Annotated in this window: 52 protein-coding genes (1 of these 52 cut by a window edge); 25 read left to right on the top strand and 27 right to left on the bottom strand. The window is 72.2% G+C overall.

Features of this window, described 5'->3' with window-relative positions:
* Positions 1-396: 396 nt before the first annotated feature.
* Both ACGFZW_RS30080 and ACGFZW_RS30075 read right to left on the bottom strand, forming a co-directional pair.
* Positions 397-1,902, bottom strand: a complete 1,506-nt coding sequence (locus tag ACGFZW_RS30080; RefSeq protein ID WP_393896403.1) for a DUF3152 domain-containing protein — start codon at positions 1,900-1,902, stop codon at positions 397-399.
* 86 nt (positions 1,903-1,988) lie between these two features.
* Complete coding sequence (locus ACGFZW_RS30075) at positions 1,989-2,999, bottom strand: alpha/beta fold hydrolase (RefSeq protein WP_393896402.1); 1,011 nt, start codon at positions 2,997-2,999, stop codon at positions 1,989-1,991.
* 148 nt (positions 3,000-3,147) lie between these two features.
* Between ACGFZW_RS30075 and ACGFZW_RS30070 the strand changes: the two genes are divergently transcribed.
* From ACGFZW_RS30070 to ACGFZW_RS30055, 4 genes are all read left to right on the top strand, one after another.
* Positions 3,148-3,375: a hypothetical protein gene (locus tag ACGFZW_RS30070; RefSeq protein WP_393896401.1), complete on the top strand. Its 228-nt coding sequence runs from the start codon at positions 3,148-3,150 to the stop codon at positions 3,373-3,375.
* 148 nt (positions 3,376-3,523) lie between these two features.
* A complete protein-coding gene (locus ACGFZW_RS30065) occupies positions 3,524-4,165 on the top strand; it encodes a TetR/AcrR family transcriptional regulator (RefSeq protein WP_393896400.1) in 642 nt (213 codons plus the stop codon).
* 206 nt (positions 4,166-4,371) lie between these two features.
* Positions 4,372-4,599 carry a DUF3107 domain-containing protein gene (locus tag ACGFZW_RS30060; protein ID WP_393896399.1) on the top strand — a complete coding sequence of 76 codons (228 nt, stop codon included), beginning with the start codon at positions 4,372-4,374 and terminating at the stop codon, positions 4,597-4,599.
* Between the two features lie 328 nt (positions 4,600-4,927).
* Positions 4,928-5,206 (top strand): hypothetical protein, encoded by a 279-nt coding sequence (locus ACGFZW_RS30055; protein ID WP_393896398.1) that lies wholly within the window; start codon positions 4,928-4,930, stop codon positions 5,204-5,206.
* A gap of 94 nt (positions 5,207-5,300) precedes the next feature.
* Here the strand turns inward: ACGFZW_RS30055 and ACGFZW_RS30050 are convergent, their stop codons facing one another.
* Positions 5,301-6,038: a ferritin-like fold-containing protein gene (locus ACGFZW_RS30050; protein WP_393896397.1), complete on the bottom strand. Its 738-nt coding sequence runs from the start codon at positions 6,036-6,038 to the stop codon at positions 5,301-5,303.
* 515 nt (positions 6,039-6,553) lie between these two features.
* Here ACGFZW_RS30050 and ACGFZW_RS30045 point away from each other — a divergent pair.
* From ACGFZW_RS30045 to ACGFZW_RS30035, 3 genes are all read left to right on the top strand, one after another.
* Positions 6,554-8,725, top strand: a complete 2,172-nt coding sequence (locus ACGFZW_RS30045) for a DEAD/DEAH box helicase (RefSeq protein WP_393896396.1) — start codon at positions 6,554-6,556, stop codon at positions 8,723-8,725.
* Positions 8,726-8,936: 211 nt separating this feature from the next.
* Positions 8,937-9,809, top strand: coding sequence for an alpha/beta fold hydrolase (locus ACGFZW_RS30040; protein WP_393896395.1), 873 nt, complete (start codon positions 8,937-8,939; stop codon positions 9,807-9,809).
* Positions 9,810-10,020: 211 nt separating this feature from the next.
* Positions 10,021-10,479, top strand: a complete 459-nt coding sequence (locus ACGFZW_RS30035) for an SRPBCC domain-containing protein (protein ID WP_393896394.1) — start codon at positions 10,021-10,023, stop codon at positions 10,477-10,479.
* Positions 10,480-10,513: 34 nt separating this feature from the next.
* On the opposite strand, the gene ACGFZW_RS30030 is transcribed toward ACGFZW_RS30035, so the two are convergent.
* A complete protein-coding gene (locus tag ACGFZW_RS30030) occupies positions 10,514-11,440 on the bottom strand; it encodes an NYN domain-containing protein (protein ID WP_393896393.1) in 927 nt (308 codons plus the stop codon).
* A 207-nt stretch (positions 11,441-11,647) separates the two neighbouring features.
* Here ACGFZW_RS30030 and ACGFZW_RS30025 point away from each other — a divergent pair, with 207 nt between their 5' ends.
* Positions 11,648-11,800, top strand: a complete 153-nt coding sequence (locus ACGFZW_RS30025; protein ID WP_393896392.1) for a hypothetical protein — start codon at positions 11,648-11,650, stop codon at positions 11,798-11,800.
* Positions 11,801-11,904: 104 nt separating this feature from the next.
* Here ACGFZW_RS30025 and ACGFZW_RS30020 read toward each other — a convergent pair whose 3' ends face one another.
* The 3 genes from ACGFZW_RS30020 to ACGFZW_RS30010 all read right to left on the bottom strand — a co-directional run bounded on the left by ACGFZW_RS30020 (position 11,905) and on the right by ACGFZW_RS30010 (position 14,316).
* On the bottom strand, positions 11,905-12,510 hold the full coding sequence (locus tag ACGFZW_RS30020; protein ID WP_393896391.1) for a MarC family protein: 606 nt from the start codon (positions 12,508-12,510) through the stop codon (positions 11,905-11,907).
* A 153-nt stretch (positions 12,511-12,663) separates the two neighbouring features.
* Positions 12,664-13,518 (bottom strand): PHP domain-containing protein, encoded by an 855-nt coding sequence (locus ACGFZW_RS30015; protein WP_393896390.1) that lies wholly within the window; start codon positions 13,516-13,518, stop codon positions 12,664-12,666.
* Between the two features lie 159 nt (positions 13,519-13,677).
* Entirely contained in the window at positions 13,678-14,316 is a 639-nt protein-coding gene (locus ACGFZW_RS30010; protein ID WP_393896389.1) for a DUF6758 family protein, read from the bottom strand.
* A gap of 224 nt (positions 14,317-14,540) precedes the next feature.
* Between ACGFZW_RS30010 and ACGFZW_RS30005 the strand changes: the two genes are divergently transcribed.
* Positions 14,541-15,794 carry an MFS transporter gene (locus ACGFZW_RS30005; RefSeq protein WP_393896388.1) on the top strand — a complete coding sequence of 418 codons (1,254 nt, stop codon included), beginning with the start codon at positions 14,541-14,543 and terminating at the stop codon, positions 15,792-15,794.
* A gap of 127 nt (positions 15,795-15,921) precedes the next feature.
* On the opposite strand, the gene ACGFZW_RS30000 is transcribed toward ACGFZW_RS30005, so the two are convergent.
* Positions 15,922-16,509 (bottom strand): suppressor of fused domain protein, encoded by a 588-nt coding sequence (locus ACGFZW_RS30000; protein WP_393896387.1) that lies wholly within the window; start codon positions 16,507-16,509, stop codon positions 15,922-15,924.
* Positions 16,510-16,954: 445 nt separating this feature from the next.
* Between ACGFZW_RS30000 and ACGFZW_RS29995 the strand changes: the two genes are divergently transcribed.
* Positions 16,955-18,067, top strand: a complete 1,113-nt coding sequence (locus ACGFZW_RS29995) for a magnesium and cobalt transport protein CorA (protein ID WP_393896386.1) — start codon at positions 16,955-16,957, stop codon at positions 18,065-18,067.
* Between the two features lie 388 nt (positions 18,068-18,455).
* Complete coding sequence (locus tag ACGFZW_RS29990) at positions 18,456-18,995, top strand: hypothetical protein (RefSeq protein WP_393896385.1); 540 nt, start codon at positions 18,456-18,458, stop codon at positions 18,993-18,995.
* A gap of 72 nt (positions 18,996-19,067) precedes the next feature.
* Here ACGFZW_RS29990 and ACGFZW_RS29985 read toward each other — a convergent pair whose 3' ends face one another.
* Positions 19,068-19,853: a hypothetical protein gene (locus ACGFZW_RS29985; protein WP_393896384.1), complete on the bottom strand. Its 786-nt coding sequence runs from the start codon at positions 19,851-19,853 to the stop codon at positions 19,068-19,070.
* A gap of 193 nt (positions 19,854-20,046) precedes the next feature.
* On the opposite strand from ACGFZW_RS29985, the gene ACGFZW_RS29980 reads away from it, so the two are divergent.
* From ACGFZW_RS29980 to ACGFZW_RS29970, 3 genes are read left to right on the top strand one after another with little or no spacing between them, the layout of a single operon-like run.
* Positions 20,047-21,342, top strand: coding sequence for a magnesium transporter MgtE N-terminal domain-containing protein (locus ACGFZW_RS29980; RefSeq protein WP_393896383.1), 1,296 nt, complete (start codon positions 20,047-20,049; stop codon positions 21,340-21,342).
* Positions 21,332-21,913, top strand: coding sequence for a DUF1003 domain-containing protein (locus ACGFZW_RS29975; RefSeq protein ID WP_393896382.1), 582 nt, complete (start codon positions 21,332-21,334; stop codon positions 21,911-21,913). The genes ACGFZW_RS29980 and ACGFZW_RS29975 overlap by 11 nt, the downstream gene beginning before the upstream one ends.
* 42 nt (positions 21,914-21,955) lie before the next feature.
* Positions 21,956-23,131: an Mrp/NBP35 family ATP-binding protein gene (locus ACGFZW_RS29970; RefSeq protein ID WP_393896381.1), complete on the top strand. Its 1,176-nt coding sequence runs from the start codon at positions 21,956-21,958 to the stop codon at positions 23,129-23,131.
* Positions 23,132-23,252: 121 nt separating this feature from the next.
* On the opposite strand, the gene ACGFZW_RS29965 is transcribed toward ACGFZW_RS29970, so the two are convergent.
* From ACGFZW_RS29965 to sigE, 5 genes are all read right to left on the bottom strand, one after another.
* Positions 23,253-23,900, bottom strand: a complete 648-nt coding sequence (locus ACGFZW_RS29965) for a hypothetical protein (RefSeq protein WP_393896380.1) — start codon at positions 23,898-23,900, stop codon at positions 23,253-23,255.
* Positions 23,901-24,017: 117 nt separating this feature from the next.
* Complete coding sequence (locus tag ACGFZW_RS29960; protein WP_393896379.1) at positions 24,018-24,503, bottom strand: sec-independent translocase; 486 nt, start codon at positions 24,501-24,503, stop codon at positions 24,018-24,020.
* 114 nt (positions 24,504-24,617) lie between these two features.
* A complete protein-coding gene (locus ACGFZW_RS29955) occupies positions 24,618-26,438 on the bottom strand; it encodes a S1C family serine protease (protein WP_393896378.1) in 1,821 nt (606 codons plus the stop codon).
* A 1,305-nt stretch (positions 26,439-27,743) separates the two neighbouring features.
* Positions 27,744-28,679, bottom strand: a complete 936-nt coding sequence (locus ACGFZW_RS29950) for a zf-HC2 domain-containing protein (protein ID WP_393896377.1) — start codon at positions 28,677-28,679, stop codon at positions 27,744-27,746.
* Positions 28,676-29,368 carry an RNA polymerase sigma factor SigE gene (gene sigE / locus ACGFZW_RS29945; RefSeq protein WP_393896376.1) on the bottom strand — a complete coding sequence of 231 codons (693 nt, stop codon included), beginning with the start codon at positions 29,366-29,368 and terminating at the stop codon, positions 28,676-28,678. The genes ACGFZW_RS29950 and sigE overlap by 4 nt, the downstream gene beginning before the upstream one ends.
* Before the next feature lie 276 nt (positions 29,369-29,644).
* Between sigE and ACGFZW_RS29940 the strand changes: the two genes are divergently transcribed.
* A complete protein-coding gene (locus ACGFZW_RS29940) occupies positions 29,645-30,328 on the top strand; it encodes an O-methyltransferase (RefSeq protein ID WP_393896375.1) in 684 nt (227 codons plus the stop codon).
* A 283-nt stretch (positions 30,329-30,611) separates the two neighbouring features.
* Here the strand turns inward: ACGFZW_RS29940 and ACGFZW_RS29935 are convergent, their stop codons facing one another.
* The gene (locus ACGFZW_RS29935; protein ID WP_003985072.1) at positions 30,612-30,779 is read right to left on the bottom strand and encodes a DUF3117 domain-containing protein; all 168 of its coding nucleotides are present in this window, start codon (positions 30,777-30,779) and stop codon (positions 30,612-30,614) included.
* Positions 30,780-31,094: 315 nt separating this feature from the next.
* On the opposite strand from ACGFZW_RS29935, the gene ACGFZW_RS29930 reads away from it, so the two are divergent.
* Positions 31,095-31,895 carry an enoyl-CoA hydratase/isomerase family protein gene (locus ACGFZW_RS29930; protein WP_393896374.1) on the top strand — a complete coding sequence of 267 codons (801 nt, stop codon included), beginning with the start codon at positions 31,095-31,097 and terminating at the stop codon, positions 31,893-31,895.
* An 833-nt stretch (positions 31,896-32,728) separates the two neighbouring features.
* On the opposite strand, the gene ACGFZW_RS29925 is transcribed toward ACGFZW_RS29930, so the two are convergent.
* Together ACGFZW_RS29925 and ACGFZW_RS29920 are read right to left on the bottom strand one after the other, a co-directional pair.
* A complete protein-coding gene (locus tag ACGFZW_RS29925; RefSeq protein WP_393896373.1) occupies positions 32,729-33,343 on the bottom strand; it encodes a DNA-3-methyladenine glycosylase I in 615 nt (204 codons plus the stop codon).
* The gene (locus ACGFZW_RS29920) at positions 33,340-33,855 is read right to left on the bottom strand and encodes a DivIVA domain-containing protein (RefSeq protein ID WP_393896372.1); all 516 of its coding nucleotides are present in this window, start codon (positions 33,853-33,855) and stop codon (positions 33,340-33,342) included. Before ACGFZW_RS29920 ends, ACGFZW_RS29925 begins: the two co-directional genes overlap by 4 nt.
* Before the next feature lie 92 nt (positions 33,856-33,947).
* Here ACGFZW_RS29920 and folP point away from each other — a divergent pair, with 92 nt between their 5' ends.
* Entirely contained in the window at positions 33,948-34,808 is an 861-nt protein-coding gene (folP, locus tag ACGFZW_RS29915; RefSeq protein ID WP_393896371.1) for a dihydropteroate synthase, read from the top strand.
* A 51-nt stretch (positions 34,809-34,859) separates the two neighbouring features.
* Here the strand turns inward: folP and ACGFZW_RS29910 are convergent, their stop codons facing one another.
* Together ACGFZW_RS29910 and dapE are read right to left on the bottom strand one after the other, a co-directional pair.
* A complete protein-coding gene (locus ACGFZW_RS29910) occupies positions 34,860-35,609 on the bottom strand; it encodes a TIGR00730 family Rossman fold protein (RefSeq protein ID WP_393896370.1) in 750 nt (249 codons plus the stop codon).
* 124 nt (positions 35,610-35,733) lie between these two features.
* The gene (gene dapE, locus ACGFZW_RS29905) at positions 35,734-36,834 is read right to left on the bottom strand and encodes a succinyl-diaminopimelate desuccinylase (protein WP_393896369.1); all 1,101 of its coding nucleotides are present in this window, start codon (positions 36,832-36,834) and stop codon (positions 35,734-35,736) included.
* Positions 36,835-36,876: 42 nt separating this feature from the next.
* On the opposite strand from dapE, the gene ACGFZW_RS29900 reads away from it, so the two are divergent.
* Both ACGFZW_RS29900 and ACGFZW_RS29895 read left to right on the top strand, forming a co-directional pair.
* Entirely contained in the window at positions 36,877-37,818 is a 942-nt protein-coding gene (locus ACGFZW_RS29900) for a heavy metal transporter (RefSeq protein WP_393896368.1), read from the top strand.
* Between the two features lie 302 nt (positions 37,819-38,120).
* On the top strand, positions 38,121-38,552 hold the full coding sequence (locus ACGFZW_RS29895; protein WP_393896367.1) for an ATP-binding protein: 432 nt from the start codon (positions 38,121-38,123) through the stop codon (positions 38,550-38,552).
* A 92-nt stretch (positions 38,553-38,644) separates the two neighbouring features.
* On the opposite strand, the gene dapC is transcribed toward ACGFZW_RS29895, so the two are convergent.
* Together dapC and fdxA are read right to left on the bottom strand one after the other, a co-directional pair.
* On the bottom strand, positions 38,645-39,742 hold the full coding sequence (gene dapC, locus ACGFZW_RS29890) for a succinyldiaminopimelate transaminase (RefSeq protein WP_393896366.1): 1,098 nt from the start codon (positions 39,740-39,742) through the stop codon (positions 38,645-38,647).
* Positions 39,743-39,921: 179 nt separating this feature from the next.
* Positions 39,922-40,242, bottom strand: coding sequence for a ferredoxin (fdxA, locus tag ACGFZW_RS29885; RefSeq protein ID WP_030573070.1), 321 nt, complete (start codon positions 40,240-40,242; stop codon positions 39,922-39,924).
* Positions 40,243-40,382: 140 nt separating this feature from the next.
* Here fdxA and ACGFZW_RS29880 point away from each other — a divergent pair, with 140 nt between their 5' ends.
* Both ACGFZW_RS29880 and ACGFZW_RS29875 read left to right on the top strand, forming a co-directional pair.
* The gene (locus tag ACGFZW_RS29880; RefSeq protein ID WP_393896365.1) at positions 40,383-41,393 is read left to right on the top strand and encodes a GNAT family N-acetyltransferase; all 1,011 of its coding nucleotides are present in this window, start codon (positions 40,383-40,385) and stop codon (positions 41,391-41,393) included.
* Between the two features lie 16 nt (positions 41,394-41,409).
* Positions 41,410-42,270: a tetratricopeptide repeat protein gene (locus ACGFZW_RS29875; protein ID WP_393896364.1), complete on the top strand. Its 861-nt coding sequence runs from the start codon at positions 41,410-41,412 to the stop codon at positions 42,268-42,270.
* Here the strand turns inward: ACGFZW_RS29875 and ACGFZW_RS29870 are convergent.
* The 5 genes from ACGFZW_RS29870 to ACGFZW_RS29850 all read right to left on the bottom strand — a co-directional run bounded on the left by ACGFZW_RS29870 (position 42,263) and on the right by ACGFZW_RS29850 (position 47,799).
* Positions 42,263-43,441 (bottom strand): PP2C family protein-serine/threonine phosphatase, encoded by a 1,179-nt coding sequence (locus ACGFZW_RS29870; protein ID WP_393896363.1) that lies wholly within the window; start codon positions 43,439-43,441, stop codon positions 42,263-42,265. The two genes, ACGFZW_RS29875 and ACGFZW_RS29870, sit on opposite strands and share 8 nt — an antisense overlap.
* 204 nt (positions 43,442-43,645) lie before the next feature.
* Positions 43,646-45,838 carry a hypothetical protein gene (locus ACGFZW_RS29865; RefSeq protein WP_393896362.1) on the bottom strand — a complete coding sequence of 731 codons (2,193 nt, stop codon included), beginning with the start codon at positions 45,836-45,838 and terminating at the stop codon, positions 43,646-43,648.
* A 215-nt stretch (positions 45,839-46,053) separates the two neighbouring features.
* Positions 46,054-46,557, bottom strand: a complete 504-nt coding sequence (locus ACGFZW_RS29860; RefSeq protein ID WP_393896361.1) for a DUF6113 family protein — start codon at positions 46,555-46,557, stop codon at positions 46,054-46,056.
* Positions 46,554-47,507: an N-acetyl-1-D-myo-inositol-2-amino-2-deoxy-alpha-D-glucopyranoside deacetylase gene (gene mshB / locus ACGFZW_RS29855; protein WP_393896360.1), complete on the bottom strand. Its 954-nt coding sequence runs from the start codon at positions 47,505-47,507 to the stop codon at positions 46,554-46,556. Before mshB ends, ACGFZW_RS29860 begins: the two co-directional genes overlap by 4 nt.
* 97 nt (positions 47,508-47,604) lie before the next feature.
* Positions 47,605-47,799 carry a hypothetical protein gene (locus ACGFZW_RS29850; protein WP_393896359.1) on the bottom strand — a complete coding sequence of 65 codons (195 nt, stop codon included), beginning with the start codon at positions 47,797-47,799 and terminating at the stop codon, positions 47,605-47,607.
* A 229-nt stretch (positions 47,800-48,028) separates the two neighbouring features.
* Between ACGFZW_RS29850 and ACGFZW_RS29845 the strand changes: the two genes are divergently transcribed.
* A complete protein-coding gene (locus tag ACGFZW_RS29845; protein ID WP_393896358.1) occupies positions 48,029-50,248 on the top strand; it encodes a prolyl oligopeptidase family serine peptidase in 2,220 nt (739 codons plus the stop codon).
* Between the two features lie 34 nt (positions 50,249-50,282).
* Here the strand turns inward: ACGFZW_RS29845 and ACGFZW_RS29840 are convergent, their stop codons facing one another.
* Entirely contained in the window at positions 50,283-51,398 is a 1,116-nt protein-coding gene (locus tag ACGFZW_RS29840) for a hypothetical protein (protein WP_393896357.1), read from the bottom strand.
* Positions 51,399-51,954: 556 nt separating this feature from the next.
* On the opposite strand from ACGFZW_RS29840, the gene ACGFZW_RS29835 reads away from it, so the two are divergent.
* The 3 genes from ACGFZW_RS29835 to ACGFZW_RS29825 all read left to right on the top strand — a co-directional run.
* Entirely contained in the window at positions 51,955-52,989 is a 1,035-nt protein-coding gene (locus tag ACGFZW_RS29835; RefSeq protein WP_393896356.1) for an ABC transporter permease, read from the top strand.
* A 104-nt stretch (positions 52,990-53,093) separates the two neighbouring features.
* The gene (locus tag ACGFZW_RS29830) at positions 53,094-54,893 is read left to right on the top strand and encodes an ABC transporter substrate-binding protein (RefSeq protein WP_393896355.1); all 1,800 of its coding nucleotides are present in this window, start codon (positions 53,094-53,096) and stop codon (positions 54,891-54,893) included.
* Between the two features lie 115 nt (positions 54,894-55,008).
* Positions 55,009-55,231, top strand: the start of a protein-coding gene (locus tag ACGFZW_RS29825; protein ID WP_393896354.1) for an ABC transporter permease. It continues 749 nt past the right edge of the window; the window shows 223 of its 972 coding nt (coding positions 1-223); the start codon lies at positions 55,009-55,011; its stop codon lies beyond the right edge, outside the window.

The raw sequence follows: 55,231 nt of genomic DNA, 5'->3' as shown, positions 1-55,231 counted from the left end.
GCCCCCCCCCGCCCCCCTTGGGGGGCGCGGGGGGGGGGGCCCCCGCGCCCCCCCCGGCGGTCCCCCCCCCCGCGGGGGGGGGGGGGGGGGGGGGGGGCCCCCCCCCCCCCCCCACCAAAAGGGGTGAACGCGCGTAACTTTCTCCTTCGGGGTGCGTTTCAACGCGCTATGTGAGGGACAAGGCACCGTGCGTAGCGATCCCGGCGGGCCGCGACCTGCGGATCGAGCACTCTGAACGGCCTCCGGCGCCTGCCGGGAGGGTTCTGCGGGGAGCGTCGTACACCCGGTCGACGGCCGCTCTGCGGCACGGTGTCAGCGGCCGACGCTCCCATGATGAGTCCGTGCCGGCGCGGGCGGCCGCCTGCGGCGAAAGCGGCCGTACCCGCCCCCGGCAGGTCAGCGTTGCGTCGGGAACGGCCAGGAGTTCGGCCGGCAGGTGGCGCCGTCCGTGGTCAGGAATTTCGTCTGCTGCATCATCACGGGCGCGAGGGCGCCCTGCCGGCCGCAGCCTTCGTGGTTGTGCCCCAGCCGGTGGCCGATCTCGTGGTTGATCAGCATCTGGCGGTAGGCGAACATCTCGTCCTGGCCGTAGGTCTTGGCGCCCTGCGCCCAGCGGTAGGCGTTGATCATGACGCGGTCGGTGGCCGCCGAGTCACAGGAGACGTTGTCCTCGGTGGTGTCCAGGCCGGACTTCGCGCACCACTTCGCGGTCGTCCCCGGGCTCGCGAGCGTGATCACGAAATCGGCGTCGCCGGAGCCCACCCGCTGGAAGGCGCGCTGCCCGCCGTGCGCCCAACTGCGTTCGTCGTTGAGGGTCTTGTGGACCGCCTGGGCGAACAGCTCGCCGTCCAGGGGCATTCCGTCCTCGATGTCGACGCGGTAGCGCAGCACCTGCCCGCGGCCGGGCGCCTTCGCGTCGCCGCCGGCCGGGGTGAACGTCCCGTCGGCCGTCAGCTTCGGGTCGAGCGGAAAGACCTGCGCCATCTTCTGGGCGTACGAGGCGGGCTTGGCGTCCGGCTTGGGAGGGGTCTGCGTCGGGGAGGCGTCGTCGAGACCGTCCGCCCGGTCCGGGCCGCTGCGGGGTTGTACGTCGTCGTTCTTGTGCTGGTCGGCGACCTGTCCGGCGATGACCACGGCGAGCACCGTCGTCACGGCGGCCGCCGCCGCGCCGGTGAAGGTCCGCCCCTTGGCGCCCTTCTTGGCGGCTCGCATCGCCTCGGCCCCGTGCAGCGGGGCCGGCTCCTCCCCACCGTCCTGGTCCATACCGTCCGCGCCGAGAGCGGCACGCGGGTCCGGGTCGTCGAACTCGGCGTCCTGGTCGGACTCCCGGTCGAAGACGACCGACCGCCCGGTGAACCGCCCGCCGGGCGGCACACCGTCCCGGGCTTCGCCCGCGCCGGGCGCGCCGGCCGAGAAGACGTCGTCGTCCGCGAAGGCCTCCACATACTCGCGCCGCGGCCCCGGGGCGCCCTGCGGGGCGAGCGGGGTGGCGAGTCCGCCGATGGCGGGCCCGCCGAAGCCATCGGGGGTGCGGTCCTTCGGCGGGCCGTCGGGGACGCGCGCGCCGAAGCGCGGTCCACCGGCCGGGCCGAATCCGGTTGCTCCGGCAACGCCCGGCCTCGGGCCTGCCTCGGGCTCGGCCGCCCGCGGCCGCGGGATGCGCGGGCCGCCGGACGCCGGGGCGCCCCAGCCGCCTCCGGGCTCATGCTGTTCGGGGTGGCCGCCGCGCGCGCCGGGCTCCCACGACCCGCTACCGGATCCGCCGCGGCCCGGCCCACCGGACCCCGAAGGCCCGGGCGGCCATCCCTCGCCCTCCGCCGGTCCGCGCCGACGGCGCCCCTGCCCCGGGGAGCCGCGGCCGTCCGCGCCCGGCCGGGCGTCGGGGTCGGGCGCACTGTGCATGTCGGGCACGCCGTACGGGTCGGCGGACCCCGGTGTGTCAGCTGGGTTCTCCGGCCGGCGGCGGCTATGGCGTCCCACTGGGCGTGTCAGCTCCTGCCCGCGTCGGCGGTCTTCTCGGTCACATCGCTGTCGAGCAGCTCGCGGAAGGCCCGCGCCACCGCCTCCGGGTATTCCATCATCGCCACGTGGCCCGCCTCCGGCAGCGTCAGCAGGCGCGCCCCGCGGAACGTCGCGGCCGCCCGGCGGGCCATCCGGTAGCCGACCAGGCGATCGCGTCCACCGTAGACGAGGAGCGTGGGGGCCAGCACCCGTTCGGCCTGCCGCCACAGATTGTGCTGCCCGCCGAGGGTGTAGGCGTCCACAAGTCCGCGCGCGGAACGCTCCATCACCTCCCAGAAATACGGGAGTTCGAGGCGCCGCGCGTATTCGTCGACGGCCGACGTCAGGCCCTCGGGGGTGACCCGGCCGGGGTCGCCGTAGCAGAGCGAGAGCACCTCGCGGGTGCGGCGCTCGGGCGTCCAGTCGCGGGTGAGCCGGCTGAAGAGCCGGGCGATGCCGGGGACGGCGAGCAGCGCGGTCGGCACCGCCGACAGCTGCGGACGCAGCTCGGGAAGCGCGGGCGAGATCAGGGTCAGGGTGCGGACGAGGTCCGGGCGGACGGCGGCCACCCTGGTGGCCGCGGCGCCGCCCATGGAATTGCCGACGAGGTGCACCGGCCCGCGCCCGGTGGTGTCGAGATAACGGATGACCGCGCGCGCCTGCGCGGAGACGGAGTAGACGCCGTCGTCCGGCGGGGGTGAGTAGCCGAAGCCGGGCAGGTCGAGTGCCTCGCCGTCCACCCGGTCGGCGAGCAGCGGCATCAGGCCGGACCAGTTCTGCGAGGAGCCGCCGAGGCCGTGGACGAACAGGGCGGGCTCGCGGGGGCCGGAACCGTCGCCCCGGCCCGGAGCCGTGCCGTCCGGCGACCGCACCGTGACCGTCAGGCCGGGCAGGTTCACTGAGCGCACCGTCTCGCCCGCGCCACCCGCCCGGGGGCCCGGGCCGGCTGGCGGCACCGGCAGGGCGGCCCGGGTGTCCGGCGACTCGGTCGAAGACATGGGGACGATGTTACGAGATGATCACGCGGCCGATTGTGTGTTCGCTGTCACACACCGCATCGCGCTGCCGCAGTCACTCTCCTAGGCTCGTAGCAAGGGCAAGCTGCCCGGCCCCTGCTTCATGCCCCATGCGAGAGAGGGAGCCACCATGCCCGTCGACCCGACCGATCCGGAAGCTTTCGAGGACGAGGACGACGTGAACGACGCGACGGAGATCGATGTGGAAGCGCCCGAGAACGACGCCGTGGAACAGCACGCAGACCTCGAACCGCAGTGGGACGAGGCACTCGCCGACGCCGACCCGGCCTCCGCGAACGAGGCGGATCTCGCGGAGCAGGCCCGCGTGGTGGAGCTCAACGAAGACGAATACCGATGACCTGGGCTGTTATGTCAGCTTCGAGCGGCGTCCACGGAGCGAAATTCTCGCCTCCGACGACGCACAGCCGCATTACCCAAAAGTACGATGGCGGGCGTGACGCACCATCTTGCGTGCGCCGCGTACGGAACCACTTCTGGGAGGCAGCGTGAGCGCCATCGAGCAGACCGAGGCGGCACGCCCGCGGGGCACACGCCTGCCACGCCGAGCCCGGCGCAATCAGCTTCTGGGCGCGGCCCAGGAAGTTTTTGTCGCGCAGGGCTACCACGCGGCCGCCATGGACGACATCGCCGAGCGGGCGGGTGTCAGCAAGCCGGTGCTCTACCAGCACTTCCCCGGCAAGCTCGACCTCTACCTCGCCCTGCTCGACCAGCACTGCGAGTCCCTGCTGCACTCGGTGCGTACGGCGCTGGCGTCGACGACCGACAACAAGCAGCGTGTCGCGGCGACGATGGACGCCTACTTCGCCTATGTCGAGGACCCGGGCGGCGCCTTCCGGCTGGTCTTCGAGTCGGACCTCACCAATGAGCCGGCCGTCCGCGAGCGGGTGGACAAGGTCTCGCTGGAGTGCGCCGAGGCCATCAGCGCGGTGATCGCCGAGGACACCGGCCTGTCGCGGGACGAATCGATGCTGCTCGCCGTGGGCCTGGGCGGCGTCTCGCAGGTGGTCGCGCGCTACTGGCTCTCCTCGGGGAGCAAGGTCCCCCGCGACACCGCGGTGCAGCTGCTGACCTCGCTCGCCTGGAAGGGCATCGCCGGCTTCCCGCTGCACGGCTCGGACACCCACTGACCCGTCCGGGCCACCTGCCCGTGTGTGTGACGCCGGTCGCGGCCCTGTGCCGTGGCCGGCGTCGCGCGTGTTCGCTGCGGGCGTGCCCCAAGGCGTCCTGCCGACCTCCGCGCCGGGCTAATGTGTGCTGCGTACGGCGCGGATGACCGCGCATCCTCCCCCAGCTGACGCCGGGGGACACCCAGACCGTCGGAGGGACATAAGCCGTGGAGGTCAAGATCGGCGTGCAGCACGCACCCCGCGAGATCGTTCTGGAGAGCGGGCAGTCTGCCGAAGAGGTCGAACGCGCGGTGGCTGACGCGCTGGGCGGCAAGTCACAGCTGCTGAGCCTGGTGGACGACCACGGTCGCAAGGTCCTGGTCCCGGCGGACCGTCTGGCCTACGTCGAGATCGGCGAGCAGACGGCCCGCAAGGTCGGGTTCGGCGCGCTCTGAGCGGGGGGCGCCGCATGCGGTGCCCGCAGTTGTGGCGGGGGGGGGGGGGGGGGGGGGGGGGGGCCCCGGCCCGCCCCCCCCCCCCCCCCCCCCCCCGCTCGCGTCGTTCGCCCGTCCTCCGTTCATTTCCCCCGTGCTGGCGCTCCCCGCCTGCATTCCGCTTGTGCCCGGCGGCGGACGGCGCTGCTGCCCGCCGTTCGTGTCGTTCCGGCTGCTCTGATCAGGCAGAGCTTCCCGGACAGGAGGGTTGCCGGGGATACCCCCTGGGTACGACCGCCTACGACCGATTTGTTCGACCGATCGGCCTTGTCACGCGGGAGGGAACAGCATGATCTGGGAAGCGCTCGGCGCCGTGATCGTCGGATTCGTCATCGCTCTGTCCGCCATGCGATGGCTGTCCGACCGGTTCCCCGCGCGCACCCTGACCCTGGCCACGGGCCCGGCCGCCGCGCTGTTCGGCGCGCTGCTGACCCGCTCCATCCTCGGGCCCGGATACCCCGCCCAGGTGCTGGTCGCCGCGATCGCCATGAGCGCGGCCCTGCTCTCGGTGCTGCTCCGCCCGGGACGGCGCGGTTCGCCGGCGCTGAAGAGCCACCGCACCGCCTGAGGACCCAGGGCAGCCCTCAGACGGTCGGGCTCCGTACGACGAAGGACCGGCGGCCCGCAGGCTGCCGGTCCTTCGTCGTACCTCGTCCGTCCTGTTACGCCGCGAGCCCGAGCGCCGCCATCCGCTTGGTGTGCGCCTCGGTGATCCGCGAGAACATCCGGCCGACCTCCGCCAGGTCGAAGCCGTCCGCCACGCCGCCGACCAGCATCGTGGAGAGCGAGTCACGGTCCGCCACGACCCGCTGCGCCTGGGAAAGCGCCTCGCCCATCAGCCGCCGCGCCCAGAGCGCGAGGCGCCCGCCGACGCGCGGCTCGGCCTCGATCGCGGCGCGGACCTTCTCGACGGCGAACGACGCGTGGCCGGTGTCGTCCAGGACGGCCAGCACCAGGCCGCGGGTGTCGGAGTCCAGCCGGGCCGCGACCTCCCGGTAGAAGTCACTGGCGATCGAGTCGCCGACGTACGCCTTGACCAGGCCCTCCAGCCAGTCCGAGGGCGCGGTCTGGCGGTGGAACTCGTCCAGCGCGGCGGCGAACGGCTCCATCGCCTCGTTCGGCTCCGCCTCGATCTGCGCCAGCCGCTCCCGCAGCCGCTCGAAGTGGTGGAACTCGGCCGATGCCATCTTGGCCAGTTCGGCCTTGTCGTCCATCGTCGGCGCGAGCTTGGCGTCCTCGGCCAGCCGCTCGAAGGCGGACAGCTCGCCGTACGCGAGCGCGCCGAGCAGGTCGATCACGGCCGCGCGGTAGTGCGGGTCGGCGGATGCCTGCGCCCAGTCCTGGGCGGCGATCCCGGTGTGTTCTTGCGCGGCAGCAGCGGCGTTGTCAGGCGTCTCCATGACGGGCACAATAGCCCGCTCGGCCGCCCTGGGAAGGCCCTGGTCAGCCACCCGGGCACACCGTGCGGGGCCTGCGGCGCCGTGCCCCGCGGGACGTGATGAATTCCTCACTCATACAAGCCTTCGGGTGCCGCGCCTCATCCGGGGTACAGTGGTATTGGCCCGCCGAGTATCGGTGGGTCGTTCCACGAATGCGGATGCCCGGTCGGTGGCCCGATCGGCTCCAAACCGACCGCCCTCCCCCGCGGCGCGTACCCAGACGTACGGACCGCAAGAGGGACACCGCTCGCGGCTGGAGTGCCTGAGCGTTGGCAGTGGTCCCGCGCCATCCGGCTGTATCAAGCCGGCCCCGTACGAACCCGTACGACGGTGCGGTACGACCCCCTTCGCCGCCTCACGCCGCGTCTCACAGAAGAGGCAAGATTCTGTCTACGTTCCGAGAGCTCGGGATTTTCCCCGAGACCGCCGAAGCCCTTGAGGCAGTCGGCATCGTTTCCCCCTTCCCCATCCAGGAGATGACGCTCCCCGTTGCCCTCTCCGGCAGCGACGTCATCGGCCAGGCCAAGACCGGCACCGGCAAGACCCTGGGTTTCGGCCTGCCCCTGCTGGAGCGCGTCACCGTCCCGGCGGATGTCGAGGTGGGCCGCGCCAAGCCCGAGCAGCTGACCGAGGCGCCGCAGGCCCTCGTCGTCGTGCCGACCCGTGAGCTCTGCCAGCAGGTCACCAACGACCTCCTCACCGCCGGCAAGGTGCGTAACGTCCGCGTGCTCGCCATCTACGGCGGCCGTGCCTACGAACCGCAGGTCGAGGCCCTGAAGAAGGGCGTCGACGTCGTCGTCGGCACCCCCGGCCGGCTGCTCGACCTCGCCGGCCAGCGCAAGCTCAACCTCTCCGAGGTCAAGAGCCTGGTGCTGGACGAGGCCGACGAGATGCTGGACCTGGGCTTCCTGCCCGACGTCGAGCGGATCATCCAGCTGCTGCCGACCAAGCGGCAGACGATGCTGTTCTCCGCGACGATGCCCGGCCAGGTCATCTCGCTGGCCCGCCGCTACATGTCGCAGCCCACGCACATCCGCGCCGCCGCGCCGGACGACGAGGGCCAGACCGTCGCCAACACCACCCAGCACATCTTCCGCGCCCACTCCATGGACAAGCCGGAGATGGTCTCCCGCATCCTCCAGGCCGACGGCCGGGGCCTCGCCATGGTGTTCTGCCGTACCAAGCGGACCGCCGCCGACATCGCCGACCAGCTCGCCAAGCGCGGCTTCGCGTCCGGCGCGGTGCACGGCGACCTCGGTCAGGGTGCCCGCGAGCAGGCGCTGCGCGCCTTCCGCAACGGCAAGGTCGACGTCCTGGTCTGCACCGACGTCGCCGCCCGTGGCATCGACGTCGAGGGTGTGACGCACGTCATCAACTACCAGTCCCCCGAGGACGAGAAGACCTACCTGCACCGCATCGGCCGTACGGGCCGCGCGGGCGCCAAGGGCACCGCCGTCACGCTCGTCGACTGGGACGACATCCCGCGCTGGAAGCTGATCAACAAGGCGCTCGACCTGCCGTTCGACGAGCCGGAGGAGACCTACTCGACCTCCCCGCACCTCTACGAGCTGCTGAAGATCCCGCAGGGCACCAAGGGCGTGCTGCCGCGTGCCGAGCGCACCCGCGCCGGCCTGGCCGCCGAAGAGGTCGAGGACCTGGGCGAGACGGGCGGCCGCGGCCGCGGCGGCCCGCGCAAGTCCGCCGCTGCCGCCGAGGTGGAGGAGCGCCCGCAGCGCACCCGCACCCCGCGCCAGCGCCGCCGCACCCGTGGCGGTACGGCGCTGGACGGCGCGCCCGAGGCCAAGGCCACCGGCTCGCTGAACGCCGCCGAGGGCTCCGAGGGCGTCACCGAGGCACGCCAGCCGCGGCGCCGCCGCCGGACCCGTGGTGCCGCGCAGGGCGGCGCCGGAGCGCCGGCCGGCGTGCAGGCGTCCGAGGTGGTCGACCAGGTAGCCGACGCGGCCTCGGTCGCACCGGCACAGAGCGCCGGCGAAGCGACGGAGGCCCCGGCCAAGCCGCGCCGCCGCCGGACCCGCGCCGCTCGCCCCGAGACCGGCGAGGCGGCCGCGGTCGCCACGGCCGAGGGCACCGCAGTGGCCGCCGAGGCGGTCGCCGCGACGGACGCCGCCGAGGCGCCCGCCAAGCCGCGCCGCCGCACCCGGGGCGCCGCCAAGGCCGCCGCGGAGACCGCGGTGGACAGCGTGCAGGCCGTGGTGGACACCGCCCCGGCCGAGGACGCCGCTCCGGTCAAGCCCAAGCGGACCCGCAAGACCGCTGCCGCGAAGGCCGCCGAGGCTGCCGTGGACACCGCCGAGGGCGTCGCTCCGGTGAGTGACGAGGCCGCTCCGGCCAAGCCGAAGCGGACCCGCAAGGCCGCCGCGACCAAGCCGGCCGCGGACACGACGGACGCTCCGGTCGAGGACGCCGCTCCGGTCAAGCCCAAGCGCACCCGCAAGAGCACCGCCGCCGCGAAGCCGGCGGAGGAGCCCGCCGCGGACGCCCCGGCCAAGCCCAAGCGGACCCGCAAGGCCGCCGCGACCAAGCCGGCCGCGGACACGACGGACGCTCCGGTCGAGGGCGAGGCCAAGCCGGTGCGCCGCCGCACCCGCGCCAAGGCGCCGGCCGCCGAGGCCACGCTCGAGAGCTGACACGCACTACCCGACGGCCCGGCCCCCGCCACTTGCGGAGGCCGGGCCGTCGGCCTTTTTCGACTGCGGCGGCCCGTCGTGCGAGATGCGTGCACAGGGCCGCTGCCTCGTACGGCGGCATCGCGGACCGCCCGCGCGGGGCCGACCGGCCGGTGGGCCGCGACGGCTCCGCATCGGCCGCGCCGCGGGCCCGTCCCGCTAACCTCGCCTCATGAGCAGGCCGCCCACTCTCACGTTGCCCCCGTGCGCCCGCGCGTACCGACTCGACACCGAGCGCGGTGAGTTCGCGGTGCACGACGCCCGGCCCGAAGGCGATGGCGCCCCGGTCGGCACCGCCCTGCTGGTGCCCGGATTCACCGGCAGCAAGGAGGACTTCATCGCCCTCCTCGCGCCGCTCGCCGCGGCCGGCTTCCGGGTGGTCGCGATCGACGGGCGGGGACAGCACGAAACCGCCGGTCCGCGTACCGAAGCGGCGTACGCGCAGAAGGAGTTGGCCCTGGACGTCCTCGCCCAGGCGCGGGCGCTGGGCGGCGGCGAGGAGGCGCCCCTGCATCTGCTGGGGCATTCGCTGGGCGGGCTGATCACCCGGGCCGCGGTGCTGCTCGACCCGGCGCCGTTCCGCTCGCTGACCGCGCTCAGTTCGGGCCCCGGCGCCATCGACGGGTCGCAGCAGAGCCGGGTGCTGACGCTGATCGACGCGCTCGGCCGGTGGGACATGGAGACGGTCTGGCGTGCGATGCGGGCGCTGGACCCGCCCGAGGCGGCGGATGCCGCGACACCGCCGGAGATCGGCGAGTTCCTGCACCGCCGTTGGCTCAACACCGTCCCCGAGCAGCTGGTCGTGACCGGCCGACAGATGATCGAGGAGCCCGATCGGGTGGCCGAGCTGGCGCAGCTGCCGACGGCCAAGCACGTCGTCTCCGGCGCCGTCGACTACGCCTGGCCGGTGCCCTTGATGGACGCGATGGCCGAGCGGCTGTCCGCCCGCCGCACGGTGATCAAGGGGGCCGAGCACTCCCCGAACGTCGAATGCCCACAGGCCACGTCCTCCGCGCTGGCCGGATTCTGGCGGGACAACGGCTAGGTGTGTCTGATGGGCCGCCTCGAATCGCAGGGCAGTGCCTGGGAACGCCGGGCGCACGGCAATGAGCGACCCATCGGACAGTCCCTGGGGCCGGGTGGGCCGAGTGGCCGAGGGCGGCGCCGCCGGGGAGGACAGCGGTGCCCGGCTCGGTGAGCATCGAGGGGAGCGGTCCGTCGGGCGGCCGCCCCGTTCCCGCAGGGAGGCCATGAGCATGACCGAGAACCGGCAGCATGCGGCGCAGGGCATCGCGCTCACCCGCGTCTTCGACGCGCGCCGCGATCTGGTGTTCCGCGCCTGGACGACGCCCGAGCACTTCGCCTACTGGTTCGGCGGGGAGCTCGAGGTGCCGGTGGACCGGATGACGATGGACGTGCGGCCGGGCGGCGCCTGGAGCCTGGTCATGCGGGCTCCGGACGGCCGCGAGATGCCGTTCTCCGGGATCTACCACGAGATCGCGGCACCCGAGCGGCTGGAGTTCACGATCACGGACACCCCGGCGCCGGCCGAGCCGGACGAGATCGTCCACGTCACCCTCACCGACCTTCAGGGCCGTACCGAGATGGTGTTCCGCCAGGACGGCGGCAATCTCACCGCCGAGCAGTACAGGCAGGCGGAGGCGGGCTGGGCGGGCTTCTTCGACCGGCTCACCGAGCTTCTCGCCCGGGCCTGATCCGCTTACGGGCCGGGGGCTGTCACCGCGCGGCTCAGTACTGCCCCTGGACGTGCTCCCAGAAGCCGTCCCGCAGGACCCGCCGCAGGTCGGCGTGGCCGCGCAGCGAGTGCCGCAGCAGGGCCTCCGCGGCCGTCAGCAGCTCCTGGTCGACGACGCCGGGCAGATACGGGTGGCCGGGCAGCAGCTCGGCGACCCATTCACGGCCGCGTTCGGCCAGCCACTGGGCAGCGATCCGGGCGCCGACGAAGCGCACCTCCTCGCGGGCGGGCGCAGGCCCCTCACCCGCCGACGTGTCCGCGCATTCGACGCCGGGCCGCCGCGAGACGTACGGCTTGCAGAAGTCCAGGTCGAAGGTGCGCTGGCTGTCGACCTCCCACAGCAGCGGTTCCGCCTGGTTGCGGCCGCCGGGGGCCTCGATGCCCCACAGGTGCACGCGCGCGCCGTAGCCCTGCGCCGCCTCCACAGCGGAGACCAGGTCCTCGTCGCCGCCGATGAGCACCGCGTCGCTGATCGCGCGGTGCCGGGCGAGCGACTCCAGATCCGTACGGATGAGGGAGTCGACGCCCTTCTGCTGGTTGTTGGCGTTGAGGTTGCCGAGCCTGACCTTCACATCGGGCAGTTCGGCGATCCGCTGCTGTTCCTGGGTGTGGATGCGGCGGCGCGCGCCGTCGTACCAGTAGACCCGCAGCAGCCGGCTGTCGGGGAAGATCATCCGGGCCCGGTCGATGAACGCCTCGATGATGCCCTCGGCGTCCAGGTCGAACGCCCTGCGGTCCTCCGTGCCGGTGACCAGCCGTCCGGCCGCGGCGTACACATAGCCCGCGTCCACGAAGGCGGCATGGGTGGACGGGGTGGTGGCGACCTCCGCGAGAACCCGGGTGAGCAGCTCATTGGTGCGCTCGATGCCGGCCTGCAGCGCGGCGAGGTCTGGGGAGCCCGTGGGCTGGACGTCGTTCATACCGCGTCCATTGTCCGGGCCGTCACTCTGCGGGCACAACCGCTCTCGCTACCGACGAGTACTTAGACCGTCGAAAATTTTCTTTAGCGTAGGGAATGATTCTCGGGGAACCCCTGTTGTAGCCCTCAGGAAGGTCCGGCAGCGAAGCCGGGCATTCCCGATGAAAATAGTTCTCCTCAGGAGGATCACAGACGAAGGGAGAAGCCTGTGCGCTTCGAGATCATGCGTTTGGACGACGTCGACGGCACGGCCGTGGACAGCACCGTCGTGGACGCCGCCTCCGTCAACCGGATCGTGCAGCAGGCCGCCTCGATCGGCCAGCGCATCTACATCCGCCCGGCAGAAACCGCCGCTCGTTAACACTGCTCCGCCGCACGATGAACAGCTGAGTGCAGACGTCGCAGCGCCCCCGTACGAAACACGTCGTACGGGGGCGCTGCGCTGCCGGGGGCCGGGCGCCGGCCTCAGGAGCCCTGGATCACCTGCGTGACGCCGTTGATGATCTGCTGCACGGCGAGCGCGGAGAGCATCATGCCCGCCAGCCGCGTCACCAGCACCACACCGCCGTCCTTGATTACGCGGATGATCACAAGCGAGAACCGCATCACCAGATAGAGCACGACGTGGATCGCGAGGATCGCCGTCCAGACCGCGACCTGCGCCGACGCCCCGTGGGCGTGCTGCACCGCCAGGATCACCGACACGATCGCGCCGGGCCCGGCCAGCAGCGGCATCCCCAGCGGCACCAGCGCGACATTGACGTCCTTGGTCTGGGTCGGCTCCTCCGACTTGCCGGTGAGCAGGTCCAGCGCGACCAGCAGGAGCAGCAGACCACCGGCGATCATCAGCGCGGGCGTCGAGATGTGCAGCCGCCCCAGGATCTGCCGGCCGAAGATGCCGAAGACGGCGATGACGCAGAAGGCGACGGTGGCCGCCTGCCAGGCCATCCGGCGCTGCACCTTGGCAGGCCGGCCGGAGGTCAGGGCCAGGAAGATCGGGGTGATTCCCGGCGGGTCCATGATCACGAAGAGGGTGACGAAAAGAGTACTGAAGACGGCGACGTCGAACACGGTGATGGCCTTGCGAGAGGTGGTACGGGACGAACGGAAACAGGGTGCGGCGAGGGCAGGCCCCGGTAGGGGAAGCAGGACAGCGGCGCGGCGCACGCCGGCGACGGCCCCGGCGGGCGCCGGGGCGGCCGCGGCGGGGCTACCGGTCGGGGCTCAGCCGCCCGCGCCGGGGACGGGGAAAGCGCCGGTCGCGCGGCGCACGATCTCCCCGTAGATCTCGGGGTCGGTGGTGTGGTCACCGAGGCGGCACGTCTTGCGGCTGCCGTGATAGTCGCTGGAGCCGGTGGTCAGCAACCCGAGATCGCCTGCCAGGGCGCGCAAGCGGGCGCGGGTGGGCTCGTCGTGGTCCATGTGATCGACCTCGATGCCGTCCAGGCCGGCCGTGGCCAGTTCGGCGATCGCGCTCTCCGGTACGCAGACGCCGCGCTTGACGGCCATCGGGTGCGCGAAGACAGTGACCCCGCCGGCGGCCTTGACCAGCCGGATCGCGTCGAACGGATCAAGTTCGTGCTTCTCGACGTACGCCCGGCCGTCGTTGCCCAGCCACTGCGGCGTGAACGCGTCGGAGACCGAGGCGACCACACCAAGCTCCACGAGGGCGCTGGCGACGTGCGGGCGCCCGACGGCTCCGCTGCCGGCGATCCGCGCCACCTGCTCCCAGGTGATGGGCACACCCAGCTCGCGCAGCTTGGCGACCATGCCCTGAGCACGCGGGACGCGGTCGTCGCGGACCAGCTCCCGCTCACGGGCGAGCTCGGGCTCCTCGGGGTCGAAGAGGTAGGCGAGCATGTGCAGGCCCACGCCGTCGAGCCGGCAGGAGAGTTCGGCACCGGTGACCAGGGTGAGCCCCGCGGGCAGCGCCGCGCGCGCCTCGGCGTGGCCGCCGACGGTGTCGTGGTCGGTCAGCGCGACGACGTCCAGACCGCAGGCCGCGGCGTTGCGCACGAGTTCGGTAGGGGTGTCCGTACCGTCCGATGCCGTGGAGTGGGTGTGCAGATCGATGCGCACGACGCGAACTCCAGACTTGCTGCGGGACGGACACGGCGGCCGGGCCTGGTGGCACCGCCGCCGAAGGGGAACGTCAGAAGGATACCGGCCGAGTGCGCGTGACCCCGTCGGGCGGGAGGGAGGACCCACCCCCGCGGGCACCCCGAGGCCGGGCCGCGGTCAGTTCAGGATCCGCGGCGAGAGCGCCCCGCAGGGCAGCAGGTCCACCTCCGCGCCCGCCTCCCGCAGATCGGTGAGCACCAGCTCGTCGTACATCAGCAGGGCGGACTGTTCCGGCCAGGCGATCGCCCACAGCCACAGTCCGCGTGCCTCGCCAGCGAAGACCGCTCGGTCCGGGGGCGCGCCGTCGACGTGCCACATCGGGGTCGGACGGCCGGCTGCCAGGACCTTGGCGTGCGCCGGCTTGTCCAGACACATTCCGGGGCCGGGGTCGGGACCCTCGATGCCGGCGTAGCGCGCGCCGAGTCCGACGCCCAGTTCCTCGGCGATGAGCAGCAGTTCGCCCGGGCCGCCGAGCGGGCCGGGGCCCGAACAGGCCACCGCGGTCGCCCGTCCGCCGCTGCGCTCGTCACCGGCGCAGGCGACACCGGTGAACAGCCAGCCGACCGGCAATGGCCACGGCATCCATACGGGCACCTGGGCCCGGTGGACGACGACGCCGAGGGCTTCGACGCTCGGCGGAACGACCGGCTGGAGTGGGTGCACGGTGCCGTGCACGGCGCACTCCCAGGTGTCGTGGAAAAGACCGGGCGCCCGGACCCGGCCACCGCACTTCGGGCAACTGGGTTCGCCCCTCATAGGGCCCAACGGTCCTCCAGCACCGCCGTCCCGTCAAGGACGATCACTCGTCCGATGTGCCTAATATCACGCCCCACGCAGATCAAGACGGCCTTTTCGGCCATCATGTAGTTGTAGCTTGCACCCTTTAGCCCAGCTAACTTATTGTGTGTATACATCAACGATCTCCGGGCGGCAGCTCGCCCGGAACCGCGAAGTCCGGCAACGGGAAGGGGACCCGCAGCATGAAGAGCAGCAGCCGCGGCGGCACCGGGAAAGATCCCTTCGAAGAGGGCGGAGTGTCCCTCCTGCGCCAGCCCAAGGCCGTCTGGGCCACGGCCGGCGCCTCGGTCGTCGCCTTCATGGGCATCGGCCTTGTCGACCCGATCCTGCCCTCGATCGCCCAGGGCCTGCACGCCTCGAACAGCCAGGTCTCCCTGCTGTTCACCTCCTACTTCCTGATCACCGCCGTCGCGATGCTGATCACCGGCTTCGTCTCCAGCCGCATCGGCGGACGCAAGACCCTGCTGGCCGGCCTCGCACTGGTCGTGGTCTTCGCTGCGCTCTCCGGGATGTCGGGATCGGTCGGCGAACTGGTCGGCTTCCGCGCCGGCTGGGGCCTGGGCAACGCACTGTTCGTCTCCACCTCGCTCGCCGTGATCGTCGGCGCCGCGGCGGGCGGCAGTGCGGCCGCGATCTTGCTGTACGAGTCCGCGCTGGGCCTCGGCATGGCCTGCGGTCCACTGCTGGGCGCGATCCTGGGCGACCTGAAGTGGCGCTACCCGTTCTTCGGCACCGCCGTCCTGATGGCCATCGGCTTCATCGCGATCACGGCGTTCCTCAAGGAACAGCCCAGGCCGGCCCGCAAGACCTCGCTGCTCGACCCGATCAAGGCGCTCGGCCACGGCGGGCTGGCGTCCGCCGCCGTCTCGGCGTTCTTCTACAACTACGCGTTCTTCACGGTGCTGGCCTTCACGCCGTTCGTGCTGAACATGTCGCCCTACAAGTCGGGCGGTGTCTTCTTCGCCTGGGGTGTCCTGCTGGCGGTCTTCTCGGTGATCGTCGCGCCCCGGCTCCAGCACCGCTTCGGCTCACTGAAGGTGCTGGGCGGCTCGCTGGTCCTGCTCGCCGTCGACCTGCTGGTCCTGGGCTACGGCGACCACACCACCGCGATCGTCTGCACGGTCCTCTCGGGCGCCTTCATCGGCCTGAACAACACCGTCTTCACCGAGCTGGCGCTGGGCGTGTCGGACGCGCCGCGGCCGGTGGCCAGCGCGGGCTACAACTTCGTGCGGTGGTTCGCGGCGGCCGCGGCACCCTTCCTCGCGCCGAAGATCGAGGAGTGGACCGACATCCACATCCCGTTCGTGGTCGCGGCCGTGGCGGCGGTGATCGGTGCGGCGATCGTTGCCATCCGCCGCCGCGCGCTGACCCTGCGGGCCGAGGAACTGGAGCCGCGGCACGCCACGGAGGACGGCGTCACCGTCTTCGCCGGCTGACACCCCGCCGCCCGTACGCACGGCCGTGGAACCGCCCCGAGCGCGGCTCCACGGCCGCGGGCGTACGAGTGGCGGCCCCGACAGCGGGAAGGTGACATCGAGCACTCCGGCGGAGCCGTCCGGCACCTCAGCCGTCGAGCGGCACACCCTTGCGCAGCGGGTCGCGCAGATCCGTGCCGTGCTTCAGCCAGCGCTCCTCCAGCGCCTCGGCGCCGTGCACCCGCTTCCAGGCGGCTTCGTTGGGCGTCATCGGCAGCAGCGGCAGAAAGCGGACGGGCTCCAGCGGCTCCTCCAGCTCCAGATCCTCGACCAGTCCGCCGGGCGCGGTCACCAGCACCGAGGTGAAGGCGGCCCCCGGCCACAGCGGTTCGCCCACGTCCAGCGAGGCGCCCGGCGCGACGATCAGCCCTTCGACCTGCGGAGACGCGGCGAGAACGGCGAGCGGCCTGAGCACCTTGTCGGTCTCGGCGCCGCCGGGTCGTACGGACAGCACGAGTTCGGCACGGGGGCCGCGCAGCGGGTCAGCGAGGACGGCCGTGGGGTCGGCCATCGGCTGGGCCGACATCCCGAGCGTGGCGTAACGGACGACCCCGTCGCCGACGAAGCGGAGCACCTCGATACGGTCGGTACCGAGGAACGTGACGGCGGCGCGTGCGTCCGGCTCACCCAGGGCCGTGCGCAGCCGGGCTTCGACCAGCTCAAGAACGTCAGACATGCCGCGAGCATAAGACGCGTCGAGAACAGGCAAAGCGGCACCGTAACGCTTCAGGCGGCTGATAGCCTTGCCGTCTGGTCAGGGAATGACGTCGTCCCCCAGCGGGGACCGGCCGGAGGAGGTGGGACTGCGGTGGATCCGAGTCGACCGTGCAGTACCGATAGTTCTCCTGTCATCCCCCTCGCGCAGCGAATCTCCTGATCCGAGAGCTTCCGTACCCCGCCGCCCAGCGGCGAAACCCGTGAAGTGCCTTTGCGCCGGATGTAGATGACGGAAGAGCGCCTTCGACTCTTTGTTCTGTTTTCTGCGAACTGCCGTCAGCACCACCGCACGGAGCGCCGCCCGCTTTGCGGACGTACGGCCGATGACGCCTCGTACGTCCACGTTCCGGGCAGCGTTACCTCCCCGCGCCCTGGCTGACGGCCGGCCCGTGAAGGAGCCTGCCATGTCGATGATCCGCGACCTGCGCGCCGCCGTCCGCCCGTCCCGGCGCCGCGACGACTCCCCGTACAGCTACCCCGCGACCACCTCCGCCTGCGCGAACAGCGCCATCGTGGACTGCGGCGTCTACCGCGAGGGGCGCCGGGTGCGCGAGCACCTCGCCCCGGCCGAGGCGATGGCCAGCGTGCGCGCCGACGGCGGTTTCGCCTGGATCGGCCTGCACGAGCCGACCGAGGCCGAATTCGCCGGTATCGCCCAGGAGTTCGGCCTCCACCCGCTCGCCGTGGAGGACGCCGTCCACGCCCACCAGCGGCCCAAGCTGGAGCGTTACGACGACACCCTCTTCACCGTCTTCAAGACCGTCCACTACGTCGAGCACGCCGAGCTGACCGCGACCAGCGAGGTGGTGGAGACCGGCGAGGTGATGTGCTTCACCGGCCGGGACTTCATCGTGACGGTCCGGCACGGCGGGCAGGGCTCGCTGCGCGCACTGCGCCACCGCCTCCAGGACGACCCGGAGCTGCTGGCCAAGGGGCCGTCGGCCGTCCTGCACGCCATCGCCGACCAGGTGGTCGACGGCTACATCGCGGTGGCCGGAGCGGTCCAGGACGACATCGACGAGGTGGAGATCGACGTCTTCAGCTCGGGCACCAACGGCAAGGGCTCGTCCAAGGGCGGCGACGCCGGGCGGATCTACCAACTCAAGCGCGAGGTACTGGAGTTCAAGCGTGCGGTGTCGCCGCTGCTGCGGCCGATGCAGCTGCTGAGCGAGCGCCCGATGCGGCTGGTCGACGCCGACATCCAGACGTACTTCCGGGACGTCGCCGACCACCTGGCGCGCGTCAACGAACAGGTGCTGTCCTTCGACGACCTGCTCAACTCCATCCTCCAGGCCAACCTCGCGCAGGCGACCGTCGCGCAGAACGAGGACATGCGCAAGATCACGTCCTGGGCGGCGATCTTCGCGGTGCCGACGATGATCGCCGGCATCTACGGCATGAACTTCGAGTACATGCCGGAGCTGCACTGGAAGTTCGGCTATCCCGCCGTCCTGCTGGCCACCGTCGCGATCTGCTTCGGTATCCACCGCGGCTTCAAGCGCAACGGCTGGCTCTGAGCCGTACAGCCGCTGCGCCACCGCCCTCTGAGAAGACGTCAGGGGGCGGTGCGGAGCCCGTGTGCCATCCCCCTCCATGGAGCACAAAGGCCCATGAGGGATGTACTGGCCGAGGTCGTCCGCGCCGCCCCAGGGCCCGCCGGGTGCTGGGATGCCGACCCGTCCCGAGCGGGACGCCGCCCATGAGGCGGAGAAGGCGGCGGAGGAACCGGACGACGAGTGGCCGGCTCTCGGTACGAAGGGCGGCTCGCCCGCGACGTGTGGGCCTGCCCGCAGAACCTCGCCCGTCCCGCCCGCTCCCGTCCCGCCCGCTCCTTCACCTCCTGGGCATCCGGGGCGCCAGGACCGCCCCCGGGGTGCCCCGGGCCTGCCCATTAGGCTGAGCCGTATGACGGAGACCGTGTCGCAGGCCCTGCAGGATCGGGCGCTCATCGAAGAGGCCACGAAGAAATCCGGCCTCATCTGGGTGCGGGGGACGACGGGCCCGGCGCGTGCGCTGTGGCACGTGTGGGTCGACGGCGCCGCCTGCCTCATCGGCGACGGCGAGGGCGAGCAGCCCCTCGCCGACCTCGGCCTCACCGACGGGGGCACCGCCACCGTCACCGTGCGCAGCAAGGACAAGGGCGGCCGACTGGTCGCCTGGCAGGCCCGGGTCGCCGAGCCGGCCCCGGAGAGCGAAGCCTGGTCGGCCGCCGTCGGCGAGCTGAAGGGCAAGCGGCTCAACGCACCGGACGCCGATACCCTCACCCAGCGCTGGGCGCGCGAGTGCCGGGTGCTGCGGCTGGAGCCGACCGGTCAGACCGAGCAGCGCCCGGGGGCCATGCCGGACGGCGCCCACACCGCTCCGCCGCTGCCGTCGCCCGCCATCACCCGGCGCCCCGCCCCCGCCGCACTGCCGAAGCTGCTGCGCCGGGGCCGCAAGGGCTGATCCGGGGACGGCCACGGGGCGGCGGCCGATCACCGCGCGAGCCCTGCGCCCCCTTGCCGTCGCGATCCGCCGTCAGCTGTCGCCGGAGATCTGGTGACCGTAGTCGACGACCTGGTCCTTGGCCGGGGCCTGGAGCGGCACGCTCTTGCCCCAGTCGGCGAGCCGGACCACACCGGCGCCGCCCGCCCGGTGGAGCCGCAGCGGATACGGGGTGCCCTCCAGGGAGACGTCCAGGGTGCCGCCGGATCCCGCGGCGGCGGACAGCCGGATGGCGCGGACGCCGTCGATGTCGGTGTGCTCACCCGTCGTCAGCTTGCCCCGGAGTCCCAGCAGGCTGCTCAGCAGCATGTCCTTGTCCGTGAAGCCGCTGAAGCGCTTGTAGACGGGATCGGCGGAGGGGACCTTGACGTACTTGCCGCCGAGTTTGGCCGCCGCGGCCGCGTCGGGGGTGCCGGCCTTGGCGTTCTTCTCACCGGCCCAGAAGGCGGCATCCGCCTTCAGATAAAGCGCGTCGCCGACCCTCAGCAGCTGGAACGCCGCCGCCTTCGTCGTCAGCTCACCCTTGGCGCCGTTCTTCGCCAGCCGCATGTCGAGCTTGTAGGTCCGGCCCTGGCTCACGACGTTGCCGGAGAGCCGGACCGTCCCGGCGCGTTCGGCCGCCGCGCGTGCCTTGGCCTCGACCTTCGCCGCGGGCAGCTTTCCCATCCCGTTGGTGCCGGCGTCCGGGTCCTCCTCGGCCCCGCAACCCGCCAGCGCCGCGGCCAGGCCCGCGCACACCGCCCCCACGAGCGCCGCCCGTCGGATGGGACGGCGGCCGACCAGGGGTCGGGGGCTCGTCCCCGAGGGGATTGCAGTCACGTCGGCTCTGCCTCCTGATGCGGTGACCTCGACAGCAGACGGCAGCGTACCTGGGCCGTCGGCGGTTTTCGGCGGCGTGCCCGACCGGACGCCATACGGCCGTTCCACCGGGGCGGCGGCGACCCGGGCGCGTTAGCCTGAACCCGGACCGAGGCCATATTCCAGGCAGAACGGGAGAAAGGGAGGCCCCTGCATGGCGGTGGTCTTCGTCTCCCATCTCTCCGGCGTCGCCGTCTTCGATCCCAACGGCGACCAGGTCGGCCGGGTCCGCGACCTCGTCGCGATGCGACGGGTCGGCAACCGCCCGCCGCGCCTGCTGGGCCTCGTCGTCGAGGTGATCAGCAGACGCCGGATCTTCCTGCCCATGACCCGGGTGACGGGCGTGGAGTCCGGCCAGGTCATCACCACCGGCGTGATCAACATGCGGCGCTTCGAGCAGCGGGCCTCCGAGACCCTGGTGCTCGGGGAGCTGCTGGACCGCCGGGTGCGGGTGGTCGAGACCGGTGAGGAGGTCACCGTCCTCGACATCGGGATCACCCAGCTGCCGGCCCGCCGCGACTGGGAGATCGACAAGGTCTTCGTCCGCAAGGGCAAGGGCGGTGCCCTGCGCCGCAAGGGCGAGACGCTGACCGTGGAGTGGTCGGCGGTGACCGGCTTCTCGCTGGAGGAACACGGGCAGGGCGCGGAGAACCTGCTCGCCACCTTCGAGCAGCTGCGGCCCGCCGACCTCGCGGGCGTCCTGCACCACCTCTCCGCCAAGCGGCGCGCCGAGGTCGCCGCGGCGCTCGCCGACGACCGGCTGGCGGACGTCCTGGAGGAGCTGCCCGAGGACGACCAGATCGAGATCATCGGCAAGCTCCAGGACGAGCGGGCCGCCGACGTCCTGGAGGCGATGGACCCCGACGACGCCGCCGACCTGCTCTCGGAGCTCCCCGAGGAGGAGAAGGAGCGGCTGCTGGCCCTCATGCGGCCCGAGGAGGCCGCCGACGTCCGCCGGCTGATGTCGTACGAGGAGCGCACCGCGGGCGGCCTGATGACCACCGAGCCGATCGTGCTGCGCCCGGACGCGACCGTCGCTGACGCGCTGGCCCGGGTCCGCGACCCGGACCTCTCCCCCGCGCTCGCCGCGCAGGTCTACGTCTGCCGGCCGCCGGACGAGACCCCCACCGGGAAGTACCTGGGCCTGGTGCACTTTCAGCGGCTGCTGCGGGACCCGCCGTTCACCCTCGTCAGCTCGATCGCCGACACCGATCTGCCGCCGCTGCCCCCGGACACCCCGCTGCCCGAGCTGACCAGCTATCTGGCGACGTACAACATGGTCGCCGCGCCCGTCGTCGACGAGAGCGGCGCGCTGCTCGGCGCGGTCACCGTCGACGACGTGCTGGACCACCTGCTGCCGGACGACTGGCGCGAGGCGGAGATGCACGGCGAGTCGGCGACGGGTGTGAGCGGCGAGGCGTATCTCAGGGAGGCCGGGAATGGGCGCTGAGGAGCGGGAGAGCGCCAAGGAGCGGTCGCGGGTCCACGGGGCGTCCGCGGTCCGCCGGGGCGCCCCTGAGCGGCCCCGGGTGCGGCTGGACCAGCCGCGGGCGCCGCGCCGTACGTTCTGGCCGGAGTACGACCCGGAGGCCTTCGGGCGGCTGTCGGAGAAGATCGCCCGTTTCCTTGGGACCGGCCGGTTCATCGTCTGGATGACGGTCATCATCATCCTGTGGATCATCTGGAACGTCGGCGCGCCCAGTGGATGGAGGTTCGACGAGTACCCCTTCATCTTCCTGACCCTGATGCTGTCGCTGCAGGCCTCCTACGCGGCGCCGCTGATCCTGCTGGCCCAGAACCGGCAGGACGACCGGGACCGGGTCACCCACGAACAGGACCGCAAGCAGAACGAGCGCTCCATCGCCGACACCGAGTACCTGACGCGGGAGATCGCCGCGCTGCGGCTGGGCCTGGGCGAGGTCGCCACCCGTGACTGGATCCGCTCCGAGCTGGCCGACATCATGAAGGAACTGGAGCTGCGGCAGATGGTCGACGCGGAGAGTGACGAACGCGACCGCTGACGGCCTTTCCGGAGGCCCACTCCAGCGCCGTACCATCGGTGCATGGCTACCGACACGCCCACAGGCTCCGCGTCGAGTGCGTCCGCTCCCGGCGAAGATGCCGTCCGCGCCGCCCTCGCTACGGTCAACGACCCCGAGATCCACCGCCCCATCACCGACCTGGGGATGGTCAAATCGGTGGAGATCGCGGCAGATGGCGCGGTCACGGTCGCGGTCTATCTGACCGTCTCCGGATGCCCGATGCGCGAGACCATCACCACCAACGTGCGTGAGGCGGTCGAGGGTGTCGAGGGCGTCACCGGTGTCACCGTCGAGCTGGACGTGATGAGCGACGAGCAGCGCAAGGAGCTGGCGACGTCGCTGCGCGGCGGCACCGCCGAGCGCGAGGTCCCCTTCGCCCAGCCCGGCTCGCTGACCCGGGTGTACGCCGTCGCCTCCGGCAAGGGCGGCGTCGGCAAGTCGTCGGTGACGGTCAACCTCGCCGCGGCGATGGCGGCGGACGGCTTGAAGGTCGGTGTCGTGGACGCCGACATCTACGGTCACTCCGTGCCCCGCATGCTGGGCGCCTACGGCAAGCCCACCCAGGTCGAAAACATGATCATGCCGCCTTCGGCGAACGGCGTGAAGGTCATCTCGATCGGCATGTTCACCCCCGGCAACGCCCCCGTCGTCTGGCGCGGCCCGATGCTGCACCGCGCGCTGCAGCAGTTCCTCGCCGACGTCTACTGGGGCGACCTGGACGTCCTCCTTCTGGACCTGCCCCCGGGCACCGGCGACATCGCCATCTCCGTGGCCCAGCTCGTGCCGAACGCCGAGATCCTCGTGGTCACCACGCCGCAGCAGGCCGCGGCCGAGGTCGCCGAGCGGGCCGGCTCGATCGCCGTGCAGACCCACCAGAAGATCGTCGGCGTGGTCGAGAACATGTCCGGGCTGCCCTGCCCGCACTGCGACGAGATGGTCGACGTCTTCGGCACCGGCGGCGGCGAGCGGGTCGCCGAGGGGCTGACGAAGACGACCGGCACCCAGGTCCCGGTGCTCGGCTCGATCCCGATCGACGTGCGGCTGCGCGAGGGCGGCGACGAGGGCAAGCCGGTCGTCCTGACCGACCCCGACTCCCCCGCCGGCTCCGCCATCCGTGCCGTCGCCGGCAAGCTGGGCGGCCGTCAGCGCGGCCTGCAGGGCATGTCGCTGGGCATCACCCCGCGCAACAAGTTCTGAGGGGTCCGGCGGAGGGAGCTCGCGCTCTCTGCGCCGGCACGGTGAAGGGGCGGGCCCGCTGCGGGTCCGCCCCTTCACCGTCCGTGCGGGCGACCGGGCTCCGCCGGCCCGCCCGCGCCGCTCAGCCCTCGTACACCGCGAGGTCCTGGATCACCGAGAAGGCCACGCCGTACGCGCTCATACCGCGCCCGTAGGCGCCGATGTGCACGCCGTCGGCGCCCTCGCTCGCGGAGCCTGCCAGCACCCAGCCGTACTCCGACTCGCGGTAGCGGAACGGTGTCGGCACGCCGTCGACCGGCAGTATCAACTCGCTCCAGCTCTCGCCGTCGAGATCGTCCGCCAGCTCCCAGGCGATCATCGTCTGCTGGTCCAGCCAGTCGTCGCGCAGTGTGCGGTCCATCTGCGACGGCCAGGTCTGCGCGAGCAGCCCGGACCCGGCGAGCCAGGCCGCCGTCGAGATCGAGGTGGCGTCCAGGACGCCGGTGCCGTCGGCGCTGCGCCGTACCGGGCGGCTGGCGACGGTCACGACGACCGCGAACCGCTCGGTCTCCTTCGTCGTTTCCACCCTTATGGTGGGCGTCTCGCCGTGCCCGGTCGCACCGTGTTCCACGGTGCCGTCCGCGGCCACGCCGACCCGCATCAGCCAGCGAGGTCCGGTGAACGCCTCATCGAGGCCGTACCACGGGAACGCGGCCAGCAGATAGCCGTCGACCTTCCGGCCGACGTCGGCGGACACCGCTTGTGCCGCTGTCCGACTCGTCGTCTCCATCTGCGCGGAGCCTCCTTGTTGCCCTGCGTCGTGGGCGGCCCGCCCCCCTCAGGCGACCTCACCCCGGACACCGGGAGCATAGCCATACGGGTCAACACAGCCGGGCATACGGGAGTATCAGGTGGCGTCGGCGTCGAAAGGCGGACGCTCTGCCTGTTCCCCGCTGCCGCTCTTTTTGACCATGTCAGGGCGGCCGGAGGCGGCGGCCGGGGCTTCCTTGGACAGATTCGGGCCTGCGCCATTCGAGGGCGCGGCGGACGCGTCGCCGTCCCGGCTGTGCACCGCGTCGGTGACCTCGGCCATCTCCTTCTTCAGGTCGAAGCCGTTGCGGATCTCCTGAAGGTCCTTGAGGCCGTACTCGTCCTTCTCCAGGACGTGCTTGCGCACGAAGTTCTTGGGCTTGAGGTCGTCGAACTCGAAGTCCTTGAACTCCGGGCCCAGCTCGCTGCGGATGTCTTCCTTGGCGCTGTCGGAGAACGCCCGCACCTTGCGGATGAAGCCCGTCACGTCCTGAATGACCTTGGGCAGTTTGTCCGGGCCGAAGACGAGCACCGCAAGGATCACGAGCGCTACCAGCTCGAGGGGTCCTATGTCGAAGAACACCTTGCGGCTCCTTGGGGTATCGCGGCCTCGGGGGCCCGGAGGCCAGGCCGTCTCTCACGGTACCTGGCCCGTCGCCATGGGCGGGAGTCACCCGCACCAACACCCTGCAAACGATCAGTCCGTGCTGGAGGAGCCCAGCGTGAGCCGGACGGACCGCTCCTCCCCGTCCCGCTCCAGGGTCAGCAGCAGGCTGTCGCCCGGCCGGTGGCTGCGGATCTTGACGATCAGTTCCTCACCTCCGTGCACCGGAGCCCCGTCCACCTCTGTGATCACGTCGCCGGGCCGGATCCCGGCCTTCGCGCCCGGACCACCGGGGGTGACCGGCGCCTTCGCGTCCTTGCTGCGGGCGCTCACCCGCGCACCGTCCCCGGTGTAGTCCATCTCCAGCGTGACGCCGATCACCGGATGGGTGGCCCGCCCGGTGTTGATCAGCTCCTCGGCGACCCGCTTCGCCTGATTGATCGGTATGGCGAAGCCCAGCCCTATGCTGCCGCCCTGCGCGCCGCCGTCCAGGCCGCTGCCGCTGTCGGCGGCCCGGATCGCACTGTTGATGCCGATCACCCGCGCCTTGGAGTCCACCAGCGGCCCGCCGGAGTTGCCCGGGTTGATGGGCGCGTCCGTCTGGAGGGCGTCGACGTACGACACATCGCTGCCGTCGCCCTTCTCGCCGCCCGCGGTGATCGGGCGCTGCTTGGCGCTGATGATGCCCGCGGTGACGGTGTTGGCGAGGTCGTAGGGTGCGCCGATCGCCACGACCGGATCGCCGACCCGCACCGTGTCGGAGTTGCCGAGGGCCAGCGGCCGCAGCCCCGTCACGCCCTCGACCTGGACGACCGCGAGGTCGTAGCCGCCGTCCTGGCCGATGACCTTGGCCTTGGCCGTCTGGCCGCCGCTGAAGGTCACCGAGATCTCCCCGCCCGTGCCGGCCGGTTCGACGACGTGGTTGTTGGTGAGGATGTGGCCCTGCCGGTCGAGGACGAAGCCGGTGCCGGTGCCCTGTTCTGCGCTGCCGCGGACGTGCAGGGTCACCACCCCGGGCAGCGCGGTCTGCGCGATCCCGGCGACGCTCTCGGGATTGCGGCCACCCTGCTCGCCTGCGGCCTGGGGAAGCTCGATGTCGCTGAGGCCGCCGTTGCGCTCGATGTACGCGCCGATGCCGCCGCCGACCCCGCCCGCGAGGAGGGCGACCACCACCGCGCCGATGGCGAGCGTTGCGCGCCGGCTGCGCCGGCCACCCGGCGGAGGCCCTGCGGCACCGCCGTGCTGCGTGGCGCTCCAGGGGTCGTACTGCTGCCAGGCGCCCTGCGGGGCGGCGACGGTGTTTGCGGGACCTGCTGCCTGACCATGACCCGTGAGGTCCGGAGAGGGCTGCGGCTGCGGCTGCGGCTGCGGCTGCGGCTGCGGCTGCGCGGCGAACGCGCCGGTGGGGGCGTGCGGAGCCGCCCCGGCCTGCGGCTGGAGGGCCGCTGGGGGCTGATGCGCCGCTGCGGGCTGCGGGTGCGGCTGCTCGGGCGGCAGCGACCGGTCGCCCCCGGAGCGCTCAGCGCCCGCCGACCGTGCGCCGGCGGCGCGGGGACCCCCGTCCCCGGGCTGCGGCATGAACCCACCGTCCGTGCCGTCGCACGGGGTGCCCACGCCCTCGTCACGGGCGCCAGCGGTCTCATGACCAGGAGCCTGCGGGGCGGCGGTCTGCAGGGCGGTGGGCGTGCCGGCGGGGACGCCGTGCGGGAGGTGGTGCGCGCCGGTGTGCCCGTCCGGTGCGGCATGCGCCCCGTCCGGCGCTCCCCCGCCGCTGCCTATGCCTGCGGCTGGGGGCGGGGGCGCGCCAGCGGCTGTGGAGGTGGAGGTGGACGCTGCGGTGCCTGGTGCGAGCTGCGGGCCCGACGGCACACCCTGCTGCGGCACGCCGGGGTGGCCGGCGCCCGCCTGCGGCATGTGCGGAGCAGGCGGGGAGTGCGGAGCCTGGGGTGGCTGCGGGACCTGCGGGGGCATGGCGCCGGAGGGGGTCGGCGCCGGCGCGCCGTACGCGGGCTGCGGCCCGGCCGGCGGCGGCATACGCGTGCCGTGCGCCGGAGTGGGAACCGGGCGCTGGACAGGCGGCGCGGGCGCCCACGGGCCGGGGCCACCGTACGGGGGCGTGCCGTACGGGTCTTCGGGATGCAGCGGCTGCCGGATCTGCGCATCAGCACGCGGCCCAGCCGAGGCGGCCTGACCAGCAGCACCCCGGGGGGCGTCGACGCCCTGACTCCCCGCCACTGGGGCGGAGAGCGTCGGATCGGGTGAAGGCGCGGGGGCAACGGGCGTGGCCGCGCCGTGCGTCGGCCCGGAAGGCGCCGCGTCGGCAGGCACCGCGAGGGAGGACGTCGCGGCGTCGTCTCCCGGAAGCCCGGGGGCCGCAGCGGAGGCAGCCATGGCGTCGGACGTCGGGGCGGAAGGCGCCGGGACCTCATGCGACCCGACGCCGGACGTCGCGACGGCAGAGGGCCCGTCAGGTGTCGCGGCCGAAGGCATCGGGGCGGAAGGCGTCGAGTCGGATGCGGACACGGCGTCGGGGCTCGCGGCGGCGGGTGTCGGGGCCGGCAGTTGCGCGCGCGGGTCGGCAGCCGTCTTCTCCCCGGCGTCCTCGGCGATCTGACCGAGCGTCACGGTCGACGCGGCGCGGTGGCCGCCGGACGGCCCGGCTCCGGCCTCAGGGGCCGGCGCGTCCGGCGCCTGAGGAGCCGTGGCGCCCGTGGACTGCTTCTCGAGGCGCACCGGGTACGCCGCGGCGCCGCGGGTCTCGTGCGCGGTAGGGACGAGTCCGTCCGTCGTTTCGGGCGCCTCGGGACCGCCGTGCGGGCCAGGAGCCGGACTCGCATCCGGCTGCTGCCCACGCTCCGGCGGACGAACGGTCCAGTCCTCGTCCTCCCGCGGCCCGGCGGAGGAATCTGACGCGGCGCCGTGCGCGACGGTGCCGTCCGGCACGCGGGCATTCGGCGCGAGGGCTCCCGACGCGGCGCCAGCTGGGGCAGTCGGGGTGTGCGGACCGGTCTCGGCGGACGGTTGCGGGCCCGGAGTGTGTCCCGGACGGCTCCACCACTTCAGCTTCGGCCCGGCGGCCTTACCGTCGTCCATGCTCTCCCCACCCATTTCGCCCGCCGCGCTGCGCGAGCCACCGCCACCTCGCGGCCCACCCCCGAACAGGGGTGCGCCGCCCAACAGCGATTCAACCAGTTCCGCGCGGGCCTGCGCAGGGTCCGGTCAGTGCTGGGCGGGGGTTGTTCCCTGGGCGACGGGACCGGGGGTCGCCGCCGAGCCGACCAGCGGTCGCTTGGGCTCCAGCGGCGGCTGCGGGTGGGGGCGCTTGGCGGTCGCCTGGCTCTCGGCTGCCACCGGGGCGAGGTGGTAGGCCGAGCCGGGGCCGGTCGCAGCTATCAGCGGCGGCAGGCCGAACCGGCCCGCCGTCGGGCTCGGGGCCAGGAACGAGCGGGAGGGCACGGCCGTGCCGGGACCGTACAGCCCCAGCGAGCTGGGGGCGGGAGCCGTGGCCTGCGCACCGGCCTGTGGTGAGGAGACCGACCGGGCATTGCGGTTGAGGAGGAGTTCCTCGCCGCGCACCGGCGAGCCACCTGCCGGCGGAGTGGCGCTGAGCGGGACGGCCGTGCCGGTGCCGTCGCCGCGCCCGGCGGGCGTATCGACGGCAGCCTCCAGCGGCAGCGCGCCGCCGAGCGCGAAGGCCGCGAGCGAGACCGCCCCGGCAGCCGCGAAGGCGAATCTGCGCCGCTGCGGAGCGGGCCGGTCGGTGTCGTGGACGCGGAAGCCCTGCGGGCGGGGCCGCGGGGGGACCGCGGACATGGCGTGGCCCTCGGAGGGGAGATAGCCGAAGGGGCCACCCGTCGCGAAGTCACCGGGCCCCAGGCCACCCGCGCCGAGCCTGCTGCCCGGGCCGTTCTGGTCGCCGCCGGGCAGCCCCTGGAGGCGCGCCAGCAGACCCTCGGACGGGCCGGGGGGCGCCGTCTCGGCGAAGACGCTCTTCAGCCGGCGCTGGGCGTCGGCCTCGGCCTTGCACTTACCGCACGTGGCGAGATGGGCGAGCACCCGCTCGCGCGCGTCATGCCCCAACTCACCGTCGACCAGGGCTGCGAGACGGTCGCCGAGATGTTGTTCGGAAGGAGACGGACGGCCAGTACCGCTCACGCGATCCCGACCTCCCCGGTGGAGACCACGGCCAGCGCGCGCTGCTGTTCACGCTCTTCGGCGCGCGCCGCCGGGGAACGGTGCTTGAGCGCCTTGCGCAGGTGGGAGCGGCCCCGGTGGATCCGGCTGCGGACCGTGCCGAGCTTGACGCCGAGGGTCGCGGCGATCTCCTCGTACGACAGCCCCTCGATGTCGCACAGCACGACGGCGGCGCGGAACTCCGGCGCGAGGGTGTCCAGCGCCTGCTGCACATCCGCGTCGAAGTGCGTGTCGTTGAAATGCTGCTGCGGGGAGGGCTCGCGGCTGGGCAGGCGCTCGGCCGCGTCGTCGCCGAGCGCGTCGAAGCGGATGCGCTGACGGCGGCGGACCATGTCCAGGAAGAGGTTGGTCGTGATGCGGTGCAGCCAGCCCTCGAAGGTGCCGGGGGTGTACGTCGACAGCGATCGGAAGACGCGGACGAACACCTCCTGCGTGAGGTCCTCGGCGTCGTGCTGGTTGCCGGTGAGGCGGTAGGCAAGGCGGTAGACCCGTGCACTGTGGGTGCTGACGATCTCCTCCCAGCTGGGGGGAGTCCACGCCTGCACATCCGCGTCCTCGGCGAAGGTCGCGGTGGGTGCGGAATCGGTGGTGGTGGCTCCTCCCATGCCCTTGGGGCCATGGGCACGGAAACGGTCAGCGGTGTTTGTCACGGATTTCGGCTCGGCGGACGACCGACGCGAGCGCCTCAGCACTCTGCGGTCACCCGCTGCAGCCGCACCTCCCCTGGTGGCTCTGGTGGTGTCCAGTAGAGCCCCTACCATATCCACCTCGCCCGTTAGCTCCGGATAAGCAGATTTGACCTGCATTTGGTCCTGCTTCTGGTCTTGCCGCATGTCTCGCGCGGTCTTCACCGGTGCATCCCCCCTGCCTCTTGATAACGCCCGGTCCCATCTGCGGGTTCCCGCACGCAGCGGATACAGTCACGGTTGCGTCAACTACGGGGACAGGAGAGGGCCATTACCGGCAACCGGCAGACGAGCTTGGCTTTCGCCGAGGCGTACGGCGCCGGGACCATCGACGGCACCGCCGAAGCCGCCCTGCGCTGGTCCCGGGACCGCGCGCGCGAGGCAGGCATCCGTACGGTGACGACCGGCACCGGCGCGGCCCTGCGCATGCTCGCCGCCACCGCCGACGCCAAGGCCGTCGCCGAGATCGGCACGGGCACCGGCGTGTCGGGCATCTACCTCCTGCACGGCATGCGCCCGGACGGGGTGCTGACCACGGTCGATCTCGAACCGGAGCGGCAGACGTTCGCCAAGCAGGCGTTCCGCGAGGCGGGCTTCGCCGGCAACCGCGCCCGCTTCATCCCCGGCCGCGCCCTGGACGTCCTGCCCCGCCTCGCCGACGGCGGTTACGACCTCGTCTTCTGCGACGGGGACCTGGTCGAGTACCTCGAGTACCTCGCTGAATCGTTGCGTCTGCTGCGTCCCGGCGGCCTGGTGTGCTTCGAGGGCGTCTTCGCGGACGGCCGTACGGTCGACTCCGCGGTGCAGCCCGCGGAGGTCCTGCGACTGCGCGAGCTGCTGCGGGCCATCCGGGAGAGCACCACCCTGGTGCCGTCCCTACTGCCGGTGGGCGACGGACTGCTCTGCGCAGTCAAGCGAGGCTGACCGCCCCCCCTCCGGCCCGCGACCTCCGCCCTCCCATCGTGGGACGGCTTAGTCACCTTCAGCCCGCCCCCCGGGTGTCGGGTCCAACGTGAATCCACGACAGCCAAGGGCCGACGACATCCGAGGCCCGCGTCCGCCATGACGGCGATGACGGCGGTGACATAAACGAAACAGCCCCGGCACGCGGCGCGCATTTCTGCACGCCGCCTGCCGGGGCCGGGGTATTCGGCTGGGGATACCGGGGGTCAGCCCCCGGGGAACCGCAGCAATTGGGCCGCCCTCGTCAGACGGTGACCTTCTCCAAGGCCTCACCCAGGGCCTTGGCTTCGTCGGGTGTCAGCTCGACGACGAGTCGCCCGCCGCCTTCGAGCGGAACGCGCATGACGATGCCCCGCCCCTCCTTGGTCACCTCGAGCGGGCCGTCGCCCGTCCGCGGCTTCATGGCCGCCATGCTCGTTCCCCTTCCTGAAACCAGCTCATCGCAGCCGACAACCCACGTGTCACCGGCATCGAACACATTGCTTCCCAGTCATTATCCCGCATCGAACGACCCGATGACCAACATCGGCCTGCATCCCTTTGGCAACGCGCTCTCTCAAAACCACTCAATTCGGGGAGGCGGCTGCGATACTGCGCCACCCGCACACGTCCGACGCGCCCGGATTGTTTGACGTACGTCACATGTCGGCAGCCGATGATCTCCGGCATCCTGAGCGCTGGCTGCCATTACCAGGCAGTACGAGCCGCGACGGAGGGGACTCCCACTATGGCCGACACCGTGCTCTACGACGTGACCGACGGACTCGCGACGGTCACTCTCAACCGCCCCGACGCGATGAACGCGCTCAACATCGAGGCGAAGGTCCAACTGCGGGACACCCTTCAGCAGGCCGCCGCCGACCCGGCCGTCCGGGCCGTACTCCTCACGGCCACCGGGCGCGCCTTCTGTGTCGGCCAGGACCTCAAGGAGCACATCGGGCTGCTGGCCGAGGACCGGGCCAACGGCTCGGGCAACACCATGAACACGGTGCGCGAGCACTACAACCCCATCGTCACGGCGTTGACCGAGATGCCCAAGCCCGTGGTCGCGGGGGTCAATGGTGTCGCCGCGGGGGCGGGTGCCGGGTTCGCGCTGGCCGCCGACTACCGGGTCGTCGCGGACTCCGCCTCCTTCAACACCTCCTTCGCGGGCGTGGCGCTGACCGCGGACTCCGGGGTGTCCTGGACGCTGCCCCGTCTCATCGGCCACGGCCGGGCCGCCGACCTGCTGCTCTTCCCGCGCAACGTCAGCGCCCAGGAGGCCTACGACCTGGGCATGGTCAACAAGATCGTCCCCGCCGCGGAGCTGGCCGCCGAGGCCGCGGCCGTGGCCCGCCGACTGGCCGACGGACCGACCGCCGCCTACGCCGCGCTCAAGGAGTCGCTGGCCTACGGGGCGGGCCACTCGCTCGCCGAGACCCTCGGCAAGGAGGACGAACTGCAGGGCCGGGCCGGAGCCTCCGAGGACCACGGGATCGCGGTCGAGGCATTCGTGAAGAAGGAGAAGCCGCGCTTCCTGGGCCGCTAGGACGGCCTGCCGGGCCCGGTGGCTCGGGAGCACGACCGTGGCCGTGGCGGCGCCGTAGGAAGCGACCTGGCGCGCCACCGGCCCGCGGTGCCTCGGGGCTGCCGGTCCATACGGTCGTGGTCCCTTCGGCGGGAATCCATGCAGCGGGGATCCATGCGGTCGTCGAACCCGGCTCGGGCAGGCTGCACCACCGTCCGCGAATCCGCCGCGGTCAGTCCGCCACATCGGCAGCCCTGTACGGAACGTCGGCTGCCGGGGCCCGCCGCTTGCCCCGGCCGGCTCGAATCCCGTTTTCCGGCCGCCCCTGCCCCGATCCTCATCCGTCACCGACTGCCGCCCACCGACCCCACTCCGCGCGCGGATCAGCCATCCACCCGGGCTACCGGGGTGACGGCACGGTCCGCGAAGCCGCCGGAGCAGCGCCGCCGCATCGGCAGCCCCTTACCGGCCCGAAGGTTGCCCCAGCCGGCCGGTCGACTCGCAGCCCGTCTCCGGCCACCGGCTCGGATCCGCACGGCCACCGATCGACGTCCACCGACTCAACTCCGCGTGCAGTCAGCCACCCGCCCCGACAGCCGGAGCGGCGGCACAGTCCGCCAATCCGCCAGTCGGTCCGCCACATCGGCAGCCCGTACAGCCCGCCGGTCAGCCAGAAGCTGCTCGACTCGCAGCCCGTCTCCAGCCGCCCGCCCCGATCCGCACGAGTCACGACTGCCGTCCACCGACCCCACCCCGCGCGCGGTCAGCCACGTACCCCGGCTACCGGCCCGCCCTGTCCGGGCACGAGCCCACCCGTGCGCCGGTCGGCTCGGTCACCGGGCCCTCGCCCCCGCTCACCCCCCGGCTCGTCCCGCCGCCTCCGTCGTGGCGCGGGCGTGGCAGTCCGCCAAGTGGTCGTTGACCAGGCCGCAGGCCTGCATCATGGCGTACGCCGTCGTGGGGCCGACGAAGCGGAAGCCGCGCTTCTTGAGGTCCTTGGCGAGTGCTGTCGACTCCGGGGTGACCGGCTGGAGGTCGGCGAGGGTGCGGGGCGCCGGGCGATCGGCCCGGTCCGGGGCGTAGGACCAGATGAGGGCGTCGAGTTCGCCGGGGGTCAGCTCGGCGGCGACCTTGGCGTTGTTGATCGTTGCGGCGATCTTGGCGCGGTTGCGGATGATGCCGGGGTCGGCGAGCAGCCGTTCGGCGTCGGCGTCGGTGAAGCGCGCCACCTCGGGGATGCGGAACCCTGCGAACGCGGCGCGGAAGCCGGGACGGCGGCGCAGGATCGTGATCCAGGACAGCCCGGACTGGAAGGCCTCCAGGCTCATCCGTTCGAAGAGGGCATCGTCGCCATGGACGGGCAGACCCCATTCGGTGTCGTGATACTCGCGGTAGTCGGCCATCCGCTCGCCTTCCATGCCCCAGGGGCAGCGGGGAACGCCGTCCGGAGCCGTCACCACGCCGCTCACGACCGCTCCTCACCCTCGGCGCCGTCACGGCCGTCAGGGGCTTCGGAGGGGCCGGAAGGCTGCGGGGCCCCACTGCCGGGCTGCGCGTCCGCCACGGGACCGCCTGCGGGCCGTGCGTCCTCCACCGGGCCCGGTGGGACGGGGCCAGGCGGAAAGGGGCCGGGCGCGCCTCCCTGGCCGGCTCCGCGGGCCTGCATGGCCGCGGCGTGCGCGCCGGCCAGCGCGGATTCCAGCTCGGCGATACGGGCGTCGCGCTCCGCCAGCTCGGCGCCGAGGCGGTCGAGGACGTCGTCGACGTCCGACATGTGGTACCCGCGGACCGTCACGGGCAGGCGGACGGCCTCGATGTCGGCGCGCGCCACCGGGCGCTCCGCCGGCAGCGGGTCGTAGAGCCGGTCCGGCGCGGCGTCGCGCAGCCCGCCGCCGTCACCGTCGCCGTCACCGCCGCCCACGACGACGAGCGTGACCGCCGCGACGACCACGACCATCGCGATCAGCAAGAACCAGAACACGACCAACTCCCCGAACTGTGCGCCTGCACTGATCGTGCCATGCGGGTGTGACAGTTAGGGTCGCTGGCGGACCACGGAGAAGGAGTCAAGGAATGCTGCGGCTGGGGAATCGCGAGTTCGGCGCGCACGAGCCGGTGATCATGGCGATCGTGAACAGGACGCCGGACTCCTTTTACGACCAGGGCGCCACGTTCCGCGACGAGCCCGCGCTCGCCCGTGTCGAGCAGGCGGTGGCCGAGGGTGCCGCGATCATCGACATCGGCGGCGTCAAGGCCGGCCCCGGCGAGGAGGTGAGCGCCGAGGAGGAGGCGCGCCGCACGGTCGGGTTCGTGGCCGAGGTGCGCAGGCGTCACCCGGATGTGGTGATCAGCGTCGACACCTGGCGGCACGACGTCGGCGAGGCGGTCTGCGAGGCGGGCGCCGATCTGCTCAACGACGCCTGGGGCGGCGTCGATCCGAAGCTCGCTGAGGTCGCGGCGCGGCACGACGTCGGCCTGGTGTGCACGCACGCGGGCGGTGCCGAGCCGCGTACCCGCCCGCACCGGGTGACGTACGAGGACGTCATGGCAGACATCCTGCGGGTGACGCTCGGACTTGCCGAGCGGGCCGTGGAGTTGGGTGTCCGGCGGGACGCGATCATGATCGATCCGGGGCACGACTTCGGGAAGAACACCCGGCACAGCCTGGAGGCGACCCGCCGGCTCGGCGAGATGGCGGAGACCGGCTGGCCGGTGCTGGTCTCGCTGTCCAACAAGGACTTCGTGGGCGAGACGCTGGACAGGCCGGTCAAGGAACGGGTGCTCGGCACCCTGGCGACGACCGCGGTGTCGGCCTGGCTGGGCGCGCAGGTCTACCGCGTCCACGAGGTCGCCGAGACCCGGCAGGTGCTGGACATGGTGGCGTCGATCGCCGGTCACCGGCCCCCGGCGGTCGCCCGCCGGGGACTGGCCTGAGGCCGATTCCGGGGCCGGAGGCGAGCGTCTTCGGCCCGCGGCGGCCCGCTCTCAGGCGCCGACCTCCTTGGTCACCAGCGCGACCGCCTCGTCGACGTCATCGCTGAGGTGGAAGAGGTCCAGGTCGCGCATGGACGCCTTGCCCTGGGCGATGAGGGTGCCGCGCAGCCAGTCGACCAGCCCGCTCCAGTAGGACGTGCCGAACAGCACGATCGGGAAGCGGGTGACCTTCTGCGTCTGGACGAGGGTGAGCGCCTCGAACAGCTCGTCCAGGGTGCCCATCCCGCCGGGCAGCACCACGAAGCCGCTGGCGTACTTCACGAAGCAGGTCTTGCGGACGAAGAAGTAGCGGAAGTCGACCCCGAGGTTGACGTATTCGTTGAGGCCCTGCTCGAAGGGCAGCTCGATGCCGAGGCCGACGGAGACCCCGCCCGCCTCGTGGGCGCCCTTGTTGGCGGCCTTCATGGCGCCGGGCCCGCCACCGGTGATCACCGCGAACCCGGCCTCGACCAGGGCCCGTCCGATGCGCACCCCGGCGTCCCACTCCGCCGAGCCCGGTGCGGTTCGGGCCGAGCCGAAGACGCTGATGGCCGGGCCGAGCTCGGCCAGCGCCCCGAAGCCCTCGACGAACTCCGCCTGGATGCGCATCACGCGCCACGGGTCGGTGTGCACCCACTCGGAGGGGCCCGCGGTGTCCAGCAGCCGCTGGTCCGTGGTGCTGCCCTGCACCTGCCCGCGTCGGCGCAGGACGGGACCCAGCCGCTGCTCCTCCGGGGTCGGTTCACCCTCGAGGTCGGCCATGATGTGCTCCCTCCGCTGACAGATCGTTTGCCGCATCAGCGTAGATCCACGGACGCGCGGCGCAGGGGAATTCGGCCGGTGGACGACCCGCAGGTGAGCGTCGCGGGCGGACGCCCGGGGCCACTCAGTCCGTGAGCCAGGCGCGCAGCCGCTCCTCGCAGTGCAGGATCCGGTCGACCTCGACCCGCTCGTCCTTCTTGTGCGCGAGAAGGGAGTAGCCGGGGCCGTAATTGACGGCGGGGACGCCGAGCGAGCTGAAGCGGGAGACGTCGGTCCAGCCGAATTTGGGCATCGCGGTGCCGCCGACGGACTCCATGAACGCCTTCGCGGCAGGGTGGGACAGGCCGGGCAGCGCGCCCGGGGAGTGATCGTCGACGATGAACTCGTCCACCGGGCAGTCCGCGAAGACCTCGCGGACGTGGGCCAGCGCCTCGTCGGGGGTGCGGTCGGGCGCGTAGCGGAAGTTGACGGTGACGGTGCAGGCGTCCGGGATGACGTTGTTGGCGACCCCGGCCTCGACGCGGACCGCGTTCAGTCCCTCGCGGAACTCCAGGCCGTCGATCACCGGGCGGCGCGGTTCGTAGGCGGCGAGCTTCGCCAGGATCGGCGCGGCGGCGTGGATGGCGTTGGCGCCCATCCAGCTGCGCGCGGAGTGGGCCCGCTCCCCGGTGGTGCGCAGCAGGACCCGCAGGGTCCCCTGGCAGCCGCCCTCCACCTGGCCGTCGGAGGGCTCCAGGAGGACGGCGAAGTCGCCGGTCAGCCAGTCCGGGTGCGCGTCCGCGACGTGGCCGAGGCCGTTGAGGTGCGCCGCGACCTCCTCGTTGTCGTAGAAGACGAAGGTCAGGTCGCGGTTGGGTGCGGGCACGGTGGCGGCCATGCGCAGCTGGACGGCCACGCCCGACTTCATGTCGCAGGTGCCGCAGCCCCACAGGACGCCGTTCTCGTCGAGCCGGGAAGGGACATTGGGGGGGTTGTCCGCGATCGGCACGGTGTCGAGGTGTCCGGCGAGCACCACGCGCTCGGCGCGGCCCAGGTTCGTGCGGGCCACGACGTTGTTGCCGTACCGGTCGACGGTCAGGTGCGGCAGCGCCCGCAGGGCGTGCTCGACGGCGTCGGCGAGGTCCTTCTCGTTCCCGCTCTCGGACGGGAAGTCGACGAGCTGCGCGGTGAGCGCGGCGGCGTCGAGGGAGAGGTCGAGGGCGGCGTGGTGTGTGGAGCGCTCCATGGGGCCGACCCTATCCGGCGGCCCTCCAGTACGGTGGGCTGCGTGTCCGCCCAGCCCAAGGTCCCCGTCCGCCGCAAGCGCCTCTGGCGTACCGGCGCCGCTTTCGCCGTGCTGATCGGGCTGGCCGCGTATCTGCTGGTGCAGTACGTCACGGGCGGCCCGGGCGCGCCGCGCTGCACGGTGCGTGCCGAAGGGGACGCGAAGGGGTACGAGCTCTCCCCCGAGCAGGCCGCGAACGCCGCGACGATCTCGGCCGTGGCGTCCTCGCGCGGGCTGCCGGAGCGGGCGCGGACGATCGCGCTTGCGACGGCGATGCAGGAGTCGGGGCTGCGCAACATCGACTTCGGCGACCGGGATTCGGTCGGCCTGTTCCAGCAGCGGCCGTCGCAGGACTGGGGCACGGTGAAGCAGATCATGGACCCGGTGTACGCGGCCGGGGAGTTCTACACCCACCTGGCGAAGGTCCCGGGCTACTCCCGGCTGCCGCTGACCGTCGCCGCCCAGAAGGTGCAGCGCAGCGGCTACCCGCAGGCGTACGCCAAGCACGAGGTGAATGCCGCCCGGCTGACCGGCGCGCTGACCGGCCGGGACGGCGCGGCGATGACGTGCACCCAGAGCCGTCCGGTGAACGGTCAGGCGGGCGACGTGGCGGCGGTCCGGGCGAAGCTGGCCCGGGATTTCGGTCCCGAGGTGCTGCCGCGGACGGACGGCGCGGGCGGTCGCGGCGCGAGTGGCGGGCGCGGCGTGACGGTGCCGGTGCGGCAGGCCGGGGTGGGGACCGACGGCGGGGGCCCGAAGCGGGGCTGGGAATTGGCGATGTGGGCGATGGCCCACTCCGCCGAGCTGCGTATCGAACAGATCTCTTACGCCGGTCGGACGTGGATCGCGGCCGATGCGGGGAAGGGCTGGCAGAAGAAGCCGGCCGGTTCCGAGGAGTCCGCGGGGCGCTCCGCGAGTGACGTTCGTATCATCACCGCGCAATAGTCCGAGGGTTCCCCCGAAAGGGGCGCGGGCAGCAATTCCCCTTCCCTGTGCGGGAGTTCACCGCCCCAGGCCGGGCATTTCCATCAATTCCCTTGTCATACAAGGGCCGTGACGTTTCCGCACGCCGGCTCGCCTTGCGCATATTGCCCGTCTTCATCCAGGACTGATTATGTGACGCGTTACCAACTCTTTACCTGAGTTGACCGCAACCTTCGGGGATCTGACGCGGTAGTCAGTGCGTCCGCCAGGCGGACATGGCACATCTGTCAGAAGTACGAGTCCCTCTCCGTAAAAGGAGCACCATGTCCCTCCCCGTTACGCGTCGGATCGCCCGAGCCGCCCTGCTCGTCGCCGCAGGCGCCGCTCCCGTGGTCGCAGTGGCCGGTACCGCGAACGCCGCGGACCAGACCAAGGCAGCCGACCTGGGCGGACTGACCCAGCTGGACTCCGCGAGTGAGACCCTCAACGGCGCCGTCAAGGACGGCGGCGGCCTGCTGAACTCGGTCGGCGAGACGGCCGCCGGAGAGCTCGCCCCCGCGGCCGTCAAGGCCACCGGCCCCCTGATCGGGGACGCGGCTCCCGCCGCGCACAAGGCCGCCACGTTCGCGCAGGCCGAGGTCGCCAAGCACGCCAAGGACGGTTCGGCGACCGACGCGATGCCCACCAACGCCCCCCAGGGCCTGGTCTCCGTCCCGGTCCAGGGGCTGCTCGGCGGTATCCCGATCGGCGGCTGAGTCACCGGTCGCGCACGCGACGCGCAGGGGCCCGGGGAGTTCACACTCCCCGGGCCCCTGCGCGTGCGGTCCGCCCGTCGGCGGTCAGCGCGTCATTCCGCGAGGCGGCGCACCGCGGCGTCCACCCGCTCGTCGGTGGCGGTGAAGGCGACCCGTACGAACCGCTCCCCCGCGCTTCCGTAGAACTCGCCCGGAGCGACCAGGATGCCGCGCTTGGCGAGATCGCCGACGGTGTCCCAACAGGGCTCGTCGCGGGTCGCCCAGAGGTAGAGCGAGCCTTCGCTGTGCTCGATGCGGAAGCCGGCGGCCTCCAGGGCGGTGCGCAGGGCGGCGCGGCGGCGGGCGTAGCGCTCGCGCTGCTCCGCGACGTGCTCGACATCGCCCAGCGCCGCGACCGTGGCGGACTGGACGGGCGCCGCGACCATCATTCCGCCGTGCTTGCGGATCTGCAGCAGCTCGCCGAGGACGGCGGCGTCACCCGCGAGGAAGGCGGCGCGGTAGCCGGCGAGGTTGGAGCGCTTGGAGAGCGAGTGGACGGCGACGATGCCCTCCAGGGAGCCGCCGCAGACGTCCGGGTGCAGCACCGAGACCGGGTCGGCCTCCCAGCCCAGTTCGAGGTAGCACTCGTCGCTGAAGAGCAGCACGCCGTGCTCGCGGGCCCAGGCGACGGTGCGGCGCAGCTCGTCCGCGCTCAGCACCCGGCCGGTGGGGTTGGACGGGGAGTTCAGCCAGAGCAGCTTCAGACCCGCCGGGTCGAGGTCGGTGGGGTCGTCGTAGACGACCGGCTCGGCTCCGGCGAGCCGGGCCCCCACCTCGTACGTCGGGTAGGCCAGGCGCGGGTAGCCGACCTTGTCGCCGGGGCCCAGGCCGAGCTGGGTCGGCAGCCAGGCCACCAGCTCCTTGGAGCCGACGATCGGCAGCACGTTGGTGTGCTCGACGCCGCGGGCGCCCAGGCGGTCGGTGACCCAGGCGGTGAGCGCGTCACGCAGGGCGGGCGTCCCCCACACGGTCGGATAGCCGGGGCTGTCCGCCGCGTCGGTCAGGGCCTGCCGGATCACCGCGGGCACGGGGTCGACCGGGGTGCCGACGGACAGGTCGACGATGCCGTCGGCGTGTGCGGCGGCCGTGGTCTTGTACGGCTCCAGCCGGTCCCACGGGAAGACGGGGAGGCGGGATGAGACTGCGCCCACGATGCTCTCTTTCTCGGACGGGGCTGACGCGGGACGACGGCGGGAAACGCCTCGGTCCCGTACGGGGAGCCGTACGGGACCGGGCGGCGCCGTGCGACCTGCCCCGGCGAAGGCCGGGGTATCCCCAACGACCTCGGAGGCGAGAGGGAGCGGGCGGCTCCCTCTCGATCCTCTGATCGTTACTGGTTCTGCGGCGGCAGCGCTGCGATGAAGGCGTGGTCGCGCTCGATCAGGCCGAGCTTGCTGGCGCCCCCGGGCGAGCCGAGCTCGTCGAAGAACTCCACGTTCGCCTTGTAGTAGTCCTTCCACTCCTCCGGGGTGTCGTCCTCGTAGAAGATCGCCTCAACCGGGCACACCGGCTCACAGGCCCCACAGTCGACGCATTCGTCCGGGTGGATGTACAAGGACCGGGAGCCCTCGTAGATGCAGTCGACGGGGCACTCCTCGATGCATGCCTTGTCCTTGACGTCGACACAAGGCTGCGCGATGACGTAGGTCACGCTGTCGTTCCTCCTCGGTAGGGCCGGCGGACCGATTGGCAGTACCGCCGCAGGGCGCGCGGGAGCGCGGCGTCGTCGATGCCCGCCACCTAGTATCTCCGTTCCCGGGCGTGGGACGAACAAGAGGGGCGGGTAGAGCGATGGAATTCATGACCGGTGGTCGTGCGGAAGTCCGCATCACCCTTGCTGACGTGGGAAAAAGGGTATCGGTTCGCCGCCTGACCGGCGGTGGAGCGGGAGAGCCGGCGTTCACGGATGCGGTCGGGGTTCTCACATCGTGGGACGAGGGTGTGCTGAGCATCACACGTCGCTCTGGTGAGACGGTCAGGATCGACGAATCTTCGCTGGTCGCCGCCAAGGTCGTACCCGCCGAGCCGGCGCGCAGACGCGGCCCGGCGGCCGGGGTTCGTGAGCTGCAGGAGGTCGCAGCCCGCGGATGGCCGGCCATTGAGACGGAACGTCTCGGAGAATGGACGCTGCGGGCCGCCGGGGGCTTCACGCGGCGTGCCAATTCGGTTCTTCCCCTCGGCGACCCCGGGCTGCCGCTCGATGCCGCGCTGGAACACGTCAAGCAGTGGTACGGCGAGCGCGGGCTGCCCGCGGTCATCGTCGTCCCCACCGGACGGACGGACGCGGACGAGACGCTGGCGGCGGAGCTGGCGGGGCGCGGCTGGACCGATGAGCGGCACACCACGTTTCGTGTCGCCGCCCTCGCCCCGCTCGCCGACGCCGCCGCGGACATCGGCCGCGTCTCCCTCGCCCGGGAGCCGGACGCGGACTGGCTGGCCATGTACAACCGCACCGACGAGGCCACCGCGGAGGTGTGGAAGGTGCTGACCGGAGGGCCCTCGGTGTGGTTCGCGAAGGTCCCCGGCGCGGACGGCCGGACGGCGGCGATCGGCCGTCTGGTGGTCGACGGCCGCTGGGCGGGCTTCGCCGCCGTCGAGGTGGCCCCGGCGCAGCGGCGCAGCGGGTTCGCGACCCTCGTGATGGCCGCGCTCGCCGAGCGGGCCCTGCAGGAGGGCGCCTCGGCGGCGTACCTCCAGGTCGAGGCCGACAACGCCGGGGCGCGTGCGCTGTACGACCGGCTCGGCTTCACCGACCACCACGGCTACCACTACCGGCGCGCCCTTCCCGGCGACGCCCGCTGACCGGGATTTCTCTGCCATGTCCGACGAACCCCGTCCGAAGCCGGACGGCGCCCGTGAGGAGCGGCGGCGGCAGTTCGCCGAGGCCGCCCGCGAGGAACGGCCCGACCTCGCCGTGCTGTGCCTGCTGATCGCCGCCGAGGCCGATCCCGCGCTGGACGAGGCGGCCATGGCCGCCGCACAGATCGAGCTGGACCGGCTGGCCGGCGAGCTGCCGTACGCGCCCACCGGTGGCGCCGGGGCCTGGGCCCGCAATCTCGCCGAGCTGCTCGGCGAGCGCTGCGGATTCCGCGGCGCCGCCGGCGACTATCGGCGGCTGGAGTCGTCGCTGCTGCACGAGGTGCTGCGGCGCCGGCGCGGCCTGCCGATCCTGCTCTCGGTGGTGTGGATGGAGGTGGCGCGACGGGCCGGGGCACCGGTCTACGGCATGGGCCTGCCCGGCCACTTCGTCGTCGGCTTCGGCGATCCGTACGGCGTCCACGTGCTGGCCGATCCGTTCGACGGCGGGCACCCCCTCACCGAGGAGGACGCATCGGTGCTGGTCGCGGGCGCGACCGGAGAGGCGCTGACCGGGCCGATGCCGGCCCCTGCCACGCCGCTGGACATCGTGCTGCGCATCCTCAACAACATCCGGGCCTGGGCGCAGGCCAGGCCGGAGCACAGCGCGGTGCAGCTCTGGGCGCTGGAGCTGTCGCTGCTGCTGCCGAGCCATCCGGCGCGGCTGCGTCTGGAACGTGCCCAGTTGCTGGTGCAGCGCGGTGAGTTCCTCGCGGGGGCGGCGGAACTGGAGGAGTACGCGCTGGTGGTGGAGGCGGTCGAGCCGGCCACCGCCCTCGCGCTCCGCCGGCAGGCCGCCACCGCCCGCGCCATGCTCAATTGATCCGCGGGGCGGAGGGCGGGGGCGCCTGGCGGCGGGGGGCCGCAGCGTCCGCGGCACCGTCCGTCCGCAGGCTCTTACCTGTCGTCCCGGCGACCGGCGTACGGCGGATGATCAGTGCGGTCGCATCGTCCTTGAGGTCACCGTCGGTGAACTCCTCAAGGTCGGCCCGGAGGGTGCGGGCCAGTTCGGCCGGCTCCAGCTCCGTCCAGGCGGCCAGCCGGTCGCCCAGCGGGTAGAACTCCCCGTCCCGGCCGCGTGCCTCGGTGACCCCGTCCGTGCAGAGCACCACCCAGTCGTCGGGCCGGGGGTGCACCCGTACGCTCCGCCGCGGTTCGCCGCTCAGGGTTCCGAGGCCCAGCGGCAGCCAGCCCTCGCCGTCCGTGCGTTCGTGGACTTCGGCGTCGCGCACCAGGTAGTAGGGGATGTGCCCGCAGGACAGCACCCGGCCGTCCTCCTGGCCGCGCACCTCCATCAGCAGCGCGGTGACGAAGCGTTCGTCGGTGCCCTGCTCGGCCGATCGGGTGTTGTAGCGGGTCAGGGCGCGCTCCATGCGTTCGGCGACCGACTCCAGGGACTCCTGGTAGTGCGCGGCCTCCCGGAAGGAGGCCAGGACCTCCAGGCCCGCGCCGATGGCGGGCATGCCCTTGCCCTGAACGTCGCCGATCATCAGGCGCAGCCCGTGGGGCGTCTCGACGGCCTCGTAGATGTCACCGCCGACGCGGGCGCCCTCCTGCGCCGAGACGTAGAAGCCGAACGCCTCGAACGGTCCGGCGCGCAGGGGCAGCTCCCGGAGCATGGCGCGCTGCACCGTGTCGGCGACGAGGCGGGTACGGGCGTGCAGCGCCTCGCGCTGCAGCCGGGTGCGGCACAGCACCACGGAGAAGAGGGCCACCAGGAACGCCCCGAATATCCCCACGACCCTGCTGGCCGGGGCCCAGTCGGGCACCGTCAGGATGTCCACATACGTCAGGCACACCGCGTAGACCGCTCCGACGACGAGCGTCCAGCGGAAGGAGCAGCGCAGTGCGGCGACCAGCGGGGCGACGCCGAGGAACGCCGAGATGTGCAGCTCAGGACCGGTCGTCGCGTCCAGAACCGTCACGATGAGGACGGCGAGGATCAGCAGCAGGGCCGGGTAGCGGCCACTGTCCGGGGGGCGGGTGGCAGGCATAACACTTCCAGCCTGCGGGACGTCGCCCGACACCGCACAGGGGCGAGGATCCCGGCGGGGTGAGCGGGGCGGTCCGCGCCTGTCCCCGCCCTCCGCGCGTCAGCCCCGGGCGGAACGGGGGCACGGCAGCGGGCCCCCGGTTCCGCCGGCGTGTGCCGAGGAACCCGAGGGCCCGCTGCCTGCGATGACCGCCTGGTGGCGCGCTCAGCTGCCGTTCGTCTCGATGGTCTGGATCCGCTCGGCGGGGGTCCGCCCGAGCAGCGCCTTGCCCACCGCGCTCGCCACCTCTTCGACGCTGACCGGGTGCCGGGAGCCGTCGCCCTTGGTGACCGTGATGCCGTTGAAGGTGTCGCCGTAGAGCTGCTTGAGCGCGGGCCGGTCGTAGTAGGGCACCAGAGCGCCGTCCACGATCTTGAAGGACAGGAACTTCGGGATCGACTTCTGCGGGCTGAAGGAGACCGTGTGGGTCGCATCCGTGCGGACCGTCACGAGCCCGGACATCGCCGGCTCGGCGAACTGCTTCATCGCCCGGTCCACCGCAGCCTTGCCGACCTTGGGCTGCTGCATGCCGGCGGCCAGCACCACCGGGGCGTCTGTGCCGGTCTCGGCGCGTTGGCGGTAGGCCTCGGCGACCTTGGCCTTGGACGAATCGACGTCGATCGACTTGTACGGCGAGCCGTAGTGCGGCACCGCCTTGCCGTTGCGGAAGACGATCCCGCCGTCCTTGGCGGCGCTCGCGGAGCCCGCGGCGTTCTGCAGCGCGATCTCCAGCTTCTCGTCGTCGACGATCATGGCGGGCTTGGCCGTGCGGGTACCGCCGAAGAGCGAGCCGATGACGGAGACCGGGTTGTAGTCCCGGCCGGCGGCGTTGCGGACCGTCGTCTGGGTGTCGACGTCCAGGCCCGCGCGGGCCGGCTGGAGCGTCTGGGACCTGCCGTCGACGGTGAGCTTCAGCGGCTCGTCACGGCGGTCCTTGAGCGCCGCCTCCAGCCGCTTGACCGCCTCTTCCTTGGTGGTGCCGCCGATGTCCACACCGAGCACGGTGGTGCCGTTGGGCACATCGGCGTGGTCCAGCAGCAGGCCCGCGCCGTAGGCGATACCCGCGAGGACCACGACGCCGACGCCCACGAGGACGATCTTGTTGCGGCCCTTCTTGGGCGGGTTGATCGGCTCGGGGATCTTGGGACGCGGCGGCGGAGCGGCGCTCTCTCCCGGACCGGAGCCACCGGCGGCGAACGCCGGACCGTCCGCCCCCGGGACCTTCGGGATGCCGCTGACGAGGGTGTCGCCGGAGACCCTGCCGTGCGAGCCGGTGCCGCCGCGCGCGGCGTCGCGGTCGTCCGCGGGGCCGCCCTTCGGACCGGTGGCCCGCCCGCCGGCGATGCCGCCGGTGACACCGATGCCGCTGCCCGGTCCGGTCAGGGAGGCGGGAGGCTGCGGGGTGAGCTCGGCGGTGTCGTCGACGCGCGGGGCGCCGCCGGGGCCCGCCGCGGGGTCGCTGAACCCGGGCGGGAGGTTGAGTGCGGAGTCGCCGCGCGCCGGGCCCGTCGTCGGTCCGCTCGGGGCGGGAGCGTCGAACGGGCTGTGATCACGCGTGGGACCGCTGCCCCCGTCGAACGGCGAACCGCCGCCCCGGGAGGCGCCACTGTCGAACGGCGTACCGCCGCCCTGCGCGCCACCGCCGTCGAAGGGCGAGGCGCCGTCGAACGGCGAACCGCCCTGGGATGCGCCACCGTCGAACGGCGAACCGCCACCTTGCGGGGCACCGCCGTCGAACGGCGAACCGCCGCTCTGCGGGGCCTGGCTGTCCGAGAAGTAGGGCAGATCGGGGCGCTGCGGGGGCTTCGATCCGGACGGCCTGCGCGGCGGCGTCGTACCGGACGCGCCGAGCGGGCGCGGGGTCTGACCGCCAGCGGGGGGCGGCGGCGCCGCGTGCGACCCGGTGGTCGACGACGAGCCGGCGGGCCCGGCCTTGCGCGGCGCGAACCAGTCGCTGGTCTTCTCGGACGGGCCGCCCGCGGGGGCTCCGTCCGACGAAGCGCCGGGCCGCGGGGTGCTGGCGGTGCGTTCCGCGTTCCGCTCGCTTCCGCGCGGGGGGCGGGGCGTTCCGCGGGACCCGGCGGCGCCGCCGGAACCAGCCGATCCGTTCATGCCGGACTCCTCACCGACGGGCTTGCGCACGACGACCGGCGGGATGGGGCGCGACCCCGGAATGTTGATCTTGATCCGCGTCGTCAGCGTGGTCTCGGTCTTGGGCTCCGCCGGTTGCGCAGCGGCACCGGCCGCCGACTCGTCGGCTTCTCTCCTGGGCGAGCCGTAAGGCGGCGTCCCCGACGGGTACGCGGCTCCGCCACGGCCCTGGGGGCCGGAGGACGAACTGTCAGATTCACGACTCAAAGCAGGTTCTCCCGGTTGGCTCCGCCGCTCGTCAGAGATGATCCCCGACCTCAGGCCGGGAGGTGCCCCCAGGGCGGCGCGGCGGCGCGCACCACCATACTGGCCGCCGCCTACGGACACCCGAAGAGCGTACGAACACCGACCGCACGGGCGAACCCCCGGCACCGGATTCGTTCGCGGCGACCCTCGGGCCGCAGGTCACGGTATGGGCCACGTCATCCGCCAACTCCGCCGTGGCGTACGCCCGTAGCCCTCATCCGGGCACTGGTGGCACAGATCACAGCCATCAGGATTCCGCCCAGCAGGAAGACGTACGAACCGATTCCCGCGCCGAAGAGGAAGTCACCCTCCGGCCGGTTCTCACCGAGCAGCAGGAAGATCGTCACCAGCCACGCGGCGCCCGGAACCAGGACCCCCGCGGTGGTGCCGGTCGCCCTGGCGCCACCGTAGAAGAGACCACCCGTTCCGGCCAGCGTCAACACCAATCCACCAGGGAGCCAGGCCGCTTGCAGGAGCGTCCCGGCCAGCCCGACGAGCACTGCCGCGACGAGCAGCAGGACGTACAGGGCAACCCGGCCGGGCGTCAGCGGGGCCGACAGCGCGGCGCTCGCGGTCGGGCGGACCGGACCGCCGGTCCCGGCTCCGGACGCGCCGCCGGCTCCGGCCCGCGACCGCTGACCGCCCCTGCCGGCGGACCCGCCGCCCTTCGCCGCACTCATTCCGCCGCCTCCTCGGTCCGGGCACGGCCATCCGTACCCGAAATACCAGCCATACCCGCCATTCCGCCGATTCCCGCAAAGAGATCGTCCTCGCGGGTGCCCTCGGCCGCTCCCGCGTCCCCCTGCACGAGCTGATAGTGCTCGGTGCGGAACATCGGCTGGCCCAGGTCGTTGGAGAGCGCGAAAAACGGTTCGGCCACGGCGATCTGGGTGTAATGCGCCCGCATCGCGGCGGTCTTCGCCGCCGCGTGGTCCGCGTCCCCGACGATGGACGCCGTGATCTCGTCGTCCGGAACCACACCCGGTACGTCGTCGGCCGAGGCGACGCCGGGGAAGGCGTGGCCTGCGGCGCGCAGCTGCTCCAGACCCTCCTCGACCACCGAACGGGAATTGCAGTTCCAGTAGATCTTCCCGATCGCGTGCGCCGGGCCCAGGCCGGGGCGGAAGTCCCCCTGCGCCGCCAGCTCCGCGCCACGCATCGCCACGCGGTGCGCCTGGATGTGGTCGGGGTGGCCGTAGCCGCCATTCGGGTCATAGGCGACCAGCACCTGGGGCCTGACCTCGCGGATGACGGCCACCAGATGAGCGGCGGCCTCGTCGAGTTCGGCCCGCCAGAAGGCGTTCGGCCGGTCGTTCTGGGGCGCGCCCATCATGCCGGAGTCGCGGTAGCGGCCCGGCCCGCCGAGGAAGCGGTGATCGGTGACGCCCAGGGCGGTCATCGCCGCGGCGAGTTCGCCGACGCGGTGCGGACCGAGAGTGTCGTCCCGATCGGGGGCGAGATGGGCGAGTTCGGGCGGAATGACCTCGCCCTCCTCGCCGCGCGTGCAGGTCACGAGCGTGACCAGCGCACCCTCGGCCGCGTACTTGGCCATGGTGACGCCGTTGTTGATCGACTCGTCGTCCGGGTGCGCGTGCACCAGCAGCAGACGACGGGCGGGAAGGTCGGTCATGGGGACAGCCTACGAGCCGCCCGGTCCGGATTCAGCACGTGATCCCGGTCGGCGGCCGTACGCCCGAACGATGTACGGGCGCCGGCCGACGAACGGCTCAGAACTTGATGTTGCCGAGCATTCCGGCGACGTTCGTCGTCAGTTGCTTGATCGTCGGAGCGATGGACGAGCTGGACAAGTAGAAGCCCAGCAGCATGCAGACGAATGCATGCCCGCCCTTCAACCCTGACTTCTTGACGAGCAAGAAGACGATGATCGCCAGCAGCACCACCGCCGAAATCGAGAGTGCCACGGCGGCTCACCTCCAAGTACGCATGGACCGGACAGAGTTGATGGTGCGCGACCGCCTCGACGGATCTCACACCGGGGTATGCCATGGGCTCTTTACCCCGTACCCATGACGCGCAAGGGATCATAACTTTCCGTCCGCGCGCATATGTCGGAGCACAGGAGCAGAAGAGGGGCGCACGCGGTCTTCGCGAGCGCGACCACGTGAGCCCCGACACCCTTAGGCTCGCCCCATGACCGGACAGCTTCCCTTCCCCCGGCAACACGCCCGTACACAGCGCTTCACGCTGGGCGCTCCGCGCGGCTACGCCATCTCACCGGACGGCGCGCGCGTCGTCTTCCTCCGCTCCGCCACGGGTACCGACCGCACCCAGCAGCTGTGGGTCCTCGACCTGAACGAGGGACGCGAGTTCACCGCCGCCGATCCGCGGGCGCTGCTCGCCGGCGCGGACGAGGAGCTCTCCCCGGAGGAGCGGGCCCGCCGCGAGCGCACCCGCGAGGGCTCGGCGGGCATCGTCGGCTACGCGGTGGACTCCGCGGTCGAGTTGGCCGCTTTCCCCCTTTCCGGGCGACTGTTCGTCTCCGAGCTGCGGGCCGGCACCACGCGCGAAATCCCCGTTCAGGGGCCGGTGGTGGACCCGCGCCCGTCACCGGACGGCCGGCACATCGCCTTCGTGGCGGACGGCGGGCTGCGGGTGGTCGCGGCCGACGGCGCCGCCACGGCGGACGGCACCGACGGGACGGGCGAGAACGGCGAGAACGGCGTCGAGGACGGGACGGCCGGGCGGACGGGCGCGGAGCGCCTGCTGGCGGGATCCGACGGCCCCGAGGTCACCTGGGGCCTGGCGGAGTTCATCGCGGCCGAGGAGATGGGCCGCTATCGGGGCTTTTGGTGGTCACCGGAGAGCGACCGGCTGCTGGCCGCCCGGGTGGACGAGTCGCCGGTGCGGCGCTGGTGGATCTCCGACCCCGCCCATCCCGACCGCGAACCCGCCCGGGTCCCCTACCCCGCAGCCGGCACCGCCAACGCCAAGGTCACACTGGCGATTTTCGGCCTGGACGGCTCCCGCACGGACGTCACCTGGGACACCGAGCGCTACCCCTATCTGGCGCGCGTGCACTGGTCAGCGGCGGGCCCCCCGCTGCTGCTCGTGCAGTCCCGCGACCAGCGCGACCAGCGCTATCTGACCGTCGACACCACGACAGGCTCGACCCGCACGGTGCACGAGGACGAGGACGAGGTGTGGGTCGAGCCGTTCCCGGGGGCGCCGGCCTGGACGCCGGACGGCCGGCTGGTACGCATCGCCGACGAGGGCGGCGCACGCAAGCTGTTCGTCGGCGACCGCCCGCTGACCGGTGCGCCGCTGCATGTCCGGGCCGTCCTGGACATCGGCGAGGACGAGGTGCTGTTCTCCGCGAGCGGCAGCGAGATGCACGACATCGGGGTCTACCGCGCCTGGTTCCGCGGCAGCGGCGACCAGGGCGGCTGGGAGCGCGTCGGCGCCCGCCCGTATCCCACCGTCTCCTCCGCGGTGCGCAGCGGGTCGCTGGTGGTGCTGTCGCAGGCGTCGCTGGAACGGCCGGGCGCCCAGGTGGAGGTGGTGCGGCTGGACGCGGACGGCGGCGAGAAGACCCTCGCCGTGATCGGCTCGTACGCCGAGGAGCCGGCGCTCACCGCCCGCCCCCGCCTCGTCCTCGCCGGTGAGCGGCAGATCCCCTGCGCGGTGCTGCTGCCGGACGGCCATCGCGAGGAGGACGGTCCGCTGCCGGTGCTGCTGGACCCGTACGGCGGTCCGCACGGCCAGCGGGTGGTCGCCGCGCACAACGCGTATCTGACCTCCCAGTGGTTCGCCGATCAGGGCTTCGCGGTGATCGTCGCGGACGGCCGGGGTACGCCGGGCCGCTCCCCCGCCTGGGAGAAGGCGGTGTCGCGGAACCTCGCGGACGTCACTCTGGAGGATCAGGTCGACGCCCTCCAGGCACTGGCCGGGTCGCTTCCGCTCGATCTGGAGCGGGTCGCCATCCGGGGCTGGTCCTTCGGCGGCTACCTCGCCGGGCTCGCCGCGCTGCGTCGGCCCGACGTCTTCCACGCGGCAGTGGTGGGCGCCCCGGTCACCGATCTGCGGCTCTACGACACCCATTACCAGGAGCGGTATCTCGGCCACCCGGATGAGGAGCCGGAGGTCTACGCGGCCAACTCCCTGCTCACCGACAAGGGTCTTTCGGGGGCCCGGGAGCCGCACCGTCCGATGCTGATCGTGCACGGTCTGGCCGACGACAACGTGGTCGTGGCGCATTCGCTGCGGTTGTCCTCGGCGCTGCTGGCGGCGGGCCGCCCGCACGAGGTGCTGCCGCTGTCCGGGGTGACGCATATGACGCCGCAGGAGCAGGTGGCCGAAAACCTGCTCCTGCTGCAGGTCGACTTCCTCAAGAGGTCCCTGGGGATGTCCTGATGGGCCGCCGGCCCGTCGTCGGTGCCGCCCGATCTCACCAGCCGGGCGGCAGCCTCGACGGCGGGGGCGGGGCGTGCCGGGGTCGCAGGTCGCCCGCGGCCGGCCCGTAGGCCACCACCGCGTCCCCCGGCGTCGTGCGCCCCGCAGGCGCGCCGGGCCGGGCGGCCGCGGTCAGCGCGACCAGCCCGGCGACCGCCACCACGGCCCCGGTGCCCAACTCCAGCCGGGAGGCGGCGGGCAGCACCGCGAAGCGGGCCAGCTGCCCTGTGTGCGCGGCGAAGACGAGTGTCGCGGCGCCCTGGGAGGCCAGCAGGGCGCCGGTCACCATCGCGGCCGGCCTGGCCCAGGGGGCACGGCGCAGGGTGCCGGCCGCGGCCGGCACCGCCAGCAGGGCGAGCACCAGCGCCTGCCAGTGGACCGGAGGCTGCAGCAGGGCGCGGAAGACGGAGGCGTCGCCGATCAGTCCCTTGCAGTAGGTGTCCCAGCCGAGCTGGAGCCACCAGTGGACCTCCCAGGCGGCGACCGCCGCCCCGGCGGCACCAAGCGCCCACCCGGCGGCGACCGCGGGCCCCTTGCGCGGGCCTCCGGGCTTCTGGGGGGCCGCGCCGTAGGGGGCGCGGCCGACGACCCCGTAGGCCGCGTGCGCCCCCCTGGGGAGCCCGTACGAGGCGTCCTGCGGCCGATACTCGGGCCGCCGCCCGGCGGCGAGCACGACGAGCAGCACCACCGCCAGCGCGAGTTGGGCGATGGCGGTGAGCCGGGCCTGCCCGGTGAGCCCGCTGTCCAGCCCTTGCAGCCAGCCCGCCCCCAGGACCCACAGCAGCGGCAGCCGCAACAGGACCGTGGCGACGGCGATCGCGAGCAGTCCGCCCGCGGCCACCGCAGAGGCAACGGCGTCCCGCACCGAGGCGACGGCCGCGGCGAGCGCGCCGAGCACCAGCAGCGGATCGAGCGCGCAGGTGGCCCAGGCGGTGAACTCGCGGGGCCGCCGCGCCTCGCCGAGCCAGGTCCACCAGACGTCCGCGGGCTGCTGGGCGACGGTCAGGTCCCTGATGATCCATCCCGTGCCGAGCAGCGCGAGCAGCAGGCAGACCAGGCCGCCGATGCCGCGCGCCCCACGGGTGAGAGCGCTTCCTTGCGGTGTGGACACGGCCTGTCCCCCCGTCCGTGTCGATGTGCTGGTATCTCCCGGCGCCGCTCTCCGCGCGCGGCGCCTACCGCAGGTCTACTCCTGTCCCGGCACGGGGACAACAGCCGGGGTGGCCGAGCGCCTCGGGGCCGCCCCGCGCGGGCTGGTGGGGTGGGGCCGGGGCTGGGCGGCATCGCCGGTGCCGGCGTCTGCGAACCCGGACAAAACGATGACCGGCCGGGACGCCGCCTGGCAGCCCCGACCGGTCTACGGCACCCGCACGGCCGTACGTTGTTCAGCATGCCGCGTCCGTATATCGGTGTTGCGACAGTGAAGTTGCCTTCATGTTAAAGCAGTTGATGGCGATATGTCCCCCATGCCGTACATTGCGGTCGCCTGTCAAGCACGCCCGTGCGTCAATCTGCGCAATCTTCGCTCAAGAAGCGGACGACCTGCGCATCAGCACACCGCATCCCCTTGACTCCGCCATAAATCACTTGCGAAAGTCCGCTCATCCAGCGGTGCGAATCGGCGCCGCCTCATGTTCCAAGAGAACTCTGCGCGGGGGCACTTCGCGATGACTAGTCCATCCCAGACCGCGGCTACCCAGTCCGACACCCCAGGACTCGGCCCCGAGGGTCTGAAGAAGGAGAAGGACCGTACGGGCAGTGCGCTCGTCGGCCGTTCTCCTGGCCAGCTGATGTGGATGCGCTTCAAGCGCGACCGCACCGGCATGGTCTGCGCGATCGTGGTGCTCGCCTTCTTCGTCGTCGCGGCTCTGGCTCCCGTCATCGCCTCGCTGTACGGCAAGGACCCGTACACGCTCTACGGCAACGACAACTTCGACCTGCTCGACGAGTTCGGCTACCCGGTCGGTCCCAACGGCGGCATGTCCGGCGAGTTCTGGTTCGGCATCGAGCCGTCGCTCGGCCGCGACCTGTTCACCCAGCTGCTCTACGGCATCCGCACCTCGCTGGGCATCTCGGTCGCGGTGACGATCCTGGTGGTCATCACCGGCACCATTCTCGGCGTCACCGCCGGATACGTGGGCGGCAGGACCGACTACTGGCTCGGCCGAGTGATCGACTTCCTGCTCGCCTTCCCGAGCCAGCTCACGTTCGTGGCGTTCATGCCGGTCGTGGTGGCGATCTTCGTTCCGCCGTCCGACGAGACGCCCACCTACGTCCGCGTGGTGGCCCTGATCCTCGTGCAGTGGGGTCTGGGCTGGATGGGCCTGGCCCGCCTGCTGCGCGGCCAGGTGCTGTCCCTGCGCGAGCGGGAGTTCGTCGAGGCCGCGAAGATCACCGGCGCGTCCCCCTGGCGGATCATCCGCAAGGAGCTGCTGCCCAACGTGGTGACGCCGATCCTCGTGCAGAGCACCTACATGCTCCCGCTGTTCGTCACGGCGGAGGCCGGCCTGTCCTATCTGGGCGTCGGCATCATGGAGCCGACCCCCGACTGGGGCCGGTTGTTCCACACGGCCGGCAATGTGTACGAGAACGACCCGACCTTCTTGCTGTTCCCCGGCGCCGCGATGGTGATCTTCGTGCTGTGCTTCAACCTGCTCGGGGACTCGGTCCGGGACGCCTTCGACCCCAAATCCGGGCGCTGATCGTCCACTTGAGGGGGGCGGCTGTCACCCCCGCGCCGGTCTCCCACCGGATGCCTCGGACAGCACATCTGGACACCAACTGACAGGCAGGTGCTTGGAACCTCATGAACGCTCTATCTACGCGCAGAGCACGCGCACTGGTCGTGGCCCTCGCGGCCGGCTCCCTGGCCCTCACCGGCTGCAGCAGCGGCAGCAGCGCGGGCAAGGACCAGTCGCAGACCGACAAGGACGCCGCGGGCCAGTCGAAGGCCGTGCCGCTCGGCAAGGCCGCCGAATCGGTCGGCCCGGCCGTCCCGGTCAAGGGCGCCAAGCCCGGCGGCACCATCCGCGTCTACCAGCGTGACAGCTACAACCACCTGGACCCGGCGCAGATGTACGTCAGCGACATGAAGGTCCTGTCGCAGCTGATCTTCCGCGGTCTGACCACCTTCAAGCAGGACGACAAGGGCAACGCGACGGTGGTGGGCGACCTCGCCACCGACTCGGGCCAGATGTCCGACGGCGGCAGGACCTGGAAGTACACGCTCAAGGACGGCGTGAAGTTCGCCGACGGCAAGCCGATCACCTCGAAGGACATACGCCACACCTTCGAGCGCCAGTACGCGAAGTTCATCACCGACGGTCCGACCTACATCCAGCAGTGGCTGTCGGGCTCGGGCACCAGCTACCGCAAGGCGCTGCCGGACGGTCCGTACAAGGGCGACCACCTGCCCAAGAGCGTTCTGGACACCCCGGACGACAAGACCATCGTCTTCCACTTCAAGCAGCCGCAGTCCCAGCTGCCGTACGCGCTGACCATGCCGGGCTACAGCGCGGTCCCGGAAGGCGCCAAGGACACGAAGGAGAGCTACGACGTCGCGCCGGTCTGCGCGGGGCCGTACAAGATCGCTTCGTTCAAGTCCGGCAAGGCCATGAAGCTGGTGAAGAACACCAACTGGGACCCGAAGACGGACCCGATGCGCCACCAGTACCCCGACGGGTACGACATCTCCTTCAACCACCAGGCCTCGGACTCCACCAAGCGCCTGATGGCCGACCAGGGCGAGGCCAAGACCGCGGTCAGCTTCACCAACTCGGTGGAGCCGACGCTGACCAAGCAGGTGCTGGAGAACGCCAGCGCCAGCAAGCGCCTGGTGCAGGGCTACCAGCCCTACGTCTGGCAGATGAACTTCAACATGGACCGCATCAAGGACAAGAAGATCCGCGATGCGATCACCTACGCGCTGCCGAACGGCCAGATCATGCGCGTCAACGGCGGCAGCTACGGCGGTGAGGTCGCCGGCGGTCTGCTCGCCCCGACCGTCGCGGGTTACCAGAAGGGCTACGACCCGTACGGCAAGATCAAGCACCCGAACGGTGAGCCGGAGAAGGCCAAGAAGCTCCTCAAGGAGGCCGGCAAGACGGGCATGAAGCTCGTCTACGCGTACTCCAACACCGAGGCGCGCCAGAAGGAAGCCGTCGTCATCGAGGACGCGCTGACCAAGGCCGGCTTCGACGTGCAGAAGAAGGAGGTCGACGCGGCCTCCTGGTACGAGCAGATGGGCAAGGTCGACAACGGCTTCGACATCTACATGACCGGCTGGGGCCAGGACTGGGCCGACGCCTCCACCGTCATCCCGCCGTCCTACGACGGCACCGCGATCCAGGACGGCGCCTCGAACTACTCGCACGTCAACGACAAGCACGTGAACGCCGAGATCGCCCGCATCTCCAAGATCGCGGACGCGGCCAAGGCGACCGAGGAGTGGGAGACGCTGCACAAGTACATCGTGGAGAAGGTCAACCCGGCCGCCCCGGTGTTCTACACCAAGGTGCTCCAGCTGCACGGCTCGAACATCGGCGGTGCCCGCTACAACGTGGACGCCAGCTACATCGACCCGACCACGCTGTTCGTCAAGAAGTAGGCACCTTCGAAGGTGGCCCGGAGAGCGCGCGCACGGCGGAGCGCGCGTTCTCCGGGGCCTTCCCCGTCACCCCTCACACCCACTGCCGCCGCCGTCCTGAGAGCAGCGAATCGCCATGCTTCCCTTCCTATTTCGCCGGACGTTCGGCGCGGTCGTCACACTCGTCCTGCTGAGCGCCTTCACCTTCTTCGTGTTCTTCGCCGTGGGTGACCCGGCCACGATGTCCTGCGGAAAGAACTGCACCGCGGACAACATCGCCCTCATCCACCAGAACCTCGGCCTCGACAAGCCCCTGCCGCAGCAGTACTGGGACTTCCTGTCGGGTGTCTTCACCGGCC

Source organism: Streptomyces sp. NPDC048248, from assembly GCF_043201875.1.
GTDB lineage: Bacteria > Actinomycetota > Actinomycetes > Streptomycetales > Streptomycetaceae > Streptomyces.
This window is presented reverse-complemented; position numbering and strand designations above follow the sequence as displayed.

What these genes read in the sequence shown, in the direction of transcription:
- dapE (WP_393896369.1), bottom strand. Translation starts at nt 36,834, where the DNA reads ATGGAGCGCTCCACACACCACGCCGCCCTCGACCTCTCCCTCGACGCC.
- ACGFZW_RS30000 (WP_393896387.1), bottom strand. Translation starts at nt 16,509, where the DNA reads ATGTCTGACGTTCTTGAGCTGGTCGAAGCCCGGCTGCGCACGGCCCTG.
- ACGFZW_RS30035 (WP_393896394.1), top strand. Translation starts at nt 10,021, where the DNA reads ATGACCGAGAACCGGCAGCATGCGGCGCAGGGCATCGCGCTCACCCGC.
- folP (WP_393896371.1), top strand. Translation starts at nt 33,948, where the DNA reads ATGCTGCGGCTGGGGAATCGCGAGTTCGGCGCGCACGAGCCGGTGATC.
- ACGFZW_RS29895 (WP_393896367.1), top strand. Translation starts at nt 38,121, where the DNA reads ATGTCCCTCCCCGTTACGCGTCGGATCGCCCGAGCCGCCCTGCTCGTC.
- ACGFZW_RS30070 (WP_393896401.1), top strand. Translation starts at nt 3,148, where the DNA reads ATGCCCGTCGACCCGACCGATCCGGAAGCTTTCGAGGACGAGGACGAC.
- ACGFZW_RS30045 (WP_393896396.1), top strand. Translation starts at nt 6,554, where the DNA reads ATGACGCTCCCCGTTGCCCTCTCCGGCAGCGACGTCATCGGCCAGGCC.
- ACGFZW_RS29970 (WP_393896381.1), top strand. Translation starts at nt 21,956, where the DNA reads ATGGCTACCGACACGCCCACAGGCTCCGCGTCGAGTGCGTCCGCTCCC.
- ACGFZW_RS29930 (WP_393896374.1), top strand. Translation starts at nt 31,095, where the DNA reads ATGGCCGACACCGTGCTCTACGACGTGACCGACGGACTCGCGACGGTC.
- ACGFZW_RS29965 (WP_393896380.1), bottom strand. Translation starts at nt 23,900, where the DNA reads ATGGAGACGACGAGTCGGACAGCGGCACAAGCGGTGTCCGCCGACGTC.
- ACGFZW_RS29870 (WP_393896363.1), bottom strand. Translation starts at nt 43,441, where the DNA reads ATGCCTGCCACCCGCCCCCCGGACAGTGGCCGCTACCCGGCCCTGCTG.
- ACGFZW_RS30010 (WP_393896389.1), bottom strand. Translation starts at nt 14,316, where the DNA reads ATGAGGGGCGAACCCAGTTGCCCGAAGTGCGGTGGCCGGGTCCGGGCG.
- ACGFZW_RS29845 (WP_393896358.1), top strand. Translation starts at nt 48,029, where the DNA reads ATGACCGGACAGCTTCCCTTCCCCCGGCAACACGCCCGTACACAGCGC.
- ACGFZW_RS30075 (WP_393896402.1), bottom strand. Translation starts at nt 2,999, where the DNA reads ATGTCTTCGACCGAGTCGCCGGACACCCGGGCCGCCCTGCCGGTGCCG.
- ACGFZW_RS30040 (WP_393896395.1), top strand. Translation starts at nt 8,937, where the DNA reads ATGAGCAGGCCGCCCACTCTCACGTTGCCCCCGTGCGCCCGCGCGTAC.
- ACGFZW_RS29995 (WP_393896386.1), top strand. Translation starts at nt 16,955, where the DNA reads ATGTCGATGATCCGCGACCTGCGCGCCGCCGTCCGCCCGTCCCGGCGC.
- ACGFZW_RS30050 (WP_393896397.1), bottom strand. Translation starts at nt 6,038, where the DNA reads ATGGAGACGCCTGACAACGCCGCTGCTGCCGCGCAAGAACACACCGGG.
- ACGFZW_RS29910 (WP_393896370.1), bottom strand. Translation starts at nt 35,609, where the DNA reads ATGGCCGACCTCGAGGGTGAACCGACCCCGGAGGAGCAGCGGCTGGGT.
- ACGFZW_RS30080 (WP_393896403.1), bottom strand. Translation starts at nt 1,902, where the DNA reads ATGCACAGTGCGCCCGACCCCGACGCCCGGCCGGGCGCGGACGGCCGC.
- mshB (WP_393896360.1), bottom strand. Translation starts at nt 47,507, where the DNA reads ATGACCGACCTTCCCGCCCGTCGTCTGCTGCTGGTGCACGCGCACCCG.
- ACGFZW_RS29935 (WP_003985072.1), bottom strand. Translation starts at nt 30,779, where the DNA reads ATGGCGGCCATGAAGCCGCGGACGGGCGACGGCCCGCTCGAGGTGACC.
- ACGFZW_RS29980 (WP_393896383.1), top strand. Translation starts at nt 20,047, where the DNA reads ATGGCGGTGGTCTTCGTCTCCCATCTCTCCGGCGTCGCCGTCTTCGAT.
- ACGFZW_RS29875 (WP_393896364.1), top strand. Translation starts at nt 41,410, where the DNA reads ATGTCCGACGAACCCCGTCCGAAGCCGGACGGCGCCCGTGAGGAGCGG.
- ACGFZW_RS29955 (WP_393896378.1), bottom strand. Translation starts at nt 26,438, where the DNA reads ATGCCGCAGGCGGGCGCCGGCCACCCCGGCGTGCCGCAGCAGGGTGTG.
- ACGFZW_RS30005 (WP_393896388.1), top strand. Translation starts at nt 14,541, where the DNA reads ATGAAGAGCAGCAGCCGCGGCGGCACCGGGAAAGATCCCTTCGAAGAG.
- ACGFZW_RS29880 (WP_393896365.1), top strand. Translation starts at nt 40,383, where the DNA reads ATGGAATTCATGACCGGTGGTCGTGCGGAAGTCCGCATCACCCTTGCT.
- ACGFZW_RS30055 (WP_393896398.1), top strand. Translation starts at nt 4,928, where the DNA reads ATGATCTGGGAAGCGCTCGGCGCCGTGATCGTCGGATTCGTCATCGCT.
- ACGFZW_RS30030 (WP_393896393.1), bottom strand. Translation starts at nt 11,440, where the DNA reads ATGAACGACGTCCAGCCCACGGGCTCCCCAGACCTCGCCGCGCTGCAG.
- ACGFZW_RS29830 (WP_393896355.1), top strand. Translation starts at nt 53,094, where the DNA reads ATGAACGCTCTATCTACGCGCAGAGCACGCGCACTGGTCGTGGCCCTC.
- ACGFZW_RS29860 (WP_393896361.1), bottom strand. Translation starts at nt 46,557, where the DNA reads ATGAGTGCGGCGAAGGGCGGCGGGTCCGCCGGCAGGGGCGGTCAGCGG.
- ACGFZW_RS29990 (WP_393896385.1), top strand. Translation starts at nt 18,456, where the DNA reads ATGACGGAGACCGTGTCGCAGGCCCTGCAGGATCGGGCGCTCATCGAA.
- ACGFZW_RS29835 (WP_393896356.1), top strand. Translation starts at nt 51,955, where the DNA reads ATGACTAGTCCATCCCAGACCGCGGCTACCCAGTCCGACACCCCAGGA.
- ACGFZW_RS29975 (WP_393896382.1), top strand. Translation starts at nt 21,332, where the DNA reads ATGGGCGCTGAGGAGCGGGAGAGCGCCAAGGAGCGGTCGCGGGTCCAC.